Consider the following 54,355-nt stretch of genomic DNA (forward strand, 5'->3'; position numbering starts at 1 on the left):
GCCGGTCGATATGCCGCCCAGGATGCCGCCGGCGTTGTTGGACAGGAAGACCGGATTGCCGTCATTGCCCATGCGCATCTCGTCGGCATTCTGTTCACCGGTGATGCGGGCGGCCTCGAAACCATTGCCGATCTCGACGCCCTTCACGGCGTTGATCGACATCAGGCCGGACGCGATGTCCTGGTCGAGCTTGGCGTAGATCGGCGCGCCGAGGCCAGGAGGCACACCATCGGCGACGACCTCGATCACCGCGCCGACCGAGGAGCCGGCCTTGCGGATGCCGTCGAGATACTGCGTGAAGACGGGCACGGAAGCCGGATCCGGGGTAAAGAACGGGTTCTCGGCATCGCCGATGAAATTCCAGTTCCAGTTGGCGCGATCGATCGACTTTTCGCCCATCGACACCAATGCACCGCGCACCACCATGCCCGGCACCACCTTGCGGGCGAGCGCGCCGGCGGCGACCCTGGCCGCCGTCTCGCGCGCCGAGGAGCGGCCGCCGCCGCGATAGTCGCGTATGCCGTATTTGACGTCGTAGGTGTAGTCGGCATGGCCCGGCCGGAACTGGCGGGCGATCTCGCCATAGTCTTTCGAGCGCTGATCGACGTTCTCGATCAGCATCGACACCGGCGTGCCGGTGGTGATCATCGTGGCGCCGTCCTCGTCGAGGACGAAGCCCGAGAGGATCTTCACCTCGTCCGGTTCGCGGCGCTGGGTGACGAAGCGCGACTGGCCCGGACGGCGCTTGTCGAGTTCGGCCTGGATTTCGTCGCGCGTGAAGCGGATGCCCGGCGGACAACCATCGACCACGCAACCGAGCGCTGCGCCGTGGCTCTCGCCCCAGGTGGTGACGCGGAAAAGATGGCCGAACGTGTTGTGAGACATGGAAAAGCGCCCTGCCCGGCATCGCAGCCGGCTGAAGCCAGCCTTCTATTGGCGTTTTCCACAGTGGTCAAACTGTCATCCCCGCCGTTTAAGTTTTGACACATTCGGCTGGTTTCTGCTTTCTTCCATTCGCCGTTGAGGACCCGCCGCCACCCAGGCCGGCGCAATGACCAAAGAGGACGATCATGCGTATCCTGATTGGCGCTGTTGCCGCCACGCTGCTGCTTTCCACCGCCGCCTTTGCCGGCCAGACCGAAGGCCTGATCAAGAAGGTCGACAAGGATGCGCTGACCCTGACGCTGGACGACGGCAAATCCTACAAGCTCAATGCCGAAACCGATCTCGATTCGCTGAAGCCAGGCATGGATATCGTCATCGCTTATGACGTCACCAATGGCGAAAACGTCGTGACCGACATGCAGTTGCCGGGTGACAGCGACACGAACTAAGGCTTCTTCCCAGCCAATTCGGGCTAATATCGAGAGTGCTCAGGGTTTCGCCGAGCCCGGACGGTTGCATTGGCCGGCGGCGCCGACCGCGTCCCAGAGAGCCTTGATGTTCCTTTCGGCATTGGCGAGCAGTTTGTCTGGGACGTCTACTTTGCCTACTGACAAGGTTGGCTGTGCGGCTCCTCCGGCACTTTCCGGGAGAAACCCGAATCGGGTACGCAGCCCGCGCTGGTTCTAGCGATCAGATGGGAGCCCTTGGTTGGGTCGGATCAAGATGACCACCTGTCTCGACGTCGCCCTGTGTGTCGACGGTGGAAATGTCGACCAAGCGGCGGTAACGATTGCTTCGGTGCTGGCACACCTCTCGCCCGGGCCCCCGCTGACGTTTCATGTATTTTACGGTGAGCCACCCAGCCGCCGGTCCCGGCGCCTGGAAGCGCTACGGGTAAGCCCACATCGCCTGCGCACTCATTACGTCGAGAACCGGTTTCGAGATATAGCGCTGTTCGATCACGTTACGCCCGCGGCTTTGCTGCGGCTGCAACTCGGCGAGTTCCTCCCGAACTTGGATCGCGTGCTCTATCTCGACGCGGACATCCTTGCGGTAGCCGATATCCGACCGCTGCTCGCCACCGATCTTGGCGGTGCCGTGGCCGGTGCGGTACAGGATTTGGGCCTGCACGCGGCCCTGGCTGAGGAGGCGATTACCGGTCGGCTCGACCATGTGCTCCATGTCCGCGACGCGCTCGGCTGGGACCCTGACAACTTCACTTATGTCAACTCCGGGATACTGCTGCTTGACCTTGCCACACTTCGCCACGAATGGTTCGGCGAGCGGGCGGGGCAACTTTTGCTTGATCACCCGCATAGGTTCCGCTGGCGTGATCAGGACGCAATAAATCTGCTGCTCCGAGGCCGCATTGTTCTCCTGGATCCGCGCTGGAACACCATGGTCTGGTTCCTTGAGCGGGAACCACGCCGCCACTACGCCGACATGGCTGCCGCGACACTGCAGCGGCGCGATCCTTGGCTGTTACATTTCTCCGGCGTCAGCAAACCATGGAACAGCCTTGTCGATATACCGGATTATCGGCGCTGGTGGCGCGCCGCTGTCCGCACCTCGCCGATCTGGGGCCTTAGGTGGCTGACGCTACTGCTCGCGACAGCGGCCGCACCAATGTCGAGGGTGATGCGGCGAACATATAGGCGCCGCGGCGCAAAGCCACTCTCGTCGAGCACGATTCAATAAAAGCGAGCGATCGGGCGGCTCTGGGAATTTCCCCACGAACCTTGCGAACCGATCTCCATGAAGGCGATCATAGCCAGGACCGCTACAGCCACTCCAGGCATTTGCCCTGCAGCCTGAGCACGCGATCCTGCGGTATCTCCAGGTTCGCCGCCTCGTCCTCGGCCATATCAAGTACGAAACGAAACAGGGTGCGCATGACGCCGCCATGCGTGACACAGATCGTCCTGCGCTTCATTTCATCGAAGCAGGGCTTCACCCGTTCGAGCAGCATCTGGTAGCTTTCCGCACCGTCGCCGGGTGGCTGAAAATTCCATTTGTCCAGGGCGCGCGACCGGCTCGCCCCGGGTGATTGCGTCTCGAGTTCGGCGAAGGTAAAACTCTGCCAATCACCGAAATTGACTTCGATGAGCCTGGCATCGGTTCGATAGGCGAGCGGATCGAGCCGCATCGCGGCGCGAACGCGCTCCATGGTTTCGCGCGTCCGTCTCATCGGACTGGCGACGAAGTCGAACTCGTTGGGATCGCCGATGAGTTCGGCCAGCCGACGCCCGTTTTCGGTCGCTTGTTCGCGGCCGAGAGCATTGAGATCGGTGTCGGCCTGGCCCTGAAGCCGGAACTCGGCGTTCCACGCGGTCTGGCCGTGGCGCACGATATAAACCAGCGGGTACATCAGCTCTCCGGAGATCGGGCCAGGGCCGGGACGGGCGGAGAGAACTAATCCTTGACCGTCGAAATATCGGGCGCGTCGACCGCCTTCATGCCGACGACGTGATAACCGGAATCGACATGGTGCACCTCGCCGGTGACGCCACGCGACAGGTCGGACAGGAAATAGACGCCGGAATCACCGACTTCCTCCTGCGTGACGGTCTGCTTCAGCGGCGAATTGTATTCGTTCCACTTCAGGATGTAGCGGAAGTCGCCGATGCCGGAGGCGGCAAGCGTCTTGATCGGGCCGGCGGAAATCGCATTGACGCGGATCTTCTTGGCGCCGAGATCAACCGCGAGGTAGCGCACGCTGGCCTCGAGTGCCGCCTTGGCGACGCCCATGACGTTGTAGTGGGGCATCACCTTTTCCGCGCCGTAATAGGTCAGTGTCAGCAGCGAACCGCCCTCGGTCATCAGCGCTTCGGCGCGCTTGGCGATGGTGGTGAAGGAATAGACCGAAATGTCCATGGTGCGCAGGAAATTGTCACGCGTCGTCTCGACATAACGGCCGGTCAGCTCGTCCTTGTCGGAGAAGGCGATGGCGTGCACGAGGAAGTCGAGTTTGCCCCAATGATTGGCGACATTGGCGAAGACCTCGTCCAGGCTCGCCGGATCGGTGACGTCGCAATGGCCGGCGACGAAAGCGCCCAGTTCAGCCGCCAGCGGCTCGACGCGCTTCTTGAAGGCTTCGCCCTGATAGGTCAACGCGATTTCGGCACCGTGATCGACGCAGGCCTTGGCGATGCCATAGGCGATCGATCTGTTGTTGGCGACGCCAAGAATAAGGCCGCGCTTGCCGGCCATTAGGCCCTGTCCACCCGCCATGTCAGCGCTCTCCGCAAGGTTTCTGCTTTGTGAAGTGCCTATCGCACAGGCACACAGCCCCTTCAAGCGTTCAAACCGGACAGTTCGGGGGACAAAGCTCTCGATCAGCCTTTTTGGCCACGCAACAGCGATTCCAGCGTGCTGTCGCCGCCTTCCGGCAGCATGATGCGCACATGGGCGTAGAGATCGCCATGGCCGCCGGCTTTCTCGGGCAGGCCCCTGCCCTTGAGCCGCAGGACCTTGTCGGAACTCGACCAGGGGGGCACGTTGACAGCGAGCCTGCCGGTCGGCGTCTCGACCGGCACCTTGGCGCCCAGCACCGCATCGGCCAGCGAAACCGGTAGATCGGCGTGCAGGTCGCGACCCTCGATGCGATAGCGCGGATGCCGGCGGATGTGGATCTTGACCAACGCGTCGCCAGGCTGACCCGGTCCCTGCTCACCCTGGCCCTTCAACCGGATGGTCTGGCCGTCCTCGACATAGGCCGGCAGCTTGACGGCCACCTTGCGGCCGTCGGGGAACATCGCCGTCACTTTCTCGGCATTGGCCGCTTCCTCGATGGTGATGTCGAGCGTCACATTGAGGTCGGCCGCCGTCGCCGGCTGGCGACGGTCACCCTGGCCTGGACCGCGCGCGCCGGAGAAAGCATCGCCGAATATCTGGCTGAAGATGTCGCTGTTGCCGTCGAACGGATCGCCGCCCGGCCGGCCCGAGCGGAACTCGAAGTGTGAGCCTCCGGCCCCCTGCTGCTGACGGCGAAATCCGGCAAAGGGGTCGCCGCCACCGGCCGCACCCTCAAAGCCCTGGAAGCGCGGCTTGCCGTCGGCATCGATCTCGCCGCGATCGAAAGCGGCGCGGCTCTTCTCGTCGCCGATGATTTCATAGGCCTGATTGGCCGCGGCAAAGCGGTCCTTCGCCTTGGGATCATTCGGATTCTGGTCCGGATGATGTTTCTTAGCGAGTTTGCGGTACGCCGATTTTATATCCTTGGCCGATGCGTTCTTTGCAACGCCCAGCACCTCATAGGGGTCGCGCATGTGTCCTGCCCTGGAAATGAGTTGAGTCCATACTTGCCTCCTATATGCGCTCGCATAGGAAGAAATTCCAGTGGCGGAGCTTCAGATCGAAGGTGGAAAATCAGAGCCTGAGCCGTGAAGACGGCGGTTGAGGATTGGCTTGGAAAAAATCCGCCAAGCCGACCCAATCGGCTTTCGGAGCAGGCTCAGAGCGCCTTGAAGCCCTGCATGCGCCAACCGCCAGCGCCGGCAAGGCACAGTTCACCCTCGAACATGGCAACACCGTCAAAGCTTTCGCGGGAAGCCTTGAAGCGGCGACAGGTCTGACCCCTGTCCTTCAACTCCGCCAGTTCGGTAATGGAGCCGCGCGAGCCGGTGCCGGTGTTCGCCCAGGGCACCGCCTGGCCACCGAGTTGCTCGATGTCGGCGGACGACACCGCATTGCCGATCGTCGTCTGGTCGGAGTCGCGATCGGAATCGGCCGGCGCTGGCGATGCCAATGTGCTCGAAGTCAGGATCGAGCGGTCGACTTCGGCTTTTTCCAGGCTGAAGCCCCCCGCTCCGCAAGCCGCGAGCGGCAAGGCGGCCGCCACGATCGCCGCTTTCGCGCTGGCTGAAGCGATAACGCCCCATTGCCTGCTGTCAAAAGCTTGCGCGATACGCGACAATCGGCAACCTCCCTGATTTCGTGACAATTTGAGAAAAACTATGAGTGATGCAGAGTTAACAAGCGGTGACTTTACCGAGGCCGCCGAGCCGTTTCGCCTTTTTGCCGCATGGCTGGACGACGCCACCAAGAGCGAAATCAACGACGCCAACGGCGTGGCGCTGGCGACCGTCGATGCCGAGGGCATGCCGGACGTGCGGATGGTGCTGCTCAAGGGGTTCGATGAAAGCGGCTTTGTGTTCTACACGAATTTCGAGAGCGCCAAGGGCCAGGAAATTCTTGGCAGCATGAAGGCGGCGATGTGTTTCCACTGGAAGTCGCTGCGCAGGCAGGTGCGCGTGCGCGGCCCGGTGGAGATCGTCAGCGACGCCGAAGCCGACACCTATTACGCGACGCGCCCGCGTGGCAGCCGCATCGGCGCCTGGGCTTCGAAACAGTCGCGGCCGCTGGAAAGCCGCTTCGCGCTGGAAAAGGCGGTCGCCGAATACACGGCCCGTTATGCCATCGGCGAAATCCCAAGGCCAAAGCACTGGTCCGGCTTCCGCATCGTGCCGAAGACGATCGAATTCTGGCACGACAGACCGTTCCGGCTGCATGACCGGGTGGTTTTTTCCCGTGACACCAAGGGTGGTTGGGACAAGGCGCGGCTTTACCCCTGAAAGGGGCTCAGCTCTTTTTCCTGGTCATGAATGCGGTGAGCGCGGCGCGCGCCTCGTCGGACTTCAGCCGCTCGCGAAAATGCTCGCTTTCCACCTCAATGCGGGCGACGAGGTCGTCGCGTGAGCCACGCATCAGGTCGCGCGCGATCCTGAGCGCTTGCGGCGGCTTGGCGGCGATCTGGCCAGCCGCGGCAAGCACCGAAGCCTCCAGCGCCCCTTCCTCCACCACCTCGTAGATCAGGCCGACGGCCATAGCGCGCTCGGCCGAAAAACCCTCGCCGAGACCGAGCAGCGCGAACGCGCCTTGCTGGCCGAGGATGCGTGGGGCGAGCAGGCTCGATCCTGCCTCGGGCACGAGGCCAAGATCGACGAAAGGCGTGCGGAACACGGTGCGTGGCGTGGCGAAGGTCAGGTCGCAATGCAGATTGAGCGTGGTGCCGATGCCAACCGCGATGCCATCGACGCCGGAGACGATGGGTTTTTCGACCCGGGCCAGCGCCATCAGGAAATCCCAGACCTCGGTGCCGCCGTCGCCGCCGGTGGCGACGACCATGAAATCTGCCAGGTCGTTGCCGGACGAGAAGGCACCTGGCACGCCGAGAAAGACATGGACGCGGACCGCCGGGTCGGCGTCACCTTCGGCAAGGGCAGCCGACATCTTCGCGTACATGGCGCGCGTCAGCGCGTTCTTCTTGTCGGGGCGGTTCATGCGGATGATCTGGATGGCGCCCTGGCGCTCTACGAGAATGTGGTCTGTCACGATTGTTTCCTCAGTGAATGTCAGGCGGACATCAGCGCCTTGCCGGCAGCGGCAAGGCTGTCGCCACCGTCGATGACGCGCTCTTTCAAGGCACTGACTTCGCCAAGCAGGTTTTCGGCGAAGAAGCGGCAAAGCGCGATGCGGCCCTGATCAGCAAGAGCGGCCCGCGTCAGATAGGCGCCGCCGGCGACGAGCGAGATCAGCCGGAGATAAGGCGTGGCGCCAGCCAGCGCCTTGTCCGTCTCTCCGTCGACCGCCAGTTTTTGCAGGACGCGGGTCGCCTGCGTCAGATCGCCAAGGGCAGCATCCAGAAGATCGGCGGTTCGGCCGAAACCTTGCAGGTTGGAGGTGCGCACCGCATTGGCGATACCGGCCAGTTCGTCGATATAGCCATGCACGTGCTCGCCGCCGCCGAGCGGCAGTTTTCGGGTCACCAGATCGATCGCCTGGATGCCGTTGGTGCCCTCATAGATGGGCGCGATGCGGGCGTCGCGATAAAGCGCGGCCGCGCCCGTTTCCTCGATGAAACCCATGCCGCCATGCACCTGCACGCCGAGCGAGGCGACCTCGACGCCGATATCGGTCGAAAACGCCTTGGCGAGCGGCGTCAGGAGATTGGCACGGTCGCGCCAATGCACCGCCTCGTCGCCAGACGACACGCGCGCGAGATCGATGGCATGGGCGCAGGAATAGCTGATGGCGCGGGCGATCTGTGTCAGCGCCTTCATCGTCAGGAGATTGCGCTGCACGTCCGGGTGATGGACGATCGGCGCCATGCCGGCGCCAACATAGTCGCTCGCCTTGCCTTGGCGGCGCTCATTGGCATAGGCGATCGCTTTCTGGGTCGCGGCTTCCGCGACCGCGACGCCCTGCATGCCGACGGCCAGACGGGCATTGTTCATCATGGTGAACATGCAGGCGAGGCCCTTGTTCTCCTCGCCGATCAGCCAGCCGATGGCGCCTGGCTTGGCGCCCTGAAAGCCGTCGCCATAGATCATGGTGCAGGTCGGCGAGGCGTGGATGCCGAGCTTGTGCTCGAGGCCGGAACAGAAGACGTCGTTGCGCGCGCCGATCGAGCCGTCGTCGCCGACCAGGAATTTCGGCACCAGGAACAGCGAAATGCCGCGCGTGCCGGCCGGCGCGTCCGGCAGCCGCGCCAACACCAGATGGACGATGTTGTCGGTGAAGTCGTGCTCGCCATAGGTGATGAATATCTTCTGGCCGAAGATCCGGTAGGTACCGTCGCCCGCGGGCTCGGCGCGGGCGCGCAGCGCGGCGAGGTCGGAGCCCGCCTGCGGCTCGGTCAGGTTCATCGTGCCCATCCATTCGCCGGAGACGAGCTTTGCGAGATATTTCGCCTTGAGTTCCTCCGAGGCGTGCTTGTCGAGCGCTTCGACCGCGCCCATGGTCAGCGTCGGGCCGATCCCGAAGGCCATGGCGGCCGAATTCCACATTTCGAGCGCGGCGACGCCAAGCATGGTCGGCAACGCCTGGCCGCCATATTCCTCAGGCCCGGACAGCGCGTTCCAGCCGCCATCGATCCAGCGGCGATAGAGTTCTTTCCAGCCCGTCGGCATGGTGACGGCGGCATCCCTGAGCACGGCGCCTTGTTCGTCGCCGATCTTGTAAAGGGGCGCCACTTCCTCGGTGGCGAAACGGCCGGCTTCGCCAAGAACGGCATCGACCAAATCCTCGCCGAGATCGCCGAACGCACCGGCATCGAGCGCTGATTTCATGCCGGCGACGTGCTTCAGCGTGAACGCGATATCCTCGACCGGTGCGCGATACATATCTGCTCCTCCCTAGCGACAAATCCTATGCGGAAGCGCCGACGCAAACCACCGCGTTCGGGTCGTCAGCGACCTTCTTTTTACGTAAACGTCAAACTTTGTCACGTGGATTTTCCAATCGCCATGGGGTCGACGTCCACGGGCGAAGCGGCGCGGCGCAGACCATAAGATGACGAAATCGCGGAGGTTCTGGTCAATTTCAAAATTGCTGCTCTCAAAATTTCTTCAACCAGGAATTACATCCTCGTATATGATCTGGGCAGATCATATACAGAGCCGACCGGACCATTGCCATGCTTGCCAGACCTGACGCCTATCGCTGCATCGAATGCGGTTTGCCCTACCGGGCAACCGGATTTTCCTACTATCACGGCGACCTGGCGAACGGCGCCGCCTACTGGTCGGATCGCGGCATATTGTGCTCACCACGATGCTCGCTTGCCCACCACCGCAAACGCACCGCAGAAGGCACGTTGCGGCAGGAGCCGGCGCCAGATCCGTTTGAATTTCCTCCGGTCAGCCGACGGTGACCGCAGCGCTTGATATGTACGGTTAAAACCCGTACATATTGCGTCAGAGGTGATCGCGATGCCAAAGCAACAGACCCGCACTGCCCGTATCGAGGCTCGTATTTCGCCAGATATGCTTAGCGTGGTGAAGCGTGCTGCCGAAATTCAGGGCCGCAGCGTCAGTGACTTCGTGATTGCCGCCGCGCAGGAAGCCGCACAACGCACCATTGAGGAGACGGCTATCATTCGCCTGTCCATCGAGGATCAGCACGCTCTGGTCGAGGCCATTCTCAATCCACCCGATCCCAATGAAGCACTGCGCAAAGCCGCCGATGCCTACAAGCGACTTGTCGTCGAAGCCCGGTGAGTCTGGACTTGATCATCGAGCCACTGGGTGGCTCGTATACTCGGAATGGATTCAGCTGCGGTGTACTGGCACTGGACCACTATCTTCGCGAGCAGGCAAGCCAGGACGTCAAACGCCGAGTCAGCAATTGTTTCGTCGCCGCAGACCGTGATGTCGGTCTCATTGCCGGATATTACACTCTTGCAGCGGCAAGTGTGCCCATCGCTTCTCTGCCAGAAGAACTGACGAAACGCCTACCGCGCTATCCAGTCCTGCCCGCCATATTGATTGGAAGGTTGGCTGTCGACACCCGATATCAGGGACAATGTGTTGGATCGACATTGATCGTGGATGCGCTCCGGCGCTGCGCCCAAGCCGCTCCCGCCTCTTTCGCGCTGATCGTCGACGCCAAGGACGACAAAGCCGCCGCTTTTTATCTCAAGTATGGTTTCACGCCGTTTCAAGGTCGCCCGTTGTCGATGTTCCTGTCGGTAGCGACGGCGTTGAAGCTGTTCGGCTGACGCACCGCATCGTCTCGATAAAGCATTTCCTTAACCATAGCGGTTCAGCATTCGCCTTTGATCAACGGGGATTCCCTGTTTTGAAAAGGACGGCGCGCTTTCTTGCCCGCACGGCGCTTCTCGCTTTCGCGGCAGTCATGGCACTGTCGATGGCGGCAAAGGCCTCGGATTTCTCCGAGCCGTGGAAGAATGCCGACCGCGCCCTGGTCATCGATGCCTACGAGTATAATTCCATCGACTGGGCCCAGCTTGCCACCGACAAGCGCATCGCCGCCTTCATCAACAAGGCGTCCGACGGCATGCCGCCGCCCTATTTCTGTTTCGGCGGCGATACCGAGGTGAAGCTGTGCAAGGCGCTTTGGAAACGCCATGCGGTGACGCGCGAGCTGTTCCAGACACGCCGGGTCGTGGCCAAGGCGCTCGGCATGAAATGGGGCGCCTATCACCTCGCCCGCCCCGGCAATCCAGTCGAGCAGGCCAATAATTTCCTCGATTTCGCCGACCCGGCGCCGGACGACCTCATGGCCCTCGACATCGAGGGTATCGATCCCACGCAATGGATGTCGCTCGATGACGCCGAGGAGTTCGTGCGCCAGGTGCATCGGCGCGTGGGCCGCTTCCCGGTGCTCTACACCAACGGGAAGACGGCGCAATATATCGCCGACAACCGCTACAGATACCGGCTCCTGTCGCGGCTGCCGCTTTGGTACGCGCGGTACAAGCCTGACATCGACGTGCATTTTCCGATGGGCAACTGGCAGGGCTACGCGCTCTGGCAGTTCTCGGCGCAGGCCAATTGCGGCCGCTTCCGCTGTCCCTACCGGGTCGCCGGTACACCCGACAACATCGACGTCAACGTCGCGCCAACCGATGCCGCCACGCTGCGCCAGCAATGGCCGTTCGGCGGGCTGATCGACGTGCCGTCCGATTATCTGGCCAGCGTGCCGGTGCCGCTCTCGCGGGAGGCAGGCCTCGCCGGCAGAGCCACCCTCATTTATGCCGATGTGGCGACGCCGCCGACCGTCGAGGAAATGGTCGCGGTGCTCGGTTCGCGCTGGTCGAAATTCCGCGATGGATTTCGCATGCCGGTCGTGAAGACGGTGCCGCGACGGCCGGGCTTCGGCATTGTCCAGTATGTTGCCTGGAAGCGGGCCGGCCAGCGCTCGCCCTCACAACTCGACGCCGCCTTCGCGGCGGCCGATCCGCTCAGCACCGCTTCGACCGAACTTGATCGCGGCCAGCGGTAGCCGCCGCCCATCGGTCGGCGCTTCAGCCAGCCTGTTCGCGCGCCACGGCCTGCCAGCCGATATCGCGGCGGCAGAAGCCGTCCGGCCAGTCGATGCGGTCGAGCGCGGCATAGGCCCGCGCCTGCGCCTCGCCAACGGTGGCGCCGGTCGCCGTGACGTTGAGGACGCGACCGCCATTGGCCACCAACGCACCGCCATTGATGGCGGTGCCGGCATGGAAAATCTGGACGCCTTCGCCCGCGGCGTTCTCGACGCCGCGAATGACGGAGCCTTTTTCCGGCGTGCCGGGGTAGCCCCTCGCCGCCATCACCACGGTGAGCGCCGCCTCGTCGCGCCAGCGCACGGAGCTATGCGCGAGCTGGCCGTCGACGGCGGCATTGAGCAGCACCAGAAGGTCATCCCTGAGGCGCATCATCAGCACCTGGCATTCCGGGTCGCCGAAGCGGGTGTTGTATTCGATCAGCTTGGGTCCCTGGTCCGTGATCATTAGCCCGGCGAACAGAATGCCGGCAAAGGGCGCGCCAAGCTCAGCCATGCCGCGCATGGTCGGCTCGATGATCTCGCGCATCGTGCGCTCGATCATGTCAGGCGTCATCACCGGGGCCGGCGAATAGGCGCCCATGCCGCCGGTGTTGGGCCCGACATCGCCGTCGCCGACGCGCTTGTGGTCCTGTGCGGTGCCGAAGGGCAGTGCCGTGGTGCCGTCGCAAAGGCAGAAGAAGCTCGCTTCCTCGCCGGTCATGAATTCCTCGATCACCACCTCCGCGCCGGCGGCGCCGAAGGAGCCGTCGAAGCAGGAAGCGAGTGCCGCCTGCGCCTCATCCATCGTCATGGCGACGGTGACGCCCTTGCCGGCCGCCAACCCGTCGGCCTTGATGACGATCGGCGTGCCTGTCTTTTCGACATAGGCCCTGGCGGAGGCCAGGTCACCGAAACGGCCATAGGCGGCGGTCGGGATGTTGTACCTGGCGCAGAGATCCTTGGTAAAACCCTTCGAGCCTTCCAGCCGCGCGGCGGCCTTCGAAGGCCCGAAGACGCGGATGTTTTCGGCGCGCAGATCATCGGCGATGCCGGCGACGAGCGGCCCCTCCGGACCGACCACGACAAGATCGATTTTTTTCTCGCGGCAGAAGGCGGCGACTGCGGCGTGGTCGGCAATATCCAACTTTGCTAGCTCGGCCTCTGCGCCGATGCCCGGATTGCCTGGAGCCGCGTAGAGCTTGGTCAGCAGCGGCGACGCGGCGATCTTCCAGGCCAGCGCATGTTCGCGGCCGCCCGAGCCGAGAAGAAGAACGTTCATGGCCACCTCTTGATGCCGACTTAGGAGAACACCCGCTATTGCTCTCCGGACGACGGGTCAAGGCATCAGGGTGGATTGATCGAAATTGCGCACGGGAACGTTACCCCTGCAGAATAGAGGCGCCGCTATCGGCGTCTCTATTCTGGCTTCTCGCTCAGCTCTGAAAGATAACCGGAAACCAGTCCTCGCGCAGCTTCTGTCCCGGCTGCATACCATGACCGTGATAGGGCGGTGAGGTACGGCCGGGCCGCTCCACATAATGGGCATCGTCGCCGACCCAGCGCAGCGACAGCGCCCGGCGACGTGCCGCGGTCATGTTGCCGCGTGCGCCATGCGCGGTGCGGAAGTCGAACAGGATGGCGTCGCCCGGCTCCATCTCCCATTCGATAACCTTCATCGAGGGATCGTTGTCAGGGTCCGGTACCGGCCGGTAGTCGCCTTCGCCTGCATAGAAATTGTCTTCGTTCAGCCAGCGCACCGGCAGGACCATCTTGTCCCATTTGTGCGAACCGGCGATCAGCCTCAGCGTCGCCTCCTTCACCGGATCGATGGGGATCCAGAAACTCACCGTCTGCTGACCGTCGACAAAATAATAGGGAATGTCCTGGTGCCACGGCGTCGGCTTCTGCGTACCGGGCTCCTTGACCAGGACGTGGTCGTGGAAGAACTGCGCGGTGCGCGACCGCATCACCGCGGCCGCCAGTCGCGCCGCAGGCGATTCGCGCACCACCTGGACGAATTCGGGAATGCGCTCCCAGTTGCAGTAATCGTCAAAAAAGCTGCCTTTGCCATTGGCGATGTCGGACGCCGTGGCGCTGCGGTTCTGGATGTTGCGCTCGATGCCGGCGGCAATCGTGTCGACCCAGCCCTTGAAGGCGCCGCGTACGCAGACTGCGCCGTCACGCTGGTAGTCGGCAATTGTCTGGGCATCGATGATTTCGGTGTCGATGGCGCGAGCAAAGGTCTGGGAAGCCATGTTGTCCTCCTTTCAGGATCGAGGCGACTATCGCAGCGGCAACTCATTCAGTAAAATAATAACTTCTCATCTGACACATAGGCTTCAACTATGAGCCTCAGCCTCACCCAGCTACGCTATCTCATCGCCGTTGCCCGCCATGGCAGCGTTACCGGCGCGGCCCGGGCGCTCAACATTTCGCAGCCGTCGATTTCGGTGGCCATCGACGCGATCGAAAGGGATTTCGGCCAGAAGCTTTTCGTGCGCCAGCGGGGAAGCGGCGTGTCGCTGACCTCCTTCGGCCGTGTCGTGGTGGCGAAGGCAAAGCAGGTCCTTGCCGAGACGGACGAACTCCTGGGCCTGGGCAAGGTCAGTTCGACGGTCGGCGGCGAACTGGTGCTTGGATGTTTCGAGGATCTGGCGCCCTATTTCGCGCCGGGCCTCATCCGCGCCTTTTCCGAACGCCATCCAGAGGTCGATGTCGTCGTTCGGGACGAGACATTCGAGACGCTCGGGCGACGCCTGTCGGACTCCGCCGTCGATCTCGGGCTCAGCTACGATCTTGGCCTGCCGTCGCACTTCGCCCGCATCCTGCTGCACGAATTGCGGCCGCACGCGCTGTTGTCGGCGGGCCATGCGCTGGCGGACCGCCCCGAGGTCAGCCTGGCCGATCTGGCCGCCTATCCGCTGATCACCACCGACCAGCCGCATAGCTGGCAGCATATGCTCGACCTGTTCCGCGGGCGCGGCCTATCGCCCGTTGCCCACAGGCGCACGAGCTCGTTCGAACTCCAGCGCAGCATGGTGGCGAACGGCTTCGGCGTTGCGGTCAGCTATACCCGCCCGCATGGCGACCGCAGCTATGACGGTCTGCCCCTCGTTTGCAGGCCACTGTCGGATCCGCTGCCCATGCAGCGCATCATCCTCACCCACGATACACAGCAGCGCGTATCGAAGGCGGCGCTGGCTTTCATCGAGGTGGCGAAGGACTGGTTTTCCAAGCGCGACATCTTCACCTCATGACGGATCGAGGAGCGCCGCGCGCCTGCTTGCCGCTTGACGGTTTCAACCGCTGCTGCCACTCCATGCCGATGGAACAAATCCAGTCGAAAACGGCCCAGGGCCGTGTCGCCGATGCGCCGAACGGCCATTGGGTCTATCGCGTGCTGCCGCGCGCGATCTGGCCCTACGCGCAGCTTGCGCGATGGGACCGGCCGATAGGCTGGCAGCTGCTTCTGTGGCCGTGCTGGTGGTCGGCGGCACTTGCCGCGAGCGCCTATCCCCGCCCCGGCGACCCGCTGCTCTCGCTGCTGCCGGCGCCCCTGTACCTCGTGCTGTTCCTGGTCGGTGCCGTCGCCATGCGCGGCGCCGGCTGCACCTATAACGACATTGTCGACGAGGACATCGACAACCAGGTCGAGCGCACCCGCTCGCGCCCGCTGCCGTCCGGCCAGGCCACGCGCCGGCGAGCCTGGCTGTTTCTCCTGCTGCAGGCCTTGGTCGGCCTGGCGGTTCTCCTGCAGTTCAACAGCTTCGCCATTCTGCTCGGCGTCTGCTCGCTGGTGATCGTCGCCGTCTATCCATTCATGAAGCGGATCACCAACTGGCCGCAACTGTTTCTGGGGCTCGCCTTTTCCTGGGGCGCGCTGATGGGATGGGCGGTCGAGTTCGGCGATCTCGATGGCCCCGCCATCATGCTTTATATCGGTTCGATCCTGTGGGTGATCGGCTATGACACGATCTACGCGCATCAGGACAAGGAAGACGATGCCATTGTCGGCGTGCGCTCGACGGCACGGCTGTTCGGCGACAACACCAAGGCGTGGCTGGCAGGGCTCTATGGCGGCATGCTGATCTGCTTTGCCATCGCCTTCGCCTCGGCGCAGGCCCCGGTGGTGGCGCTAGCGGGATTGATCGCCGCCGGTGCCCATCTGGCCCGGCAGATCGCGGTTCTCGACATTAGCGATCCGGACCAGTGCCTGCGACTGTTCCGGTCGAACAACCAGGTCGGCTGGCTGATCTTCCTCGGCCTGATCGGCGGTGCATTGTGGGTGGCGCTGAAGCCGCTGGTGTAATCTCGTTTACGGGAGAAGGTGGCGGCAGCCGGATGAGGGGCAGCGCCGACCTTGAAGGCGAGGCGAGAGGTTCAACGGCGACAGGTGGGTCAAACACTCAGGCCAGCGCTGCCCCTCATCGCCCTGCCGGGCACTTCTCCCCGTATAGTGACGGGGAGAAGAAGGCTACTCCCGTGAAATGATTTCCTGGCCGTCAATGACGAGCCTCAAACCGAGGTCCCCGGTTCTGCGGCGGGCAAGGAAGCGCGGGCGGCGCGTGTTGGAAACGCGGCCCTTGCGGCGGTCCTGCGCCGGCAGCGTCTTGATGGCGGCACCAAGCGATTCCTCCAGCGTGCGCGCTACGCCGTCGGATTCGATCAGCAGCATCGGCAGACGGTAGGCATCGGCCCAGGCGCGCCAGTCGGCGGCAACGTCCTCGAGATCGTCGGCCACCAGCAGCGGCACCGACAGCATCGGATCGTTGTGCAGGAGTTCCAGGGTCACCGTGACATTGCCTTCCGGATCCTCCATCGCACGGGCGGCGACGCCGCGAAATGCATTGGCGGGCAGGACGATGATCGCCGGCAGGCCACTCATCTCGAGCATGCGGCGGATCACGGCGCCACGCTGGTCGATGGTGAAGGTCACGTCGCCATAATCGTCGCGCGTCGCGTAGCTCACCACCTGCGGCAGGCGGAATGGGTCGAGGCGCATGTTGCGTCCCGCCCAGACTGGCTTAAGTCCAGTGTTCACGTTCATAGAGCGCCTTCCTGTCTGTCTCCTGAGAGCCGGTGTCCGGTTCTCTCCGGGCCAGTTTTCCCGGCCTCGTTATGGGGAAACAGTAGCGCCGGCTCCTTACCGCCGCGCTTAAGAAAGTCGGTTAAATTTTGCTGATCTCAGGGATGGTTATCGGAATGCCACCGACCACAAGATGTTGAAAGGATCAGATAACCTTACCGGGATTCATGATGCCGGCCGGATCGAAGGCGGCCTTCACCCGGCGCATCAGATCGATGGCCATCGGCGGCGCGGTGGCGATCAGTTCGTCGCGCTTCAACTGGCCGATGCCGTGCTCGGCCGAGATCGAACCGTGCAGGCTGCGCACTACGTCATGCACGGCCTTGTTCATGGCATGATAGAGCGCCAGAAACGCCTCGTCGCCGCCGTCGACGGGCCGCGAGATGTTATAGTGGAGATTGCCGTCGCCCATATGGCCGAAGCAGACCACGCGGGCGCCGGCACTGACCGAGGCCACCGCGCCGGCGGCCTCCTCGATGAAGCGCGGGATCGATGCGATCGGCACCGATATGTCGTGCTTGATCGAAGCGCCTTCCGGCTTCTGCGCCTCGGGCAGCAGCTCGCGGAAGTTCCAGAAGGCATCGCCCTGCCCGAGGCTGGCGGCGATGACGGCATCGCCGACGAATTCCTCCTCAAGGCCCGCCGAGAGCACGTCCTCGATCAGCGCCCGCGAATCCTCCGACGAACGGCCGGATGAAATCTGCATCAGCACATACCAGGGCCAATCCTCCATCAACGGTCGGGTCACCCCCGGGGCGTGCGCCAAGGTGAAATCATATGGCCGCTTGCCGATCAGCTCGAAGGCGGTGAGTGCCGCCCCGGCGCGATCCATGGCCAGGCTGAACAGGGAAAGGGCGGCGGCGGGCGACGACAGGCCGACGAAGGCGACCTCGCGCCCCTTGGGCTTGGGAAACAGTTTGAGCACGGCGGCGGTGATGATGCCCAGCGTGCCTTCGGCGCCGACAAACAGGTTCTTCAGGTCGTAGCCGGTGTTGTCCTTCTTCAGCTTGCGCAAATCGTCGAACACCTCGCCCGTCGGCAGCACCACTTCGACGCCAAGACAGAGTTCACGTGCATTGCCATAGGCAAGCACACCGGTGCCACCGGCATTGGACGAAAGATTGCCGCCGATCTGGCAGGACCCTTGCGCGGCGAGCGATAGCGGGAACAACCGGTCGGCGGCATCGGCCGCTTCCTGCAGCGTCTGCAGGATGACGCCGGCCTCGACCGTGACCGTGTTGGACAGGACATCGATCTCGCGGATGCGGTTCAGCCGCGACAGCGACAGGACGATTTCATGGCCGGATTTGTCCGGCACCTGCGCGCCGACCAGCCCGGTGTTGCCGCTTTGCGGCACGACCGGTGTTCCGGTCTCTGTCGCCAGCCGCATGATCCGACTGACCTCCTCGACGCTGCCCGGTCGCAGCACCAGGGACGTCACGCCATGCCAGAGTCCGCGTCGCTCGATGAGATAAGGCGCGATGTCCTGCTGATCGCGCAGAGCATATTTCTCGCCGACGATCGCCGCGAAACGATCGATGAGAGCGGGATCGAGTGTCTTCACAGTTTCGGTCATGCGGGAAAACTACGTTGTGGGCTGTGCGTTGTCACGAGGAGCGGCGGCACGCGAAAGCCGATCGTTGATCGCCTCACCGAGTCCGTCAAAGGGAATGGTCTCAACCGCGATGGTGCGCGCGCCGCTACGGTCGAGATCCTGCATGTAGGCGAACAGATTGCTCGCCGCTTCACGCAGGTCGCCCGACACCGACAGGTTGAGAAAAGCGGTTGCGCCGCGCCAGCCATCAGCTCTTTGGCTCCCGAAAGCGAGCAGCGCTTCACCCTCGCCGACCGACTGGGCATTGAGCCGAACAGCGGCAGCCGGCGCGTAGTGCGAGGCGAGCATGCCCGGCGCCTCGATGCCGGCGGCACCGCCGCGCAGCAGTTCCATGCCGATGACCGCTTCGATCTCTTCCGCGGCAACGCCGCCTGGCCGAAGCAGCCGCAATCTTTCGCCTTCGACCTTGACGATGGTCGATTCCAGCCCGACCGGCGTGGCGCCGCCATCAACCACCAGCTTGATGCGGGCGCCGAGGTCCACGGCAACGGCTTGCGCCGTCGTGGCGCTGATCCTGCCGGAGGAATTGGCGCTGGGCGCGGCAAGCGGTCGGCCAAGCCTGGCTATGAGGTCGCCGCCAAACCCCCTCGGCATACGCAAGGCGATCGTGTCGAGCCCGGCTGTGACCAGCGGATGAATGCCGTTGCCGGGGCGCTGCGGCAGGACCAGCGTCAGCGGCCCCGGCCAGAAGGCAAGCGCGAGTTTCTCCGACAGTGGATCGAGCAGCGCGATGCGCTCGGCCATCGCCATGTCGGCGACATGGGCGATCAGCGGATTGAACCGCGGCCGTCCCTTGGCCTCGAAGATGCGCGCCACGCCAATGCCGTTGGTGGCGTCGCCGGCCAGTCCATAGACGGTTTCAGTCGGGATGGCGACGACATCGCCGCCCTCAAGCAGCGCCAACGCCGGTTCCATCGCTTTGCCGACGGCAAGTATTTCAGCCACTCTCGTCACCTCGCGGATGCCGGCTGCGTAGTACGACGCCGCCGCCGGAGCAAGCGGGCATTGGCAAATCATCAATTCCTAAAATGCTACGTTTCCATGAAAGCCGGCATCAATCGCCGAGCCCTATCGTGCGGCTTCTGGGCAATTGGGGAGCTATGTCAGTGTCTGTGCGTATCTGGGGAACGCTTGCTATCACTCTGGCGTCAATGGCTGGCGGGGCTCAGGCCTCGTCGCTGGTCTTTCCCGGCGCGCCGGTCTCGACGCCCTCCGTTGTTACACTGAAAGCAAACGCCACGAGCGACGTGGTGTCTGTCGTTGCGCTCGGCGAGCCCGGTGTCACCTACGAAAAAGTGGCGGCAATCCCGGACAAGGCCGAGGCAGACCACCCTTCCCCGCAGAACCCGATGATCATTCGTGGCGGCATCGTCGGCGGCGCCTTCTCGACGCCGGCGCAAGCCAAGGCGCCCACCGCCACAACCGCCCCCGCCACGGCGACCGCCTCGGCAGCCCCCGCGCCGGCAGCGCAAGGCAAAGCACCGGCGGCGGCCGCGCCGCGACCGGCGGCCCAACAGCCTGCTTCGGGAGCCGGCAAGGTCAAATAGCGAGCTACTGGACTGGCCGGCCAGAGGGCTCGATGGCTTGACGGCGGTCTGGCGCCCTGCGAACCATTGTCCGGCGAATCCTGGCATATCTCGCCGGCCGACGCTGCCGCCTGAATTTCACCAGGCGGCCCCGGCAGATGGAATTTGTATTGTTCAAGGCAAGGGGGTGCTCATGAAAAACTCGAAGACCGTTACCGTGGCAGGGCTGCTGCTGGCGTCGTTGCTTGGCGGCGCGGCCCATGCGGACGACATGCTGGGGTCCTATGTGGCGCGCATTTCGGATCGCGATCACCAGGCGAGCGACGGCTATGCGCTGGACGGCGCCGCGCAGATGGTGCGGCAGGACCGCGCCAACTGGCACAAATTCCATCGCCGCGACAGCGACGACGAGGGTGATGCCTGGTTCAGGACCAACGACCAGCGCGCCGATCTGCAGCGCATGCTGGAACGCCCCGGCGCGATGAGTTCCTCGACCAAGCGCGCCATCGTCAAGGGCGAGCCGCTGATCCAGGTCGACGTCTACGAAAACAGCGTGCGCGTCAGCATTCTGGAAAATTGAAAAGTCGGCATTCGGAAAACTGACACAAGACCAGCGAAAAGGGCGGCACGAAAGCGCCGCCCCTTCATTTGAGAAAAACCTTCGCCTGAAAAATCAGGCAGCTTCTTCCTTGTCGTCGTCTTCTTCGTCGGACTCGCCGTCTTCGGATTGTTCCTCGGCGTCATCGCCTTCGGCCTTCACGGCGTCATCGGCGTCTTCTTCTTCGGACTCTTCGCCGTCTTCGTCGTCGCCTTCCTCCTCATCGCCATCCTCGTCATCGTCCGACAGGTCGGCGGCCGTGGCGGCGGCATGATCGAGGGCGGTTTCGGAAGCGGTTTCAAGCGTCTCGGCGGCGGCCGGGTTTTCTTCAGTCACTTCGATTTCGTGATCGGAATTCATGGAAGCCTCCGTTGGGTTGGGGAACATGTCCCTTTTGCCACGAGGAGATCATCGTCATATGACTGTAAGCCGGCTCGAACGGCCGGCCGGGCGATATTTTTCCTCGCCTCTCAACCAGCGATTCTCGAGAAATCCGCGACCTGACCGGTAGCCGTGCGAATGCGCGTGAGCAGCGCAAGGCGGTTGGCGCGCACGGACAGATCCTCATCATTCACGAGAACATGCTCAAAAAATGAATCAACAGGCTCACGCAACACGCTAAGCGCCAGCATGGCAGCGGAAAAGTCTTGATTTTGAATCGCTTCGCCGGCTTGCTTCTCCGCTTGATTCACCGCCGCAAACAGCGATTTCTCGGCATCTTGCCGGAACAACGCCGGCTCAACGCTCTGGGCGACCGCCGTTTTCTTCTTCTCCTCGGCGGCCAGGATGTTGGCCGCGCGCTTGGTACCGGCAAGCAGGTTCCTGCCGTCCTCGGTATCGAGGAAGGAGCCAAGCGCTTCGACGCGGCGAACGATCTGAAGCAAGTCGTCGGACTGCGGCGTGATGACGGCGTCGATGAGGTCGTGCCGTGCGCCTTGGTCGCGGAGGTAAACTTTCAGGCGGTCGTGGAAGAAGGCGAGGAGGTCGATCACCTCGGCCCCAACCTGCCTTCCCTTGAATTCCCGCATCCCTCGCCCAATAGCTCCGCCTCCAGCACGCTGCATCGACTGATGGACAGAGAGCACATGAGATTCTGCTAGTTCAGCGATACTCAATTGAATTCTATTCTCAATAAGGATTCTCACTACCCCAAGTGCAGCCCTTCGCAGGGCATAAGGATCCTTAGAGCCAGTCGGCTTCTCGTCGATTTCCCAAAATCCGACCAGCGTATCGAGCTTGTCTGCAACCGCCACGGCCACAGATACCGGATCAGTCGGCACCCGGTCTGACGGGCCTTGCGGCTTGTAATGTTCCTCGATGGCGGCGGCTACTGAAGGTTGTTCGCCCTGGAGCAACGCATATTTTCGTCCCATGGCACCCTGAAGTTCCGGAAACTCGCCGACCACTTCAGTCTGGAGATCAGCTTTGGCCAGCACTGCGGCACGGCGCGCAAGGTTGGGGGCAGAGCCCACGATCGGCGCCAGTTTCTCGGCCAGTTCCTCGATCCGTTTCACACGATCGCCTTGGGTGCCGAGCTTGGCATGGAAAGTCACATTGAGATGGTCGAGCCGGGCCATGCGCTGGTCGAGCGGCTTCTTCAGGTCGAGCCCGAATTTCTTCGCCGATGCGTCGAGTTGAGCGAGATCGGGCAGATCGCCCTGGTCGGTCGTCCAGAAATAAAGCGCATCCGAGAGGCGGGCGCGCACCACCTTGCCGTTGCCGTGGGCGATCTCCTTGCCGCCGTCCCTGGCCTCGATATTGGCGGTCAGCAAGAAGCGGTTGGAGAGCGCCTCGCCTTCCCCTTGCGGCCGCGTCACGAAGCACTTCTGGTTGGCGCGGATGGTCAGCCGGATCACCTCGGCGGGAATGGCCAGGAATGCCTCTTCGAACTCGCCCATCAGCACGACAGGCCATTCGACCAGCCCCGACACTTCCTCAAGCAAGCCCTCATCCTCGACCAGGTCGAGCCCGTTGGCGAAGGCGAGGTTGCGGGCGTCGGCGAGGATGATCTCCTTGCGCCGGTCGGCGTCGAGCACGACCTTCCCCGCCTCGAGCTTGCTTACATAATCATCGAAGCGGCGCACGGTGATTTCGCCGGGTGCGAGAAACCGGTGGCCGTAGGTGACGTTGCCCGAACGGATGCCGTCGATCTCGAAATCCACAACGACCGGCTCCTCGGTCTCGGGGCCGAAGGTGCACAGGATCGATTGCAGCGGCCGCACCCAGCGCAGCGACCCCGGCTTGGCCGAGGCCGGCCCCCAGCGCATCGATTTCGGCCAGGGGAAATCGCGGATGATAGCGGGCACCAGTCCGGCGATGATCTCCTCCGCCGCCCTGCCCGGCTTCGACATATGCGCAACGTAGAAGTCGCCCTTCTTCGGATCGGAATGGACATGCGCTTCGGCGATCGATGACAGGCCGGCCTTGCGCAGGAAGCCCTGGACGGCCTGTTCGGGCGCCGATGTCGACGGCCCCTTGATGTCCTCGTGAATGTCCTTCGAGCGTGCGGTAAGCCCGCGGATATCGAGCGTCAGGCGCCGTGGCGTCCAATAGTCACGCGCCGCCTCATAAGTCAGTCCCGCCTCGACCAGACCGTCGGTCAGCATTTTCTTCAAATCGCCCGCCGCCTTGCGCTGCATGCGCGCGGGGATTTCCTCGGAGCGAAGTTCGAGCAACAAATCGGGCATCAGAGTGTCTCCGCCCGCATGCCATTTCTCTGTTTGCGCGTCCTCGCGCCTCCGGCGCTGCGGTCGCGCGGCTGGGCGGGGATTTCCTCGGAGCGAAGTTCTAGAAGCAGGTCAGGCATAGGGTCAGCTCATGCGGGAGAGTGGTCCGCGCGGGGCATAGCAACTCGGCTGGCCGCTGTCACCCTTTCCATAAATTTCAGTCGGCTTGTCGGGACGCGCCGAACCCGCCCGTCCTCGGATCAAAGATTTCCATGAACCCAACGCAGCGCTGAAGCGACCCACGCTCAGGCAGGGAACTATTGGCTGAACGACGATGAAAACCGCATCCAGACTTCTTCAGATCCTCGCGCTCAGCGCCTGCTTCACCGCGCAGGCCCATGGCGCCTTCTCGATGCCGGGCGTGCGGCAAGCGCTGCGGACGATGTCTGGTCCGAGCGGCCAGATCCTGCCGCCGATCAGCGCTTGCCTCGAAATGATCAACGGCGCTTGAGGCTCAAGCCGCCAATCCACCCGCCTGCGTCTTCAGGAACGCCTCGCCGCAGGCTTTCGCCAGATTGCGCACGCGCAGGATGTAGCTCTGGCGTTCGGTGACCGAGATCACGCCGCGCGCGTCGAGCAGGTTGAAGACATGGCTCGCCTTGATGCACTGGTCGTAGGCCGGAAAGACCATCTTGTGCATCGGCAGATTGTCGTTCGATGCCGGCGCGCCGGCCTCGAGCAGCGCCTTGCACTCGGATTCGGCATCCTCGAAGTGGCGCAGCAGCATGGCGGTGTTGGCGTATTCGAAATTGTGGCGTGAATATTCCTGCTCGGCCTGCAGGAACACGTCGCCATAGGTGACCTTGTCGGCGCCTTCGCGGCCGTTGAAGTTGAGGTCGTAGACGTTGTCGACGCCCTGCACATACATGGCCAGGCGCTCCAGGCCGTAAGTGAGTTCGCCCGCCACCGGCGCGCATTCGATGCCGCAGACCTGCTGGAAATAGGTGAACTGCGAGACCTCCATGCCGTCGCACCAGCATTCCCAGCCAAGGCCCCAGGCGCCCAGGGTCGGGCTTTCCCAGTCGTCCTCGACGAAGCGTATGTCGTGCAGCAGGGGGTCGACGCCGATCGCCGCCAGCGAGCCGAGATAAAGCTCCTGCAGGTTCGGCGGATTGGGCTTCAGGATCACCTGGTACTGGTAATAATGCTGCAGCCGGTTGGGGTTCTCGCCATAGCGGCCGTCCTTGGGACGGCGCGAAGGCTGGACGTAGGCTGCGTTCCAGCGCTTCGGTCCGAGCGCCCGCAGCGTCGTTGCCGGATGAAACGTGCCGGCGCCAACCTCCATGTCATAGGGCTGCAGGATGACGCAGCCATAGGCGGCCCAATAATTGTGCAGGGTCAGGATCAGCCCCTGGAACGAGCGGCTGGGATGCATATGGGCTGGGATTTCAATCGTCACGATGGCCTCGGCGACACAGGCTAGCTTGCGGCCACGTCCTAGAGACAGTGCGGCGAAGCGTCAAGCAAGGCGCGTCCGATGCGCGCAGCCTTGAGCATACCGGGCGATGTTGAAAACTTTGCCAGGGACTGGCCCATCGCCCGCCGCGAGGGTCCGCGATCCAATTCGACCAAGCATCCGCGTCAAGCACAGCAGGTCGAGCCATGTCCAACCCGATCACCATCCGCCCCATCACGCGCCAGGATTTCGAGCAGTGGCTGCCGCTGTGGGATGGCTACAACGCGTTCTATGGCCGCTCGGGCGAGACGGCGCTGGCGAGTGAAATCACCGCGATGACATGGTCGCGCTTCTTCGACGCCTACGAGCCGGTGCACGCGCTGGTCGCCGAAAGCGGAGGCGAGTTGCTTGGCCTCGTCCACTACCTGTTCCACCGCAGCACGACGGCGATCGCGCCGAACTGCTATCTGCAGGACCTCTTCACCAACGAGGCCTCGCGCGGCAAGGGCATTGGCCGGGCGCTGATCGAAGGCGTCTATGAGCGCGCCCGGGCGGCCGGCTCCGGCCGGGTGTACTGGCTGACGCACGAAACCAACCAAACCGCGATGAAGCTCTACGACAAGGTCGGCGAGCGCTCTGGCTTCGTCGTCTACCGAAAGATGTTCTGAGGACGCTCCGGCGCGTCGCCGCGTTTTCTCAGGACGCCATGCGCCTTTCCAACGAAAAACGGGGCTCCGAAGAGCCCCGTTCGCATTTCAAAAAGCGATTTCACCCTTTCGGGGCGGGAACCGGCTCCGGCTTGACCTTCGGGGTTTCCTGCGCGGTGTTGGACTCGATCGGCGGCAGGCCCTTCATCAGCTTCTGCTGCAAGGTGGCGAGCACATCGGGGTCGGGCTTCAGGTCGCGGGCCTGGTTCCACTGGAAGGTGGCTTCCAGCTTGCGGCCGACGCGCCAATAGGCGTCGCCGAGATGGTCGTTCAGAACCGGATCTTCCGGCTTCAGCGACACGGCGCGTTCCATCTCGCGCACGGCGTCATCGAAGCGGCCGAGGCGGAAATAGGCCCAGCCCAGGGAATCGACGATGTAGCCATCGCTCGGCCTGAGGTCGACGGCCTTCTGGATCATCTCAAGGCCTTCCTTGAGGTTGGTGTTCATGTCGACCCAGGAATAGCCGAGATAGTTCAGCACCTGCGGCTGATCCGGCTGCAACTCCAGCGCCTTGCGGAAATTCGGCTCGGCCTTCGGCCATTCCTTCAGCCGCTCATAGGCGATGCCGCGCTGGTAGAAGATGTTCCAGTTGGCGGCGGTCGGCGTCTTCAGCACCTCGACGGCCTTGTCGTAGAGATTGGCGGCGGAGCGGAAATCATCCTTCGAGGAGTAGACGCCGCCGAGCGCCAGATAGGCGCGCATGTCATTGGGATGGGCGTCGACGAAGGCTTTCAGATGCGTGATCGCCTCGTCATGGCGGTCGAGATCGGCCAGGTTGAGGCCGAGCTGCAGGTCCGAAATCTCCTTCAGCGGCGAAGAGTCGGGGATGCGCCGATAGAGCGCGATGGCGCCCTCGCCGTCCTTCAGCTGTTCGGCAACGGCAGCAAGCTGCACGAGGGCCGCGTCGCTGTCCGGCTTCAGGGCCAAGGCATATTGCAAATAGAGGCGCACGAATGGCTCGCCGCCGCCACGGTTGAGCGCGGTGGCGAGATCGAGCAAAATCTCGGAAGCCCCGTCGGACGGACCGGACACGAAGGGCGCGATCTTGTCGCCCTTGCCGATCCTGTCGCGCAAGGCGACGATTTCCAGCTTGCCAGGCGAGAACGCCTCGGCCTGATCGAGCACCGACATCGCCTTGGCCTTGTCGCCCTTGCGGGCCAGGAACGAGGCATAGGCCTGCGCGTTGCGCATCCAGGTTTCAGGGGCCGCGCCGCCGGCGGCGGTATCCTGCATCGTCGCGGCGTAGATCGCCTCGGCCTTCTCGGGCATGTTGGAGGCATCGGCGATCAGGGCGCGGTGGAAGGACTTGAACAGGCCGAACCAGTCCGGCCCCTGCAGCTTGTCGATCGAAGCCATCGCTTCGCTGGCCTGGCCGGCACCTTGTTCGGCCCAGCCGGACATAACACCGGAGATCAGCCGGTCGAGATCGGATTCGAGCGACAGCTTGAGCCAGTACTGCGCCTTGGTGAAATCCTTCTTGTGGAAGGAATCGACAGCCAGCGCCAGGCGCGAGAAGCGCTCGACATCGGGCACCTCCTTGAGCTTGTCTGCATAGACCAGCGATTCATCGAAGCGGCCTTGAGCGATCAGCGACAGCATCAGGCTCTGCTGCAGGGCCGTGTCACCGGGGTTGAACGCCAGGGCTTGCTTGTAATAGGCGATGGCGCTGTCGAGGTCGTTGTCGCCCTCGGCGATCCTGGCAGCCAGATAGGCGCCCGAGAACGACGAAATCTTGACCGGTTCGGTGGATTGCTTGGCATAGGCCGGCAAAGCCGAAATCGCCATGCCCGTCACAATTGCCAGCCTTGTCAGCCAGCGCGCACGTCCTTGCTGCATCGTATCCCTTTCAGCCAGGCGCCATCTCCGCGTCAGCGGATCGACCCAGACTCGATCATTCCGGGCAAAGCATGGCCTTTTTGGGGTCGCGCTTCAATCCGCCCGAAATTCACAATCGGGTCACCCGATTAACAAACCATGGCTAAATGGGACGGCTTTGCCCGTCAACAGGCCGTTGCAGTCGCGTATCGCGATAGCCGCCGCTTGCCACCGCGCCGCACAGCCGGCTCCATTCGCAGCCCGCGCACGCCTCGCGCACATGGCCGGTTGAAAACGCTTGCCGCAACCGCATGAGGATCGCGGCGTCGAGGTCGAGGCGGGCGCCGTCCCGGATCGGCCGAGCCAGCAGCGCTTCCACGTCATCCCTGGCCTGCCGGTCCCGCCCGGCCGCGCTGTCGCGCAGGCAGTGCGGATCCGGCTCGCCAAGCAACGGAGCGCAGATGTCGTCCGGTCCGGACACGAGGAGAATGTCCTCGCCCCGGCTCAGGCGCTCCGCGATCACGTCATAATTGGCGGTGAAAGCGGGGCTGTATCCCTTGCCCACATAGGTGAGCAGGCAAAGGAGATGATGGGCGCGCAGCCTGACTGTCAAGGCTTCAGCAAGTTCATCTTGCCGCGCGGCAGCGCCGTCAGTGTCGCCGCGCCCAGCGCCGACTTGAGCAATCCGCCGACGATGAACGGCACGAAGCCGAAGGTGATGGCCTGTTCGGCGCCAATCATGACGGCGAGCCATGCCGTTCCGAGCACCAGGCAAGCGAGATTGCCAAGCAGCATGGCGATGAAGGCGAGCACGACCCGGTTGCCATTCCAGCCGCGTTCGGCCAGCCAGCCGACAAGCACGCCGACAACCGGGAAAGCGAAGAGATAGCCGCCGGTCGGGCCGACGAAATACGACGCGCCCGCGGCCCCGCCGGCCAGAACCGGAAAGCCGACAGCGCCTTCGACCAGCCAGGCGGCGATCGTCACCGCGCCAAGCCGCCAGCCATAGAGCGCACCGATCAGCGTCACGGCGAAGGTCTGCATGGTCACCGGAACCGGCACCATCGGCACCTCGATGTAGGATGACAGCGCCAGGAACAGCGTGCCGAGCACGACGGCGCCGGCCTGCCAGCCAAGCGATCGCTGCTGGAGGCGCAGTGGGCTGAAGGACGGTCTGGCGGACGAGAATGCGAGGCTGGTCATAGGCTTCCCTTCGTTCGATCGAAATTATAGATAATTTCTGACTTCGATCTATTATCGAATCCACATTTTTGGATTGATGGCAAGCCCGTGCGCGGGAAAAGGCCGCTCAACCCACGATCGCGAAGGCTTCGCGCGTGGCGCCGGAGGCTGTCCTGACCGGCTTTCGGCCAATCCATTGAACATGCCGTCCCAATGTTGCCGCGGCCGATTCGGTGTTTCCCTGCCGCAAGGCGGTGAGGATCGCCCGATGGTCCTGATCGGTGCGCGTCTCCCACTCCGAACGCCATGCCGCGAACAGAAAGCGGGCGCTTGCCGCGTGCAGGTCATCGATGGTGGCGAGAAGACGCGGCATGCCGCAAGGCGTCAGGATCAGCCGGTGAAAGGCGCGATTGGCTTCTTCCCACGACCTGACGTCGCGCGATTTGTCGCCGGCCTTCGTCGCCTCCTCGGCCTGGTCGAGAATGGCCGAAGTCAGGTGCGGCGCGGCGTGGCGCAGCGCCAGCACTTCGAGGGCCGCCCGCATTTCGGCGACCTCCTTGACCTCGCCCAGATCGAAGGCCGCGACGCGCACGCCGCGACGCGGTTCGCTGACGGCGAGCCCCTGCGCCTCGAGGCGGCGGAACGCCTCGCGCACGGGGACATGGCTGGTGTTGAATTCCTCGGCGATATGGTCCTGCCGCAGCCGCGCCCCAGGCTCGATCGCGCCGGAGATGATACGGTCCGCCAGCGCCTTGCCGATGCGCACCGCGATGGTGTCGTCCATGCCCTTTGCCATGATTTATAGATAATTTGCGGCAAGGCCGCTTGTCGAGACGGCAAGGCAAGAATCGTCGCCATTCTCCCCAGCGCTGGCCGGAGACCAATCCTGTATGACCGCGCTCAGTTCACCCGGCTGATGCAGAAGTCGATGACGTCGATCAGCGCCGATTTCTGCGGCGTTTCTTCCAGCGGCGCCAGCGCGTCGCGGGCGATCTCGCCGAAATGGCGGGCGCGCCCGATCGTATCGGCAATGGCGCCGTGGCGGGTCATCAGGCCGATCGCCTTTTCCAGCCCAGCATCGTCGGTGACATTGTCCTCGATGGCGCGCTTCCAGAAGGTGCGTTCGGCCTTGCTGCCGCGCCGATAGGCGAGGATGACCGGCAAGGTCACCTTGCCCTCGCGAAAATCGTCGCCGACATTCTTGCCGAGATCCTTGCTGGTGCCGCCATAGTCCAGCGCATCGTCGATGAGCTGGAAGGCAAGGCCGAGATTCATGCCATAGGAGCGCAGCGCGGCGCGGTCGTTGCGGGTCGCCTGTGCGATCACCGGGCCAACCTCGGCGGCGGCCGAAAACAGCGCGGCGGTTTTGGCCTTGATGACGGCAAAATGCTCGTCCTCGGTGGTTTCGAGGTTCTTGGCGGCGGCGAGCTGCATGACCTCGCCCTCGGCGATGATCGAGGCCGCGCTCGACAGGATGTCGAGCGCTTCAAGCGAGCCGACATCGACCATCATGCGGAAGGCCTGGCCGAGCAGGAAGTCGCCGACCAGGACGCTCGCCTGGTTGCCCCAGATCATGCGGGCGGTCTTCTTGCCGCGCCGCATCCCGCTTTCGTCGACGACGTCGTCGTGCAGAAGGGTGGCCGTATGCATGAATTCGACCGAAGTGGCGAGCTTGACGTGGCCCTCGCCGGCATAGCCGAACATCTGCGCCGCGGCGAGCGTCAGCATTGGTCTCAGCCGCTTGCCGCCGGACGAGATCAGGTGGTTGGCAACCTCGGGAATCATCTCGACGTCGGAGCCGGCCTTGGACAGGATCAATTCGTTGACGCGCCCCATATCGGCCGCGGTCAGATCGATCAGATCCTTGATGGAGGCGGGTTCCCGCTTCCCGTTTTCGATGTTGAGAACGACACCCACGACAATCACTCCCGTCTTGGTATAACGCGTGCGACGGCACCCTTAGTCCCGGCATGGACTCTAGGGCGGCTGACACGGGCACGGCAAGTGGCGAATTGGCGCGGCGGCGGTGACAGCGTGTCAACCTCGGGAAATGCCGGAATGCGGCCGCACGTTTACATGCACGCCGCAACCTGCGAGTTTCCCGCCATGATAGAGCTTATCCGTACCAACGACGCCGTCATCATCTCCTTTGTCGAATCGCTGATGCGCGATGCCGGCATCGGCTGCTTCGTCGCCGACCAGAATATGAGCGTGCTCGACGGCTCGCTGGGCATCCTGCCACGGCGCGTCATGGTCGATGCCGATCAGGCAGACGCCGCGCGCCGCATCCTGACCGATGCCGGCATCGCCAACGAGATCCGCCAGAAGTAATGTCCGCAGCGCCGGCCACCCTCGCCACGGATACGCCGGCCCATACGGTCGATGCCTTCCATCGCGGCCGGTTCTGGCTCGTGCAGCCCAAGCATGGCGGCCATCGCGCCGGCATGGACGCCATGATGCTGGCCGCATCGGTGCCATCATCGTTTAGCGGGCGGCTCGCCGATTTCGGGGCCGGCGCCGGGGCCGCCGGCCTGGCGGTGCTGTCGCGCTGTCCGGGTGCCCAGGCCGTGCTGGTCGAGCGCGCGCCCGAAATGGCCGCTTTCGCGTCGGCCACGCTTGCCCATCCCGGCAATGCGCATCTCAGCGATCGCGCGGCCGTGCTTGTCGCCGATGTCACCATGTCGGGCCGGGCACGGGCCGCCGCCGGCCTTGCCGACAATGATTTCGACTTCGTCATCATGAACCCGCCTTTCAACGCCGCGCGCGACCGCACCACCCCGGAGCGCCTGCGAAAAGAAGCCCATGTCATGGAGGACGGCCTGTTCGAAAACTGGATCCGCAGCGCGGCGGCGGTTGTCAGGCCGCGCGGCGGACTTGCGGTCATCGCGCGGCCCGAACAGCTCGGCGCCATTCTCGACGCCATTTCGGGCCGCTTCGGCGAAGCCGAGATGCTTGCCGTGCACCCTCGCCCGGACGCGGCGGCAATCCGCATTGTCGTGCGGGCAGCCCTTGGCGCACGGGGAAAGCTCGCCATTCGTCCGCCCCTGATGCTTCACGCGCAATCGGGCAACGGCCCCGACGAGCGCAGCGAAATGATCACCAATGGGCTCGCCTCGCTGTTCGGAGACTGAGCCGTTCGCGGCCCGCGCATTGCCGTTGGCCGGGAAATCCCTACATGCCTGCAACCATTGCCGGAGACCACGCCACCGTGAAACGTCTTTTCAACCGCCTGCTGCCGAAATCCTGGCGCTCCACCGTCGTCACCATTCCGGTCATCCGGCTGCACGGCACCATCATGGCCGGCGGCGGCCAGTTCCGGCCGAGCCTGTCGATTGCCTCCACCGCCGGACTGATCGAAAAGGCGTTCTCCTTCGACGCGCCGGCGGTCGCGATCTCGATCAATTCCCCTGGCGGCTCCCCTGTGCAGTCGCGGCTGATTTTCAAGCGCATCCGCGATCTCGCCGTCGAGAAAAACAAGAAGGTGCTTGTCTTCGTCGAGGACGTCGCGGCTTCCGGCGGCTACATGATCGCGGTCGCCGGCGACGAGATCTTCGCCGACCCCTCCTCCATCGTCGGTTCGATCGGCGTCGTATCGGCCTCGTTCGGCTTCCCCGAATTGATGAAGAAGATTGGCGTCGAGCGCCGTGTCCATACCGCCGGCCAGAACAAGGCGGTGCTCGACCCGTTCAAGCCCGAGAAAAAGGAAGACGTCGAGCGGCTGAAGGCGCTGCAGCTCGAAGTGCACGAGACCTTCATCGACCTGGTTAAAGAGCGGCGCGGCACGAAGCTGGCGGACGACCCGGACCTGTTCACCGGCCTGTTCTGGACCGGCAAGCGAGGGTTGGAACTTGGCCTTGTCGATGCGCTCGGCGACATGCGCACGGTGTTGAAGACCCGCTTCGGGCCGAAGACCCAGCTCAGGCTGGTCTCGGCGCCGCGCGGTTTGTTCAGCCGCTTCGGCCTGTTCGGCTCGAACAAGGGCTTTTCAGCGCCCGACATCGCCGCGGCCGCGGCCAGCGGAATCATCGATGCGGCGGAAGAGCGCGCATTGTGGACGCGCTTCGGCCTTTGAAAAAGCCATGAAAGCGTCTAGCATGGTTGCCCGAAAGACCCGACCGGCCGCCCTTACCGGCCCTGCGTGGTAGGAGTTTTGACATGCCGCAGCTCATTTTCATCGCCGTCGTCGGCGTCGCCGCGTATTTCGGTTACCGCACCTTCCTGCGCGAGGCCGAGCGCGTGACGGCCAAGGTGCGGCGGACCGAAAAACAGGCGGCGAACGGCACGATGGGAACGCTGGTCAAGGATCCGAAGACCGGCGAATACCGGCTGGCCAAGGACTGACGCTCATTTCACTCGCAATCGAGACCGTGGACTCCGGACCGGTTGTCCGGACGTGGGCAGCACCCGCCAAGATAAACCTTGCCCTGCACGTCACCGGCAGGCGCCCCGATGGCTACCACCTCATCGAAAGCCTGGCTGTGTTCACGCGCTTTGGCGACAGGATCGAGATCGCGCCGGCCGACGCCGACGATTTTGCAGTGTCCGGCCGTTACGCGCCGGACGTCCCGCTCGACGGCGGCAATCTGGTGCTGAAGGCGCGCGACGCGTTGCGGCAGGCCGCCGGCATTCGCAGCACGCCGCCCGTGACCATCAGGCTCGAAAAGAACCTTCCGGTCGCGTCCGGCGTGGGCGGAGGGTCGAGCGACGCGGCGGCCGTGCTGCGCGGGCTGGCGGAGAGCTGGGGGCTGGACATCGATAGCGCCGAGCTGGCGCGGATCGGTCTGTCGCTCGGCGCCGACGTGCCGATGTGCCTGGCGGCAAAGCCGCTGGTGGCGCGCGGCATTGGTGAGGAGCTCTCGGTGGTGCCGGATTTTTCGGCGCTGGGACTGGTGCTGGTCAATCCGGGAACGCCGGTGTCGACGGCGGAAATCTTCGCGGCCCTTTCCCATCGCGACAATGAGCCCCTGCCGCCGCTGCCGCGCGGCGTCGATTTTCACAGCCTGCGCAACTGGCTGGAGGTGACCCGCAACGACCTCGAACCGGCGGCTGTTGCGATGCAGCCAGCCATAGGCAGGGCGCTTTCCTGGCTCGATAAGGCCGGATCGGGATTTTCGCGGATGTCGGGATCGGGCGCGACATGCTTCGGACTGTTCGAGACCGGCAATGTCGCCAAGCGCGCGGCCGCCGAAATCCGCGCCCGCCAGCCCGACTGGTTCGTCGCCGCAACGCGCAGCATGGCCTCGGAGGCCGAGTGAGATGGCCAGGATTGACGAGAACCGTGCCTTCGTTCCGGTGCGCATCGCGGTGCTGACGGTTTCCGATACACGCAGCCTCGCCGACGACAAATCCGGCCAGACGCTGGCCGATCGCATCACCGAGGCGGGTCACATCCTGGCTGCCCGCGACATCGTCACCGACGATCGCGAAAAGATCCGCGACACCGTGCTGGCGTGGTCGCGGGACAAGGCCGTCGACGTCGTGATCACCACCGGCGGCACCGGTTTCACCGGCCGCGATGTGACGCCCGAGGCGCTGGAGCCGATCTTCGAAAAGCGCATGGATGGCTTCTCGGAAGTGTTCCACCGCATCTCCTACGACAAGATAGGCACCTCGACGATCCAGAGCCGCGCGACCGGCGGCGTCGTCAACGCCACCTTCGTCTTCGTGCTGCCGGGCTCGCCCGGCGCCTGCAAGGACGCCTGGGACGGCATCTTGAAGGCACAGCTCGACTACCGGCACATGCCCTGCAACTTCGTCGAGATCATGCCGCGCCTGGACGAGCATCTGCGGCGGGGGAAATCTGCCCCTTAAAAAGCCTAGGCAAAGTGCCGGCTTCACGCCGTGTTCGCCAGGCAGAACAGCGCCGGCGCTTTCGAACGGCCATTCCAAACCGGATGCCGGAGACAGTATTTTCGTGGGCAATCCCTAGCGTTCACGAGAAGGCAGATATGGCCGTGCAAACTGGGACCATGCACACCGCGGGTGCCATTGCGGCAATATACGCCTGCGATTTTCGACCGAACCGGATCCATCGCAAATCGAAGTCCGCGCCTGCCAAAGAGCAGTCGCAAAAATCACCTTTGCCTCGGCGGCGCCGCCCAGATCTCGGCGTCGAGCTTCTTTGTCGCCAGACCGCGTGCCAACGCCTCGGCGCTGCCGGCATTCTTGGACAGGGATGCCGCCTGCCGTCTGCTGATCACCAGTCCGTCGGCGAGCGCACGGTTTGCCGAAAAGACCCGGGCCAGGAACGGCGGACGGCTGCCCCGCGCTCGCGAGAACCGGGCGGCCATTGTCTGCCTGGCCGTATGGGCGACAACCGCGTCGATCCAACCCTCCACCAGCCTCGCACCCGGTTCGAGAAACAGCAGCCAGTCACCCTTGGCCTGGCGAATGCCGGCGGCGATGCCGCCGCTCCCCACATAGTGGCAGCCGGCATGCTCGGCCACACGATGCGTGTGGTCGGTGGAGCCGGTGTCGCAGATCACGACCTCGCGCACCACGCCCTCGACCGCGCCGCCGATCAGCGTCGCCAGCGTGCGGGCGAGGCCCTCCTCGTCATTGTGCGTTTCGATGAGAACACTGAGCATGACTAGCCGAATAGCGGAAAGGGTTGGCCGGCGCCAGTTTTTGCGGCGCACCATAGAAAGTTCTTGCTTTGTTCTCATCGGTAAAATAGGAATAATTTCATGAGCAGAGCGATTCGACAGAACACGGACAGTCCCTGGGAGCGGGCGAAGATGGAACCGATCATGCGCGCCGACATTGCAGCCTTCGGAGCAGGACGAGCCGAGATGGCCAATGCGATGATCGAGCAGAGCGGGATGCGGGTCCGTCCGGACCGCAACCGCGGCCGGTCGGCGGGCATCAATCCGTCCGGCCGGTTCGAACCTGTCAGCCGGCATGTCTTCGACGATGGCTGGAGTTCGCTGGAGGAACTGCCCCCGTTCAAGACCGAGGTGCAAGTCGAGAAGCCGCGCACCATCATCACCCGCAACGAATCGCCCGACATCTCCTTCGACCGGTCGATCAACCCCTATCGCGGCTGCGAGCACGGTTGCGTCTATTGCTTCGCGCGGCCGACGCATTCGTTCATGGGCCTGTCGCCGGGCCTGGATTTCGAATCCAAGCTGTTCGCCAAGCCGGACGCGGCCCGCCTGCTCGACAAGGAATTGTCGAAGGACGGTTACCAGCCGCGTACCATCGCCATCGGCACCAACACCGATCCCTACCAGCCGATCGAGAAGCAGTACCGGATCATGCGCGAGATCCTCGAAGTGCTCGAGGCACGCGGCCATCCGGTCGGCATCGTCACCAAATCGGCCTTGGTGGTGCGCGACATCGACATTCTGTCGCGCATGGCCGAGCGCGGGTTGGCCAAGGTGGCGCTGTCGGTGACGACGCTCGACCGCATGCTGGCGAGGACGATGGAGCCTCGCGCATCGACGCCGACCAAGCGGCTGGAGGCGATCAGGCAGCTTTCGGATGCCGGCATCCCGGCTTCGGTGATGGTGGCGCCGATCATTCCGGGCCTGACCGACCAGGAGATGGAACGCATCCTCGACTCGGCATACCATGCCGGAGCGCGCGAGGCTGGCTATGTCGTGCTGCGCCTGCCGCTGGAGGTCAGCCCGATCTTCAAGGACTGGCTGCTGCGCCACTATCCCGATCGCTATCGCCACGTCATGTCGCTGATCCGTTCGATGCGCGACGGCAAGGACTACGATTCGGAGTGGGGCAAGCGCATGAAGGGCGCCGGACCCTATGCCTGGCAGATCGGCCGGCGCTTCGAGATCACCGCCAAGCGGCTCGGCCTCAATGCCGAACGGCGCACGCTGCGGACCGACCAGTTCGTCGCGGCCGGCAAGGACCAGGAGCAGTTGATGCTGCTTTGAACGATCAGACCGCCGCGGCCGTTTGATTGCCGCCGTGGCGAAAAAATCCCGTCCGGCCTGCCCCGGCCTGCAGACGGTGCCCTCCCGGTCCGGCGCCCCACCCGACCCGGAGGGACTTGCGGAGAATCGGAGCCGATGCGAACCTCGCCGCAACATGGCTCGCGCGCGTTCCGATTCTCCGCTTCTCTTCGAAATCGTCGAGAAACCCGATTTCTCCTTCGAGACGAAGGCGATGGCCGATGGCCTGTGGCCGGTCGCGGGGATGGACGAAGCCGGCCGGGGCCCGTTGGCCGGGCCGGTGGTGGCGGCGGCAGTGGTGCTCGATCCGGCCAACATTCCCGAAGGGCTCGACGATTCCAAGCGGCTTAGCCATTTGCAGCGCGAAGCGCTGTTCCTGCGCATTCTCGGCTCGGCGCAGGCTGTTTCCATGGCCTCGATCAGCGCCGAGGGCATAGACGGCAGCAACATTCTGAAGGCCAGCCTGGAAGCGATGCGCCGGGCTGTGGTCGGACTGTCGGTTCAACCGAAGCTCGCGCTTGCCGACGGTCGCGACGTGCCGCCGGGATTGCCGTGCGACGGCCGGGCGCTGATCAAGGGCGACCAGCGCTCGCAGTCGATCGCCGCCGCCTCGATCGTCGCCAAAGTCATGCGAGACCGCATGATGTGCGGCTGCGGCAGCCACCACGACCGCTATGGTTTCGAAGTCCATATGGGCTACGCCACGGCCCGGCACCGCACGGCGATCGAGGCGCATGGCCCCGTGGCACGGCTGCACCGCGTCTCGTTCGCGCCGTTCAGGCTGGGTGGCGTCGAGGTGGCGGAAGAAGGGAGTTTTGCCGGGCTGGAGTGAGGCGACGGCCACCGTTGCGACGCTCGTAAGTCCCGGCCTGGATCCTAAGGTCTGCGCGCGTCGCTTCGCTCCTTACTTCGCCCTAGGATGACGAATTCATACGGCACAAAACAAAAAAGCCGCCAGGTTTCCCGGGCGGCTTTTGATTTGCTTCATACCCTCAGCTCAGTTGAGCTTGGCCTTCACATCCTGCAGCGCGGACTTGAACAGGTCGGCTCCGGCCTTGGCGTCAACCTTGGCAGCGAGCAGCGCGCGGGCGGCCTCGACAGCGATATCGACGGCGCTGGCGCGCACTTCGCCGATCGCTTCGCGCTCGGCCTGGCCGATCTTCTGTTCGGCAAGCGCGGTGCGCCTGGCGACATAGTCCTCGGTCTTCTTGTGCGCCTCGGCGGCCAGCATTTCAGCCTCGCGCTTGGCTGCCGCGACAATGTCGGCGGCCTCCTGCTCGGCTTCCTTGCGCTTCTTCTTGTACTGGCCAAGCAGTTGCTGGGCTTCGTCGCGCAGCTTGCGGGCCTCGTCGAGCTCATTGCTGATCCTGGCGGCGCGGGCGTCGAGCGCCTTGGCGATCATGCCGGGCACCTTGATGTAGATGGCGATGGCCAGGAAGATGATCAGGGCAACCGTGGCCCAGAGCGTTGCGAGAGATGTAGCGTCCATGATGCGCTCCTCACCCGGCCACGGATTTGACCGCGGCCGCGATCTCGGCCTTGCTGGCCTTGCCGCCGACCAGTGCCTCGACGATCGCCGAAGCGGTGTCCTCGGCGATGCTGCCGACTTCCTTCATGGCGTTGGCCTTGATGGAAGCAATGCGTGCCTCGGCCTCGCCCAGCTTCTCGTCGAGTGCGGCCTCGATCTTCTTGCGCACGGTCTCGGCTTCCGCCTTGGCCGCGTCGTTGGCCTGCTGGCCGATCGCATTGGCGTTTTTCTTGGCTTCCGCCAGTTCCTGCTCGTAAGCGGCAACGGCGGCGTCGGCCTCGCCCTTCAACTTGGCTGCCTGGTCGAGATCCTGGCTGATGCGATCGTTGCGGACATCGATGATGCCGCCCACGCGCGGCATCACCACCCGCTTCAGGAAGAGGTAGAACAGCCCGAACGTGATCGCCAGCCACAGAAGCTGCGACGGGAACGTCTCCGGATTGAATGGCGGAAACGTGCCGTGCGCTTCCGCAGGCACGCCGGTGCCGGAATGCGTGTCGCCTCCGGTCGCAGCGTGGCTGGTGTCGGCTGATGGCGCGGACTCTTGCGCGAAGGCAGATGTCACGAACATGGACTATCCCCAGATATCAGGCCCGCCGCTCGCGCGGCCGGCCTGTCCAATCTTCTCAATGCTCAGCCGAACAGGGCCAGCAGCGCGATGAGAAGCGAGAAGATGCCCAGAGCTTCGGTCACGGCGAAGCCGAAGATCAGGCGGCCGAACTGGCCGTCAGCAGCCGACGGGTTGCGCAGCGCGCCCGAGAGGTAGCTGCCGAAGATGTTGCCCAGGCCAATGCCCGCGCCACCCATGCCCAGGCAAGCAATGCCGGCGCCGATGTACTTTGCTGCTTCTGCGTCCATTTGTTCAACTCCTTTGGATCTGAAATTCCGTTGTTATTCCATCCGGCGCCAATTGGCCGAAACTCTTGGGGCCGAAACTCTTGCCTCAATGCCCGGGATGCAGGGCGTCGTTGAGATACATGCAGGTCAGCACGGCAAAGACATAGGCCTGCAGGAAGGCGACCAGCAATTCAAGCGCCGTCAGCGCCACCGCCATGGCCAGCGGCAGGATCGAACCCGCCACGCCGACCGCGCCCAGCGCGGAGAGGCTGACGACGAAGCCGGAGAACACCTTGAGCGTGATGTGGCCAGCGAGCATGTTGGCGAACAGACGAACCGAGAGGCTGACCGGGCGCGACACGAAGGAAATGACTTCGATCAGCACCACCAGCGGCAGCAGGAACACCGGCACGCCATGCGGCACGAACAGCTTCAGGAAGCCGAAACCATGCTTCATGAAGCCGTAGACCACTACGGTTCCGATCACCAGGGCGGCAAGGCCGAAGGTGACGATGATGTGGCTGGTGACGGTGAAGAAATAGGGGAACAGGCCGAGCAGATTGGCGACCAGCACGAACATGAACAGCGAGAAGACGAAGGGGAAGAATTTCATGCCCTGCGTGCCGGCGGCGTCGCGCAGCATGTTGCCGACGAATTCATAGGCCATTTCAGAGACCGACTGCAGCCGGCCGGGGACCAGGCTGCGGCTCGAGGTCGTCAGGAACAGGAACGCGGCTGCGACAACCACGGTGGCGACCATGAATAGGGCGGAATTGGTGAAAGACAGGTCATAGCCGCCGATCTCGATCGGTATTAGCTTGTTGATATGGAACTGGTGGATCGGATCGACCTTGTCAGCTGCCACGTTCAAACCCCGTCTATGCCGCGCACGGCCAAATTGTCATTGCCGCATGGAAGGCGGCTATTTTCACAGGCCGCCAGAAGGGCGGTCATTTGCTGTCGTCCCGGTCACGGCGCGGCTTCGCGCCTTGTCCGAATTCCGCCACAACGCCTGCCGAACGCATGACATTGAGCACGCCGGCGCCAAAACCAAGCAGCAGGAAAACGATCAGACCCCATGGCGATGTTCCCGCCAGACGGTCGATGATCCAGCCGATGGCGGCACCGACCACCACCCCGGCGATGAACTCGCTGGACAGTTTGAGTGCCTGACCGTATCCGGTCACTGGTTTCGCGTCGTCTTTCCCCTCGAGCCGGTTCGGCAGCCTTGTCGCAAGCGATGCTCCAAGTTCACGCCGACGTCGCTCAAGATCGTCGTCGCGGATTTCGGCGTCATGCTGCTTGCCGCGGCCGGTTTCTCCGGTTCCGTCTGGCCTGTTTTTCTCGGCCATCGCAACCCCCCTGCCCGGGCAGACCGTCACCGTCCGTCCGCTTCTAAAGTCGCCGGCAACATAGTTAGAGGGTTTGCGCCCGTCAAGCCACGGGCGGAAGTTCCGCCTTGTGTATTTTAGGCAATGAAATCAATACATTAGAAAGGTGCGACATCGTGCCCGCCGCGATCAGGGGAATACGTCGCGCGAATCCCCCCGGCAATGGCTCTCCGATCGACTGTGCGACCGGTCGAAAACAGCGGCGGTAGACGGGCCGCTCAGCTCCAGCCGCCGCCGTAGGTCCGGTAGAAGATATGCAAGCCGATCTTGGTCATCTTCTGCATCGTGCGCGCCCAGCCGGGATGGACATATTGGGCATAGTAATGGGTCGACGAGCCGACCTCCGGAATGAAGATCTTGCCGGCGGTGACGGCCATACCGATGTCCTGCGCGGTCTTGTAGGCGACAGGATTGTCGATGCGCTTTTTCCTGCCGTCACAGGCGAACGAGAACTGGCAGCGGTTGAACCAGCTGTCGTTCTGGTAGACGACGCCGCAGATCGAATTGGGATAGGCGGGATTGCGGACCCGGTTGAGGATCACCTGGGCGACGGCGGCCTGGCCGCGCACGGTTTCGCCGCGCGCCTCGAAATAGATGCCGTTGGCTAGGCATTTCTGCTCCGGCTGGGAGAAGACGGTTGCCGGCAGCGGGTTTTGTATCCACGAATGGTCGCCCTTGGCCATCGGCGGAATGAAGCGGCCGTTGTTGGGCTCTTCGTCCTGGAGCAGGACTTCGAAGGGTGAGGCCTTGGCATAGTCCGGCTCGGATTGCGCATAGGCGGTCGCCAGCACATCGGGATGGTCGTTGTTGACGAGGGCGGCAAGCATGGCCGGCACGCCGGGATCCGGCTTCTTGTCCTCACGCGCGTGGAATGCCGCGGCGATCTGGATTTCCTTGCCTTTGATCTGGGGCTTGGCGAAGGCCATTTTAAGGTCGCCGTCCATGCTCGGCCGCATCAGCGAGGAGGTCCGCTGGAAGATCGAGCCGGCATTGAAGTTCTTCGGCGGCGCCACCGGCGAGACCTGGACGATGCGGCCCTTCTTGTCGGCGCGCATGACGCGATCCTCGTCGGGCGACCCGCTGACCTTGCCGCCCTTGCCGCGGAACGAGACGGAGCCGATGCCGGGAAGACGCACGCCGGACCCCGAGATCGAACCGGTGACGTCGGAATCGACAAACGGCATCTCGGCCGCGTGGACCGAACCGGCTATGGATTTCTCGACATAGGAGTTCCAGCGCGCGGTAGGCGATTCGAGGCCGGAGACGAGGCTGGTCATGTCTTGGTAGGCGGCGACGGTCGGAAAGCCGATCCAGATGCCGAGGCCAATGATGAGCGGAGACACAAGGCTGCGTTTCTCACCGGCGGCGGCGACCAGCCGCTTCAACACACGTCGATGCACGGAACTCTCTCCAGGAACGCTACTGACCCCACTGGAGAGCAAAATGATGCATTAACCTTGATGGGACGTTAACGGGATCGGTCGGGTTTTCCCGGTCGGCTGGAGGTCGTGGCTTCGAAGTCGGGCGGTTTTGCGGCGGGAACGCTCAGGCCGGCCGCAGGAAGATGGGCCACGCGACAAGCGCGCAGGCGGCTGCCGACAGCCAGACGCCAGGCCATGACGAGAGGTGCAGCAGCCCTGGAATGGCCACCGGCACGAGGAAGAAGCCGACGAACACGAAGGTGTTGGCAAGGCTGAGTGCCGTTCCGACATGGCCAACACCGGCCAGCGTGGCAAGCTCGGTATAGGCAACGCCGTGCCAGGCGGAGACAGAGATGCCGGCAACGACAAGCACCAGGGGAAGGACGGCGATCAGGTAGGATTGGCTGGCAGGCAGCGCCGGAATGGCCAGGACCAGCACCCAGAGCACCACGAAGGCCAGCGCGCTGAGCGCACTGCACAAGCGCAGAAACCGACGGCGATTGCCATGGCGGTCGGTGAAGCGGCCGCTCCATACGCGCATGACCATGGCGCCGACCTGTACAGCGGCGAGGCTGGCGCTGATCGCCGCCGTGCCAAGCCCGGCGAAGTCGTGCAGGAACACCGACGCGAAAGTGAGGACCGCGACCTGCGGAAAGCAAAGCAAGCCGATGGCAGTCGAAATGCGCCAGACCTCGATGTTGCGCAACGGCGCCGGTCCGGTCACCCCAGATGATGCGACGTGCCCCTCACCCGCCGTTGGCGGTTCGTGCAGCCAACGCCAGGCAAACAGGGCGGAAATGGCGGATGCCGCCGCCAGCAACCCGAACACCGCGGCGAACCCGAAAGCCAGGGCAAGCGACGGCAGGACGAGCGCACCGAGGCCGCCGCCAAGCGGCACCGCCGTCTGCCTGATGCTCATGGCAAAGCCGCGCTCGTTCTCGCGGAACCAGGCCATGATGGCGCGGCCGCTCGAGCCGTTGACACTGCCGCCGAGCAGTCCCGTGACAAGCAGGCTTGCCGCCAGCACTGTGACATCGGGAATGCCCGATGGTGTCGGCACGACCAGCATCGCCATTGCCAGAAGCCAGGCCGCCGTCGCACCGAGCCCGATCAGAAGCACGCGGCGATCCCCCCAGCGGTCGGTGAGCAAACCCCACGGCAATTCGCTGAGCGCGACCCCCAGCCCAAGCAGGCCGAGCGCCAGGCCGAGTTCGGCATTGCTTAAATGATAACCCTGGCGAAGCACGACCGCCGTGGCCGGTATGCCCGAGAACGTGGCCGAAAAACCGGCATTCGCGGCGACGCCGATGCCCAGGACCTTCCAGCGATGGCCAGGGCTGAAGGTCCGGCCGGTCGCGTCGGCTATGCCTGGCCCGAACGGCTGGCAATCGTTTCGCGTGACGGCGGTGGACATGATTTCATTCCCGTGACTGTGTGGTCGATCGGCCTTGACGGGGATCGGTGTAGCGCCATAGCTTCATCCATAAAATCAGGAAGTTTTTGATCAATAATCCTGAAAACAAGGACGATCATGCGACGCGTTACATTCGATCTCGACGTTCTCAGGACTTTCGTCACCGGCATGGAACTGGGAAGTTTCGCCAAGGCCGCCGAACGGCTTGGCCGTTCAACCTCCGCAGTCAGCGCACAGCTGAAGAAACTGGAGGAGCAGGCCGATACGCCGATCTTCCGCAAGGCGGGGCGCGGCCTGGCGCTGACGGAGGCCGGCGAGACCATGCTCGGCTATGCGCGCCGGCTGCTCGACCTGAATGACGAGGCGGCGGCGGCCATCCATGACGTCGAACTGGAAGGCTGGGTGCGGCTCGGCCTGCAGGAGGATTTCGGCGAGGCCGTGTTGCCCGAAGTGCTCGGGCGCTTCGCCCGCGCCCATCCCAAGGTCAAGATCGAGGCACGGATCGGACGCAGCCACGAACTGGCCGAGCGTGTCCTCTCCGGCAACCTCGACATCGCGCTCGCCTGGCATGACGGCACGACGTTGCCATACAGCCGGCATGTCGCCGACGTGCAGGCGCGCTGGATCGGCCCGGCCAAACCAATGGAGGCAGGCCCCCATAACGGCGAGGCGCTGCCGCTGGTGGTGTTCGAGGCGCCGTGCCTTTTGCGCACCGTGGCGACCGAGACTCTGGATCGCGCCGGGCGGCCATGGCGCATGGCATTCTCCAGCCCCAGTCTTGGCGGCATATGGGCGGCGGTTACCGCTGGCCTTGGACTGACGATCCGCACCGATATCGGCCTGCCTGCCACTGTCAGGGCGCTGGCGCCCGGAGTACTCGGGCTGCCGCCACTGCCAAGGATGGCCCTGCACCTGCACCAGAAGGATGCCGAGCTCGACCCGGTCGCGGCGCGGCTGGCCGACATCCTGTTGCAATCGGCGTTCGAGGCGTTGCCGGAGGGCGCCGAGACAAAAGAGAACCTACTGAAAGTCGCTTAGTCTCTTAGCCGACGCCCTTCGATTTCGTCAGCCGGCGTTGCGACAAGCAACAGGTCAGCGCTTCTTGGCGCGGCCCGCGAACGGATTATCGGAAGTCCTCAGTGCAATGCGGATCGGCACGCCCGGCATGTCGAAGGCCTCGCGCAGGCTGTTGGAGAGATAGCGGACATAGGATTGCGGCATCGCATCCGGTCGCGAGCACTGGACCACGAAGCCCGGCGGCCGGGTCTTGGCCTGGGTGACGTATTTGACCTTCAGCCGGCGCCCGGCGACAGCGGGCGGCGGGTGATGTGTCAGGATGGCCTCGAGCCAGCGGTTGAGCTTGCCGGTCGAGACGCGGCTGTTCCACACCTTGTGCGTCTTCAGCACGGCATCCATCAGCTTGTCGAGCCCGCGTCCGGTCTCCGCCGAGACAGGCACGGCCTGGATGCCGCGCACCTGCGGCAGCAGCCGCTCGGTCTTCTCGCGCAATTCCGCAAGCAGTTCCTGCGGATTGTCGATCAGGTCCCATTTGTTGAAGGCGATCACCGGCGCCCGGCCCTCGCGGATGATCAGATCGGCAATCTGCAGATCCTGCTTCTCGAAGGGAATGGTGGCGTCGAGCACGATAATGACGATCTCGGCGAAGCGGATGGCGCGCAAACCATCCTGCACCGACATCACTTCCAGCTTTTCGTGGATCCTGGCCTTGCGGCGCATGCCGGCCGTATCGAACAGTTTTATGCGGCGGCCGCGCCAGTCCCAGTCGACGGAGATGGAATCGCGGGTGATGCCGGCTTCCGGTCCGGTCAGCAGCCGCTCCTCGCCGATCAGCGCATTGATCAGCGTCGACTTGCCGGCGTTCGGCCGGCCAACGACGGCGATGCGCATCGGCTTGGTGTCGTCATAGGTGGGCTCGGCGTCCGGATCGGCGATGTCCTCGCCGATCAGCACCTCGCCCGCGGTCTCTTCGCCTTCGCCGTCTTCGTCTTCACCGAAGGCGCGCTCCTCGCCAAGTGCCGCGATCACCGCGTCGCGCAAATCGGGCATGCCCTGGCCGTGCTCGGCCGAAACCGGGATCGGCTCGCCAAGGCCAAGTTCCCAGGCTTCCAGCATGCCGCCCTGCGCGCCCTTCGCCTCGGCCTTGTTGGCGACCAGAACGACCGGCTTGCCGGATTTGCGGACGATTTCGGCAAAGGTCCTGTCGTCCGGCAGCAGGCCGGATTTGGCGTCGATGGTGAAGAAGATCAGGTCCGCCTCGCGGATGGCGATTTCGGTCTGCGCGCGCATGCGGCCCGGAAGGGTCGAAGCGCCGGCATCCTCGAAGCCGGCGGTATCGATGACATCGAAATGCAGATCGTAAAGCTTGGCGGCATGGACGCGACGATCGCGGGTGACGCCCGGCGTGTCGTCGACAAGCGCCAGCTTCCTTCCCACCAGCCGATTGAAAAGGGTCGATTTGCCGACGTTAGGTCTGCCGATGATGGCGACTTTGAAGGTCATCCCACCCTACATCTTCCGTGCATGTCGTGGTCCCAAACCGCTGCGCGCTTTGGGTAAGGGGTCACGACGCACTGCCCGACCCGCGGATCAGTTCGGACATCAAGGTCGCCCGCTCGCGCGTGTTGCGCGGCGCGCCATCATCGGAAGCGATCTGGTCGAACAGCTTCAGCGCGTCCTGGGTCTTGCCTTCCTTCCAGGCGGCAAGGCCGAGCGCCTCGCGCGCGGTGTGGCGCAGCGTGTTGGTGTCCGAGGTCAGCGCCTCGACGCGGCTCGACACGTCGGCGAAGGAGCCGTGATCGACGAGCAGCAGCCCCGCCCTCAGCCGCGCCATGTCGCGCAGGCCCTGGGGAATGGCGGTGTCGGCGGCGACATCGTCGAAATCCTTGACGGCGGCATCGACGTCCCCCTTGTTGGCCTTCACCGTCGCGGCGCGCATGCGGGCGAGCAGCGGATAGGCGCCGTAGCCATCCTTTTCCAGCTGATCGAGCGCGGCCAGCGCTTCATCGTTCTTGCCGTCATTGGCAAGCTTCAGCGCCTGGGAGAAGGCATCGCCGGAGCGGTTGGCGCGCGTCTCGTCCCAATAGCGATAGCCGACGAAGGCGGCGGTGCCGAGCACCACCAGGGCTGCGATGACAATCAAGGCCGGGCCGAAACGGTCCCACAGCTTCTGCGCCTGCTCGCGGCGGATCTCGTCATTGACTTCGCGGATAAAACTGTCGTCGGACATCAATCAAAACCATTCCTGCCCCGGGCCGGGGCGGTTCATGAGCCCGCGTTTTAGCGAAATTTTGTCGGCATGGAAGGGGTTCAACCGGAAAATCGGCTATTCCTGGGGCAAACGGATGTTTGTCCCCGGGGCAAACGGAAGTTTGTTCCTGGGGCAAACGGATGCTTGTCCCCCTGGACAAACCCACGAAAACCCCAATCGCACCCGTGCCACATTTGCGCGATAGCCGGCTTGCTCACCACCCGGAGCCTGTAAATTTGCCGATGCCTTGTTTGTCCCGCGTTGTCGCGTTCTCGCTTGCCTCGCTCGCCACCGCCGGCGCGGCCCTGGCCGATCCGCCCGCGCCACCAGCACCGGCAAGGCCGAAACAGGTCGTCATCATCTCCTTCGACAGCGCGCGCGACATCCCGCAGTGGAAGCGCAGCCGAGCGCTGGCCCAGCGCACCGGGGCGCATTTCACCTATTTTCTGTCCTGTGTCTTCCTGCTGTCGCCCGAGACACGCGGCCAATACACCGCACCTGGCAAGACAGCGGGCAAATCCAACATCGGCTTTGCCGCATCCAGACAGGAGGTGGCGGACCGGCTCGAGCAGATCGGGCTTGCCGCATCCGAAGGCCACGACATCGCCAGCCATGCCTGCGGTCATTTCGACGGCAAGGGCTGGAGCAAGGCCGACTGGCTGAAAGAGTTCGGCTCCTTCGAGCACATTCTCGAAAACGCCTACGCCATCAACGGCATTGCGCCCGAACCCGAAGGCTGGCGCGATTTCGCGCGGCATGCGGTGGTCGGTTTCCGGGCGCCGTATCTGTCGACAGGCAAGGCGCTTTACGAGGCGCTGCCGGCGGCCGGCTACCAGTTCGACGCCAGCGGCGTCTCAAAGGGTCCTGCCCTGCCGCAGACCGTCGACGGCATCACCAGATTCTCCCTGCCGCAGATTCCGGAAGGGCCGAAATCGCGGCCGGTGATCGCCATGGATTACAATCTCTATGTCCGCCATTCCGGCGGCTTCGAGCGGCCGAGCAAGGCCGGCGAGTTCGCCGACCGGACCTACCAGGCGTTCCGCGCCGCCTTCGACGCGCAATATCAGGGCAAGCGCGTTCCGCTGGAACTCGGCTTCCACTTCACGCTGATGAATGACGGCGCCTACTGGAACGCGCTGGAACGCTTTGCCGGCGAGGTCTGCGTCAAGGCCGATGTCGAATGCATCAGTTTTCGCGATTATGTTTCGCGGCGGGACAGCAGCCAGAAGCAAGCGACGGTTGGCGGCTGAGCCGCCAACCTGGACCCCATGAAAACGTGGACTTCCTAAGCCGGATCTTCCGCGCCCTGCCTTGCCAGATAGCGCTGGTCGATTTCCGGCAGAGGCTCGCCCAGCAGCGTCGCCTCGAAGGCGCGCAGGCGTTTGTGCACCGACTGCAATTCGACGATGGTCGACCATGAGGTGAGCAGGAACTGCAGCGAACCCGTCACCTTGCCGAAGGCGTTCGAGATCTGGTTCAACGCGCCAAACGTAATCTTGTGCGCAACCAGCGACGGTCCGAGAATCAACAGCGAGAAAATGTTGTCGGCCTGCAGGTAGGTGTACCGGACGACATTGAAATAGATGTAGTGGAAATAGAGCCGGAAATAATTGTGCCGGACGTTGGCGAACAGCTCGGCGGTGGTGGCGGGTTGCGCCCTGTCCGCATGGTCCTCGCCATAGACCAGTTCCTTGCGGTAGGCGGCTTCGACGCGCTGGTTGCGGAACTGCAGCCCCGGGAGTTTCAGGCCCGCGATCATGACAGAGATCGTGCCGAACAGACACCAGGCGAGCGCGGCAACCACCAATGGCTGCGGGATCGCGCCGATGATCGGCAACTCGCTGATATGCGCCTGCAACTGGATCATGACCGGCAGGAAGGCGATCAGCGTCATGATCGACTGGACGAAGCTGGAGCCGAGATCCTCCATGATCTGCGAGAACCGCATCGTGTCCTCCTGGATACGCTGCGAGGCGCCCTCGATGTGGCGCAGCCTGCCCCAGTTCTCGATGAAGTAATTGTTCATCGCCGTGCGCCAGCGGAAGATCCAATGGCTGACGATGAAGGCATTGACCACCTGCACGTTCATGCCGACCAGAGCCAGCCAGGAGAAGTCGGCCAATCCGGTGTAGAACTCCGCGTTCGTCGACTTTCCGGTCCCCGACATCAAGCCCTGCACATAGTCAAAGAACGGGCCATACCAGGCATTGACGGCGACGCTGACCTGCACGTTGAAATAGATGAAAAACAGGATGACCGCCGTCATCAGGATCGACCAGCGCTGCCATGGATGCGGCGAATACCAGCTCCAGAACGCGTAGAAGATCGCCACGCAGAGCGCGAAATAGATGTAGAACCAGAGGAACGGTTTCGACACGAGAACGGCGATGCCGATGATGGGCGGCGCCCCCGCGGCTGCCGGCGGCAGGCCTATGAGGCTCCCCAATTGCTCGCCACCGAAAAACCAGAACAGGATCGCCGCAAGGCTCCAGATGGCGGCCGAAGAGAAGAAGAGCTTCGGCTGCGGGAAGAAGGATACGAACACTGTGGCGAATTCCTCGATCTATGTGCAAATCAGGTGGTTCGGCGGGCATAAGGTCACACATTAGGAGGAAAGAAAATGCCCTGCCCGACGCCGGGTGCAGAGCAAGACCACAAATCATGGCGATTTTGGCGCGGCCGACCATGTGACGACGCCGGAGACGACCAGCACGGCCGCGGCGACGATGGAGGCGAGGAAGAAATCGCCCGACGCCTGGGCCAGCAACCCGGCCGCGATCGGGCCGATGATCTGGCCAAGACCGAAGGAGGCGGTCATCAGGGCAAAGATGCGCCGGGGTGACGCTGGCGCCTGCTGTCGGGCCGCCTGCAGGCCAAGCGCCGTGATGGCAATGAAGGTGCCGCCGAGAAGTACGCCGCCAAGCAGTGGTCCCGTGCGCCCGCCGGCGGCCACGCTCGCGGTCACGCCGACAACTTCGACGAAACATCCCAAGGCATAGGTGGCATAGAGCCCGATCCGCTCCGCTATCTTCTGCCACAACCAGACCGAAGGGAAACCGGCAAGGCCGGCAACCATCCACACCACCGCCTCGAAGACACGGCTGCCGCCGCCCTGGCGGACGATGGCGACGAGGAAGGTCGCCGTCACCACATAGCCGAAACCGAAAAGCCCATAGGCGACGATCACCTTGATCAGCGACCGGTCTTTCGGCAGCGCCGGTTCACGGAGGGCTTCGCCATCGGTAAGCGGACCCTCATTTGCCAGCAGTGCGACGGCGACGAAGCCGCAAGCCGAAATCGCACCCGACCACAGCCAGCCCTGCGCCCAGCCGGCATGCTCGGTGACCAGCACCGCCATCATCGCCGCCGATATCGCGATGCCGAGACCGACGCCGCCGAAATGCCAGGCCTGCAGGTCGCCGCGCCCGGCGGCCGCGATGTGGCTGAAAACGATGCTGGCCATGAACACCATGACGAAGGCGCTCGCCAGGCCGGCGAGAAAACGGATGGCGAGAAAGGCGGCCATGGCGTCGGTCAGCCCCATCAGGACGGCCAGCACGGCGTTGGCGCCGAGGGCGGCCAGCATCAGCGAACGCTCGCGTCCATGCGCCCAGTTGCCCGCCGCGACCAACGCGCCGACGAGGTAGCCGAGATAGTTGGCTGAGGCGATCCAGCCGGCATCGGCCGGCGACAGATGCAGTTCCTCCATCATGCCGGGCAGGATCGGCGTGTAGACGAAGCGGCCGATGCCCATGGCGACGGCCATGGCGATCATGCCGGCGAAGGCGTAGCGAAGCGCTGTCGATGGGGCCGATGTCATTGCAGTGCACAATAAATGTGCTGGCAGATGAAACAATCCGCCTTATGTTGGGCCAGTACCGGATCGCGGTTCAGCAGCGCCCGCCGAAACCGGCGTTCAGCGAAACGGTCTCATGCATTGTCCGGCGCGCCGTCAGCCGGAACGGGACATCGCCGAGCTCCCGCTCCGACATCGCGTCAAGCGCGGGATGCGCGAGCGGGTCGGTCAGCCAACTCAGCGTATCGGTGTCGCAGCGCGTTTCATGTGACGAAGCGGCGGCGAACAGGACCTTCAGCGACGACAGCATCCTCAGCATTTCTGGCTCCGCGGGTCTGGCTCCCGTCGATAAAGTCCGCCGTTTCGGCGTGTCTTTCAATTGAGATTTCGGTCGGATGGGTTTAGAAAATCTCAAATGGCCATGCTCAACCGCGTTCATCTCAACGGCCTGCGCGCCGTGGAAACCGTCGCCCGCCTCGGCTCGCTCGCGACCGCCGCCAGCGAACTCAACGTTTCCGTCAGCGCCGTCAGCCAGCAGATCAGCCGCACCGAAAAGCAGCTCGGCCAGGCCCTGTTCGAGCGTACGACGAGCGGTCTCATCCTGACCGAATTCGGCGCCGTGTTCGCGGCCCGCCTTGGCGCTGGCTTTCGCGAGCTTGCGCAGGCCGTGGCATTGGCCGACGAGGCGACGCAATGCACATTGGTGGTTTCGGCAGCCCCGGCCTTTGCCTCGAAATGGTTGTTGCCCAGACTTTCGCGGCATTTCGACCGCCATCCCAACGTGCTGTTGCGCATCGACGCCTCGGTGCGGCTGGCCAATCTCGATCATTCCGACATCGACATCGCCATCCGGCTTGGCGACGGCAAATGGCCGGGCGGGAAGGCGGAGCTGCTTCTGGCGCAGGAAGTCTTCCCGGTCTGCGCGCCTGGCATCGCACGAAAACTGAAGTCGATCGGAGACCTCGCGCAGACCTGCGCCATCACCGACGAACGGGCGATGATCAACTGGGAGAGCTGGTTCGTGGCCGCCGGCGTTCAACCCGTCACCTTCCTGAAAGGCGCGCGCTTCACCGACCCGATGCTGTGCCTGGAATCGGCGATCGCCGGCCATGGCGTGATGCTGGGATGGCAATTGCTGGCAGCCGACGCGCTGGCCGACGGGCGGCTGGTGGCGCCGTTCGGCATCCGCGCCCAGAGCGGGCTCGGCTACTGGCTGGTGACGTCCGCCACCAAGGCCGAAAGCAGCAAGGTGCGGGACTTCAAGATCTGGATCCGTGAAGAGATCGCGGCGACGATGGCGCAGTTCGGATCGGCGGCCGCCGATCCCGGCGGCGCGATCACGGTGGAAAGCACCGCGGCACCGGTCTATGTTCAATCAGACATCCCACGACGACAGGCAGGATCATGACCACACATTCGCGCGGCGTTTCCGCAACGATCGACCCGGTGAAGCTCGACAGGCTGGCGGAAGTCGCCATCAAGGTCGGGCTGCAATTGCAGCCCGGGCAGGATCTGGTGCTGACCTCGTCGATCGCGGCGCTGCCGCTGACCAGGCGGATCGTCGAACACGCCTACAAGGCCGGCGCCGGGCTGGTGACGCCGATCTTCAACGATGACGAGATGACGCTGGCGCGCTACCGCTTCGGCGCCGACGCCGGTTTCGACCACGCCGCCGGCTGGCTCTACGAAGGCATGGCGAAAGCCTTCTCCAACAATGCGGCGCGGCTTGCCGTGCGCGGCGAGGATCCCTCGCTGTTGTCGGCGCAGGACCCGGCGAAGGTGGCGCGCGCCAACAAGGCCAATTCGATGGCCTACCAGCCGGCGCTGGAAAAAATCACCGGCTTCGACATCAACTGGAACATAGTCGCCTATCCGGATCTGGCCTGGGCCAGGCAGGTTTTCCCAGGCGATGCCGACGACGTTGCGGTGGCGAAACTCGCCGACGCCATTTTCGCCGCCTCGCGTGTGGATGTGGAGGACCCGATCGGCAACTGGACGGCGCACAATGCGGCATTGCGCGGCCGCACCGAATGGCTGAATGGCCACAATTTCCATGCGCTGCACTTTACCGGACCCGGCACCGATCTGACGGTCGGACTGGCGGATGGCCATGAATGGATGGGCGGCGCCTCGACCGCCAAGAACGGCATCACCTGCAATCCCAACATCCCGACCGAGGAGGTCTTCACCACGCCGCATGCGAGGCGCGTCGAGGGCCATGTCTCCTCGACCAAGCCGCTGTCCTACCAGGGCACGCTGATCGACGACATCTCGGTGCGCTTCGAAGGCGGGCGCATCGTCGAGGCCAAGGCCTCGAAGGGCGAGGACGTGCTGACGAAAGTGCTCGACACCGACGAAGGCGCGCGTCGCCTCGGCGAGGTAGCGCTGGTGCCGCATTCCTCGCCGATCTCGGCCAGCGGCCTGTTGTTCTTCAACACGCTGTTCGACGAGAACGCCGCCTGCCACATCGCGCTCGGCCAGTGCTATTCGAAGTGCTTCGTCGACGGCGCTTCGCTCAGCCAGGACGAGATCGCCCAGCGCGGCGGCAACAAGAGCTTCATCCACATCGACTGGATGATCGGGTCGGACAAGATCGACATTGACGGCGTCAACAAGGATGGCAGCCGCGTGCCGGTGATGCGCAAGGGCGAGTGGGCCCAGGGGCACTAGACGGCGGAGGTGTGATGGCCTTCGATATCGCGGTCAAGCGCGTCTACGAAGCACCTGACAAGGCCGATGGACAGCGGGTGCTGGTGGATCGGATATGGCCGCGTGGCGTCGCCAAGAAGGATGCCGGGTTGACGCTGTGGCTGAAGGAGATCGCGCCGAGCGACGAACTGCGCAAATGGTTCGGGCACGAGCCGGAACGCTGGGCGGAGTTTCAGGAGCGGTATCGGGCCGAGCTGGATGGGAATGAAGCGGCGGTGGCGCGACTGCGCGCTCTGCACGGCGAAGGCAAGGTAACGCTGCTCTACGGCGCGCACGACGAGGCGCATAACAATGCCGTGGCGCTGGCGGGGTATTTGCGCGGAAAAGGCTGAAGAACGGTGAACTGCTTCAAGGGCCGCAGGCGAAAGCATTCTCAATTAGCGATCGACCACTACGCGTTCGTCATCCCTCGGGCTGACCCGAGGATCCGTGCCGCGGCCTCCGTGGAGGGTGCAGCGGAGCAATAACCCGCACCGTTGCAACGTTCGTAAGTCACGGCATGGATCCTATGGTCTGCGCCGCGTCGCTTCGCTCCTTGCTTCGCCATAGGATGACGAAGTAAAGGGGTTCCCTACTTCCCCACTGCTCCCTCATAAACATCCGGCTTGAACCCAACGAGTATCTGGTCCCCAACCTCCAGCACCGGACGCTTGATCATCGTTGGCTTGGCCAGCATCAGGGCCTTGGCCTTGTTCTCGTCGAGGCCTTGCCTGTCCGCCTCCGGCAGTTCACGAAACGTCGTGCTGCCTTTGTTGAGCAGCTTTTCCCAGCCGACCTCGCCGACCCAGCCATTCAGCTTGCCCGCCTCGATCCCTTCGGTCCGATAGTCATGGAAACGATAGGGCACGTCACGGCTCTCCAGCCAGACGCGCGCCTTCTTGATCGTGTCGCAATTGGTGATGCCGTACATGGTGATCGTCAAGACGTGCTTCCCTTGGCTGACAGTCGAATCCGTCTCGCAACCTAGAACCGCCCTTGCCGCTTTGCCAGCAGCTCGCGAAATTTGCGCTTGCCAATACTAAGGAATTTACCTAAGTATCGTTAATCACTTTTGCCGACGACCCAGGACCGATCGATGACGAGCCTCCAGAGCGCAAGTCCAAGCCCCCCGCCGATCGACGGCATTTTTCGCGCGCTCGCCGACCCGACCCGGCGGCGCGTGGTCGAGCGACTGAACAGGGGCCCCGCCTCGGTCAGCGAACTGGCGCAGCCTTTCGAGATGGCCCTGCCCTCCTTCATCGACCACCTCAAGATACTCGAAGGCTGCGGGCTGGTTCGGTCGCAAAAGACCGGCAGGGTCAGGACTTACGAGCTTGCGCCTGAACCGTTGAAACTTGCCGAAAGCTGGCTGGCCGAACAGCGCACGCTGTGGGAGCGCCGCCTCGACCAGTTCGACGCCTATGTGATGACCCTCAAGGAGCAGGAAAAATGAGCTATCCGTTCAAGCCGGATCCCAGACTGGACCTGATGCTGGAGCGCATCATCGATGCGCCGCGCGAATTGCTGTGGAAAGCCTGGACGACACCGGAGCATGTCAAGCAATGGTTCACGCCGAAGCCCTGGTTGATCACCGACTGCGAGATCGATCTGAGGCCGGGCGGGCTGTTCCGGACACGCATGCAGTCGCCCGACGGCAAGGAGGTCAACGACCGCCATTGCTGCTATCTGGAGATCGTGCCGAACGAGCGGCTGGTGTGGACCGATGCGCTATTGCCCGGCTATCGGCCCTCGGGCGAGCCTTTCATCACCGCGGTCATTTCGCTGCATCCGGACGGCA

The 54,355-nt window shown here is 63.8% G+C and carries 62 protein-coding genes (2 of these 62 cut by a window edge); 28 read left to right on the plus strand and 34 right to left on the minus strand.

Annotated elements, in window-relative coordinates; all coding sequences use genetic code 11:
- Positions 1–885: the 5' portion of a chorismate synthase gene (gene aroC / locus LB569_RS16155; protein ID WP_224693169.1), read on the minus strand. The gene continues 243 nt to the left of window position 1, outside the view; the window shows 885 of its 1,128 coding nt (coding positions 1–885); the start codon lies at positions 883–885; the stop codon falls past the left edge of the window.
- A 185-nt stretch (positions 886–1,070) separates the two neighbouring features.
- Between aroC and LB569_RS16160 the strand changes: the two genes are divergently transcribed.
- Positions 1,071–1,334, plus strand: coding sequence for a DUF1344 domain-containing protein (locus LB569_RS16160; protein ID WP_140705786.1), 264 nt, complete (start codon positions 1,071–1,073; stop codon positions 1,332–1,334).
- A gap of 259 nt (positions 1,335–1,593) precedes the next feature.
- Positions 1,594–2,583, plus strand: a complete 990-nt coding sequence (locus LB569_RS16165) for a glycosyltransferase family 8 protein (RefSeq protein ID WP_224693170.1) — start codon at positions 1,594–1,596, stop codon at positions 2,581–2,583.
- 82 nt (positions 2,584–2,665) lie between these two features.
- On the opposite strand, the gene LB569_RS16170 is transcribed toward LB569_RS16165, so the two are convergent.
- The 4 genes from LB569_RS16170 to LB569_RS16185 form a co-directional block, all read right to left on the minus strand.
- On the minus strand, positions 2,666–3,253 hold the full coding sequence (locus LB569_RS16170; RefSeq protein WP_224693171.1) for a histidine phosphatase family protein: 588 nt from the start codon (positions 3,251–3,253) through the stop codon (positions 2,666–2,668).
- Between the two features lie 44 nt (positions 3,254–3,297).
- Positions 3,298–4,116 (minus strand): enoyl-ACP reductase FabI, encoded by an 819-nt coding sequence (fabI, locus tag LB569_RS16175; protein ID WP_140705782.1) that lies wholly within the window; start codon positions 4,114–4,116, stop codon positions 3,298–3,300.
- Positions 4,117–4,220: 104 nt separating this feature from the next.
- Positions 4,221–5,153 (minus strand): DnaJ C-terminal domain-containing protein, encoded by a 933-nt coding sequence (locus tag LB569_RS16180; protein WP_224693172.1) that lies wholly within the window; start codon positions 5,151–5,153, stop codon positions 4,221–4,223.
- Between the two features lie 185 nt (positions 5,154–5,338).
- Positions 5,339–5,800 (minus strand): RT0821/Lpp0805 family surface protein, encoded by a 462-nt coding sequence (locus LB569_RS16185; protein ID WP_224693173.1) that lies wholly within the window; start codon positions 5,798–5,800, stop codon positions 5,339–5,341.
- A 40-nt stretch (positions 5,801–5,840) separates the two neighbouring features.
- Between LB569_RS16185 and pdxH the strand changes: the two genes are divergently transcribed.
- Positions 5,841–6,458, plus strand: coding sequence for a pyridoxamine 5'-phosphate oxidase (gene pdxH, locus LB569_RS16190; RefSeq protein WP_224693174.1), 618 nt, complete (start codon positions 5,841–5,843; stop codon positions 6,456–6,458).
- A 7-nt stretch (positions 6,459–6,465) separates the two neighbouring features.
- On the opposite strand, the gene LB569_RS16195 is transcribed toward pdxH, so the two are convergent.
- Both LB569_RS16195 and LB569_RS16200 read right to left on the minus strand, forming a co-directional pair.
- Positions 6,466–7,218, minus strand: coding sequence for a crotonase/enoyl-CoA hydratase family protein (locus LB569_RS16195; protein WP_224693175.1), 753 nt, complete (start codon positions 7,216–7,218; stop codon positions 6,466–6,468).
- Positions 7,219–7,238: 20 nt separating this feature from the next.
- A complete protein-coding gene (locus LB569_RS16200) occupies positions 7,239–9,008 on the minus strand; it encodes an acyl-CoA dehydrogenase (protein WP_224693176.1) in 1,770 nt (589 codons plus the stop codon).
- Between the two features lie 293 nt (positions 9,009–9,301).
- On the opposite strand from LB569_RS16200, the gene LB569_RS16205 reads away from it, so the two are divergent.
- The 4 genes from LB569_RS16205 (at position 9,302) to LB569_RS16220 (ending at position 11,631) form a co-directional block, all read left to right on the plus strand.
- Positions 9,302–9,538: a hypothetical protein gene (locus tag LB569_RS16205; protein WP_224693177.1), complete on the plus strand. Its 237-nt coding sequence runs from the start codon at positions 9,302–9,304 to the stop codon at positions 9,536–9,538.
- Between the two features lie 58 nt (positions 9,539–9,596).
- Positions 9,597–9,884: a DUF1778 domain-containing protein gene (locus tag LB569_RS16210; protein ID WP_224693178.1), complete on the plus strand. Its 288-nt coding sequence runs from the start codon at positions 9,597–9,599 to the stop codon at positions 9,882–9,884.
- An 8-nt stretch (positions 9,885–9,892) separates the two neighbouring features.
- Positions 9,893–10,384 (plus strand): GNAT family N-acetyltransferase, encoded by a 492-nt coding sequence (locus LB569_RS16215; protein ID WP_224693179.1) that lies wholly within the window; start codon positions 9,893–9,895, stop codon positions 10,382–10,384.
- Between the two features lie 137 nt (positions 10,385–10,521).
- Positions 10,522–11,631, plus strand: a complete 1,110-nt coding sequence (locus tag LB569_RS16220; protein ID WP_224693291.1) for a glycoside hydrolase family 25 protein — start codon at positions 10,522–10,524, stop codon at positions 11,629–11,631.
- A 22-nt stretch (positions 11,632–11,653) separates the two neighbouring features.
- Here LB569_RS16220 and purD read toward each other — a convergent pair whose 3' ends face one another.
- Positions 11,654–12,931 (minus strand): phosphoribosylamine--glycine ligase, encoded by a 1,278-nt coding sequence (purD, locus tag LB569_RS16225; protein WP_224693180.1) that lies wholly within the window; start codon positions 12,929–12,931, stop codon positions 11,654–11,656.
- Between the two features lie 154 nt (positions 12,932–13,085).
- Positions 13,086–13,907: a phytanoyl-CoA dioxygenase family protein gene (locus LB569_RS16230; RefSeq protein ID WP_224693181.1), complete on the minus strand. Its 822-nt coding sequence runs from the start codon at positions 13,905–13,907 to the stop codon at positions 13,086–13,088.
- 90 nt (positions 13,908–13,997) lie between these two features.
- Between LB569_RS16230 and LB569_RS16235 the strand changes: the two genes are divergently transcribed.
- Together LB569_RS16235 and ubiA are read left to right on the plus strand one after the other, a co-directional pair.
- Entirely contained in the window at positions 13,998–14,909 is a 912-nt protein-coding gene (locus tag LB569_RS16235; protein WP_224693182.1) for a LysR family transcriptional regulator, read from the plus strand.
- A 68-nt stretch (positions 14,910–14,977) separates the two neighbouring features.
- Complete coding sequence (ubiA, locus tag LB569_RS16240) at positions 14,978–15,961, plus strand: 4-hydroxybenzoate octaprenyltransferase (protein ID WP_224693292.1); 984 nt, start codon at positions 14,978–14,980, stop codon at positions 15,959–15,961.
- A gap of 165 nt (positions 15,962–16,126) precedes the next feature.
- Here the strand turns inward: ubiA and LB569_RS16245 are convergent, their stop codons facing one another.
- From LB569_RS16245 to LB569_RS16255, 3 genes are all read right to left on the minus strand, one after another.
- Positions 16,127–16,693, minus strand: coding sequence for a DUF6101 family protein (locus LB569_RS16245; protein WP_224693293.1), 567 nt, complete (start codon positions 16,691–16,693; stop codon positions 16,127–16,129).
- Positions 16,694–16,883: 190 nt separating this feature from the next.
- Positions 16,884–18,314: an FAD-binding oxidoreductase gene (locus LB569_RS16250; protein ID WP_224693183.1), complete on the minus strand. Its 1,431-nt coding sequence runs from the start codon at positions 18,312–18,314 to the stop codon at positions 16,884–16,886.
- Between the two features lie 9 nt (positions 18,315–18,323).
- Positions 18,324–19,298, minus strand: a complete 975-nt coding sequence (locus tag LB569_RS16255) for an L-threonylcarbamoyladenylate synthase (protein ID WP_224693184.1) — start codon at positions 19,296–19,298, stop codon at positions 18,324–18,326.
- Positions 19,299–19,504: 206 nt separating this feature from the next.
- Here LB569_RS16255 and LB569_RS16260 point away from each other — a divergent pair, with 206 nt between their 5' ends.
- A complete protein-coding gene (locus tag LB569_RS16260) occupies positions 19,505–19,900 on the plus strand; it encodes a hypothetical protein (protein WP_224693185.1) in 396 nt (131 codons plus the stop codon).
- 172 nt (positions 19,901–20,072) lie between these two features.
- Entirely contained in the window at positions 20,073–20,459 is a 387-nt protein-coding gene (locus LB569_RS16265) for a hypothetical protein (RefSeq protein ID WP_224693186.1), read from the plus strand.
- A gap of 93 nt (positions 20,460–20,552) precedes the next feature.
- On the opposite strand, the gene LB569_RS16270 is transcribed toward LB569_RS16265, so the two are convergent.
- Positions 20,553–20,837 carry an ATPase gene (locus LB569_RS16270; protein ID WP_224693187.1) on the minus strand — a complete coding sequence of 95 codons (285 nt, stop codon included), beginning with the start codon at positions 20,835–20,837 and terminating at the stop codon, positions 20,553–20,555.
- Positions 20,838–20,947: 110 nt separating this feature from the next.
- Positions 20,948–23,164 carry a glycine--tRNA ligase subunit beta gene (glyS, locus tag LB569_RS16275; RefSeq protein WP_224693188.1) on the minus strand — a complete coding sequence of 739 codons (2,217 nt, stop codon included), beginning with the start codon at positions 23,162–23,164 and terminating at the stop codon, positions 20,948–20,950.
- A 313-nt stretch (positions 23,165–23,477) separates the two neighbouring features.
- On the opposite strand from glyS, the gene LB569_RS16280 reads away from it, so the two are divergent.
- Positions 23,478–23,654, plus strand: coding sequence for a hypothetical protein (locus LB569_RS16280; protein WP_181173672.1), 177 nt, complete (start codon positions 23,478–23,480; stop codon positions 23,652–23,654).
- A gap of 3 nt (positions 23,655–23,657) precedes the next feature.
- On the opposite strand, the gene LB569_RS16285 is transcribed toward LB569_RS16280, so the two are convergent.
- A complete protein-coding gene (locus LB569_RS16285) occupies positions 23,658–24,602 on the minus strand; it encodes a glycine--tRNA ligase subunit alpha (RefSeq protein ID WP_140705754.1) in 945 nt (314 codons plus the stop codon).
- A 203-nt stretch (positions 24,603–24,805) separates the two neighbouring features.
- Between LB569_RS16285 and LB569_RS16290 the strand changes: the two genes are divergently transcribed.
- Positions 24,806–25,267 (plus strand): GNAT family N-acetyltransferase, encoded by a 462-nt coding sequence (locus LB569_RS16290; RefSeq protein ID WP_224693189.1) that lies wholly within the window; start codon positions 24,806–24,808, stop codon positions 25,265–25,267.
- A 100-nt stretch (positions 25,268–25,367) separates the two neighbouring features.
- On the opposite strand, the gene LB569_RS16295 is transcribed toward LB569_RS16290, so the two are convergent.
- The 5 genes from LB569_RS16295 to LB569_RS16315 form a co-directional block, all read right to left on the minus strand.
- A complete protein-coding gene (locus tag LB569_RS16295; RefSeq protein ID WP_224693190.1) occupies positions 25,368–27,143 on the minus strand; it encodes a tetratricopeptide repeat protein in 1,776 nt (591 codons plus the stop codon).
- 142 nt (positions 27,144–27,285) lie between these two features.
- Positions 27,286–27,735: a DUF1284 domain-containing protein gene (locus tag LB569_RS16300; RefSeq protein ID WP_224693191.1), complete on the minus strand. Its 450-nt coding sequence runs from the start codon at positions 27,733–27,735 to the stop codon at positions 27,286–27,288.
- Positions 27,732–28,325, minus strand: a complete 594-nt coding sequence (locus LB569_RS16305) for a biotin transporter BioY (protein WP_224693192.1) — start codon at positions 28,323–28,325, stop codon at positions 27,732–27,734. The genes LB569_RS16300 and LB569_RS16305 overlap by 4 nt, the downstream gene beginning before the upstream one ends.
- A gap of 106 nt (positions 28,326–28,431) precedes the next feature.
- Positions 28,432–29,100, minus strand: coding sequence for a GntR family transcriptional regulator (locus LB569_RS16310; protein WP_224537988.1), 669 nt, complete (start codon positions 29,098–29,100; stop codon positions 28,432–28,434).
- 104 nt (positions 29,101–29,204) lie between these two features.
- Positions 29,205–30,221 carry a polyprenyl synthetase family protein gene (locus LB569_RS16315; RefSeq protein WP_015318844.1) on the minus strand — a complete coding sequence of 339 codons (1,017 nt, stop codon included), beginning with the start codon at positions 30,219–30,221 and terminating at the stop codon, positions 29,205–29,207.
- Positions 30,222–30,410: 189 nt separating this feature from the next.
- Here LB569_RS16315 and LB569_RS16320 point away from each other — a divergent pair, with 189 nt between their 5' ends.
- From LB569_RS16320 to moaB, 6 genes are all read left to right on the plus strand, one after another.
- Positions 30,411–30,635 carry a DUF2007 domain-containing protein gene (locus tag LB569_RS16320; protein ID WP_027142312.1) on the plus strand — a complete coding sequence of 75 codons (225 nt, stop codon included), beginning with the start codon at positions 30,411–30,413 and terminating at the stop codon, positions 30,633–30,635.
- Positions 30,635–31,435, plus strand: coding sequence for a tRNA1(Val) (adenine(37)-N6)-methyltransferase (locus LB569_RS16325; protein WP_224693193.1), 801 nt, complete (start codon positions 30,635–30,637; stop codon positions 31,433–31,435). The genes LB569_RS16320 and LB569_RS16325 overlap by 1 nt, the downstream gene beginning before the upstream one ends.
- 77 nt (positions 31,436–31,512) lie before the next feature.
- Entirely contained in the window at positions 31,513–32,376 is an 864-nt protein-coding gene (locus LB569_RS16330) for a S49 family peptidase (RefSeq protein WP_224538696.1), read from the plus strand.
- Between the two features lie 83 nt (positions 32,377–32,459).
- On the plus strand, positions 32,460–32,645 hold the full coding sequence (locus LB569_RS16335; protein ID WP_224693194.1) for a hypothetical protein: 186 nt from the start codon (positions 32,460–32,462) through the stop codon (positions 32,643–32,645).
- A gap of 26 nt (positions 32,646–32,671) precedes the next feature.
- Positions 32,672–33,559 carry a 4-(cytidine 5'-diphospho)-2-C-methyl-D-erythritol kinase gene (locus LB569_RS16340; RefSeq protein ID WP_224693195.1) on the plus strand — a complete coding sequence of 296 codons (888 nt, stop codon included), beginning with the start codon at positions 32,672–32,674 and terminating at the stop codon, positions 33,557–33,559.
- Between the two features lies 1 nt (position 33,560).
- Positions 33,561–34,115, plus strand: coding sequence for a molybdenum cofactor biosynthesis protein B (gene moaB, locus LB569_RS16345; RefSeq protein ID WP_224693196.1), 555 nt, complete (start codon positions 33,561–33,563; stop codon positions 34,113–34,115).
- Positions 34,116–34,378: 263 nt separating this feature from the next.
- Here the strand turns inward: moaB and LB569_RS16350 are convergent, their stop codons facing one another.
- Positions 34,379–34,891 carry a glycosyltransferase gene (locus LB569_RS16350; protein ID WP_224693197.1) on the minus strand — a complete coding sequence of 171 codons (513 nt, stop codon included), beginning with the start codon at positions 34,889–34,891 and terminating at the stop codon, positions 34,379–34,381.
- Positions 34,892–35,041: 150 nt separating this feature from the next.
- Here LB569_RS16350 and LB569_RS16355 point away from each other — a divergent pair, with 150 nt between their 5' ends.
- Positions 35,042–36,196 carry a PA0069 family radical SAM protein gene (locus LB569_RS16355; protein WP_140705924.1) on the plus strand — a complete coding sequence of 385 codons (1,155 nt, stop codon included), beginning with the start codon at positions 35,042–35,044 and terminating at the stop codon, positions 36,194–36,196.
- A gap of 154 nt (positions 36,197–36,350) precedes the next feature.
- On the plus strand, positions 36,351–37,046 hold the full coding sequence (locus LB569_RS16360) for a ribonuclease HII (RefSeq protein WP_224693198.1): 696 nt from the start codon (positions 36,351–36,353) through the stop codon (positions 37,044–37,046).
- Between the two features lie 165 nt (positions 37,047–37,211).
- Here LB569_RS16360 and LB569_RS16365 read toward each other — a convergent pair whose 3' ends face one another.
- The 7 genes from LB569_RS16365 to LB569_RS16395 all read right to left on the minus strand — a co-directional run bounded on the left by LB569_RS16365 (position 37,212) and on the right by LB569_RS16395 (position 42,805).
- Positions 37,212–37,703, minus strand: a complete 492-nt coding sequence (locus LB569_RS16365; RefSeq protein ID WP_224693199.1) for a F0F1 ATP synthase subunit B — start codon at positions 37,701–37,703, stop codon at positions 37,212–37,214.
- 10 nt (positions 37,704–37,713) lie between these two features.
- Positions 37,714–38,313: a F0F1 ATP synthase subunit B gene (locus LB569_RS16370; RefSeq protein WP_224693200.1), complete on the minus strand. Its 600-nt coding sequence runs from the start codon at positions 38,311–38,313 to the stop codon at positions 37,714–37,716.
- Positions 38,314–38,375: 62 nt separating this feature from the next.
- Positions 38,376–38,600, minus strand: a complete 225-nt coding sequence (locus LB569_RS16375) for a F0F1 ATP synthase subunit C (RefSeq protein WP_013896722.1) — start codon at positions 38,598–38,600, stop codon at positions 38,376–38,378.
- Between the two features lie 85 nt (positions 38,601–38,685).
- Complete coding sequence (locus LB569_RS16380; RefSeq protein ID WP_140705738.1) at positions 38,686–39,444, minus strand: F0F1 ATP synthase subunit A; 759 nt, start codon at positions 39,442–39,444, stop codon at positions 38,686–38,688.
- A gap of 85 nt (positions 39,445–39,529) precedes the next feature.
- On the minus strand, positions 39,530–39,931 hold the full coding sequence (locus LB569_RS16385) for an AtpZ/AtpI family protein (RefSeq protein ID WP_140705736.1): 402 nt from the start codon (positions 39,929–39,931) through the stop codon (positions 39,530–39,532).
- Between the two features lie 257 nt (positions 39,932–40,188).
- A complete protein-coding gene (locus LB569_RS16390; protein ID WP_224538017.1) occupies positions 40,189–41,370 on the minus strand; it encodes a cell wall hydrolase in 1,182 nt (393 codons plus the stop codon).
- A 145-nt stretch (positions 41,371–41,515) separates the two neighbouring features.
- Positions 41,516–42,805: an MFS transporter gene (locus LB569_RS16395; protein WP_224693201.1), complete on the minus strand. Its 1,290-nt coding sequence runs from the start codon at positions 42,803–42,805 to the stop codon at positions 41,516–41,518.
- A gap of 117 nt (positions 42,806–42,922) precedes the next feature.
- Between LB569_RS16395 and LB569_RS16400 the strand changes: the two genes are divergently transcribed.
- Positions 42,923–43,843 (plus strand): LysR substrate-binding domain-containing protein, encoded by a 921-nt coding sequence (locus LB569_RS16400; RefSeq protein ID WP_224693202.1) that lies wholly within the window; start codon positions 42,923–42,925, stop codon positions 43,841–43,843.
- A 54-nt stretch (positions 43,844–43,897) separates the two neighbouring features.
- Here the strand turns inward: LB569_RS16400 and der are convergent, their stop codons facing one another.
- Both der and LB569_RS16410 read right to left on the minus strand, forming a co-directional pair.
- A complete protein-coding gene (gene der, locus LB569_RS16405) occupies positions 43,898–45,325 on the minus strand; it encodes a ribosome biogenesis GTPase Der (protein WP_140705732.1) in 1,428 nt (475 codons plus the stop codon).
- A 61-nt stretch (positions 45,326–45,386) separates the two neighbouring features.
- The gene (locus LB569_RS16410; RefSeq protein ID WP_140705731.1) at positions 45,387–46,052 is read right to left on the minus strand and encodes a tetratricopeptide repeat protein; all 666 of its coding nucleotides are present in this window, start codon (positions 46,050–46,052) and stop codon (positions 45,387–45,389) included.
- A 263-nt stretch (positions 46,053–46,315) separates the two neighbouring features.
- Here LB569_RS16410 and LB569_RS16415 point away from each other — a divergent pair, with 263 nt between their 5' ends.
- Positions 46,316–47,323: a polysaccharide deacetylase family protein gene (locus LB569_RS16415; RefSeq protein ID WP_224693203.1), complete on the plus strand. Its 1,008-nt coding sequence runs from the start codon at positions 46,316–46,318 to the stop codon at positions 47,321–47,323.
- 35 nt (positions 47,324–47,358) lie between these two features.
- Here the strand turns inward: LB569_RS16415 and sbmA are convergent, their stop codons facing one another.
- The 3 genes from sbmA to LB569_RS16430 all read right to left on the minus strand — a co-directional run bounded on the left by sbmA (position 47,359) and on the right by LB569_RS16430 (position 50,188).
- On the minus strand, positions 47,359–48,618 hold the full coding sequence (sbmA, locus tag LB569_RS16420; protein ID WP_224538024.1) for a peptide antibiotic transporter SbmA: 1,260 nt from the start codon (positions 48,616–48,618) through the stop codon (positions 47,359–47,361).
- 114 nt (positions 48,619–48,732) lie between these two features.
- Positions 48,733–49,893 (minus strand): YbfB/YjiJ family MFS transporter, encoded by a 1,161-nt coding sequence (locus LB569_RS16425; protein ID WP_224693204.1) that lies wholly within the window; start codon positions 49,891–49,893, stop codon positions 48,733–48,735.
- A 70-nt stretch (positions 49,894–49,963) separates the two neighbouring features.
- A complete protein-coding gene (locus tag LB569_RS16430; RefSeq protein WP_224693205.1) occupies positions 49,964–50,188 on the minus strand; it encodes a hypothetical protein in 225 nt (74 codons plus the stop codon).
- A 96-nt stretch (positions 50,189–50,284) separates the two neighbouring features.
- Between LB569_RS16430 and LB569_RS16435 the strand changes: the two genes are divergently transcribed.
- The 3 genes from LB569_RS16435 to LB569_RS16445 are packed head-to-tail and all read left to right on the plus strand — an operon-like array spanning position 50,285 to position 52,910.
- On the plus strand, positions 50,285–51,277 hold the full coding sequence (locus tag LB569_RS16435; protein WP_224693206.1) for a LysR substrate-binding domain-containing protein: 993 nt from the start codon (positions 50,285–50,287) through the stop codon (positions 51,275–51,277).
- Positions 51,274–52,539, plus strand: a complete 1,266-nt coding sequence (locus LB569_RS16440; protein WP_224693207.1) for an aminopeptidase — start codon at positions 51,274–51,276, stop codon at positions 52,537–52,539. The genes LB569_RS16435 and LB569_RS16440 overlap by 4 nt, the downstream gene beginning before the upstream one ends.
- A gap of 14 nt (positions 52,540–52,553) precedes the next feature.
- Positions 52,554–52,910 carry a DUF488 domain-containing protein gene (locus LB569_RS16445; protein WP_224693208.1) on the plus strand — a complete coding sequence of 119 codons (357 nt, stop codon included), beginning with the start codon at positions 52,554–52,556 and terminating at the stop codon, positions 52,908–52,910.
- A gap of 239 nt (positions 52,911–53,149) precedes the next feature.
- On the opposite strand, the gene LB569_RS16450 is transcribed toward LB569_RS16445, so the two are convergent.
- On the minus strand, positions 53,150–53,500 hold the full coding sequence (locus LB569_RS16450) for an ArsC family reductase (protein ID WP_224693209.1): 351 nt from the start codon (positions 53,498–53,500) through the stop codon (positions 53,150–53,152).
- 153 nt (positions 53,501–53,653) lie between these two features.
- Between LB569_RS16450 and LB569_RS16455 the strand changes: the two genes are divergently transcribed.
- Positions 53,654–54,010 carry an ArsR/SmtB family transcription factor gene (locus LB569_RS16455; RefSeq protein WP_224693210.1) on the plus strand — a complete coding sequence of 119 codons (357 nt, stop codon included), beginning with the start codon at positions 53,654–53,656 and terminating at the stop codon, positions 54,008–54,010.
- Positions 54,007–54,355, plus strand: partial view of an SRPBCC family protein gene (locus LB569_RS16460; protein ID WP_224693211.1) — the 5' portion only. 131 nt of this gene lie beyond the right edge of the window; the window shows 349 of its 480 coding nt (coding positions 1–349); its start codon is at positions 54,007–54,009; the stop codon falls past the right edge of the window. Before LB569_RS16455 ends, LB569_RS16460 begins: the two co-directional genes overlap by 4 nt.

Source organism: Mesorhizobium sp. BH1-1-4 (genome assembly GCF_020165665.1).
Lineage (GTDB): Bacteria > Pseudomonadota > Alphaproteobacteria > Rhizobiales > Rhizobiaceae > Mesorhizobium.

Bases quoted from the DNA above. Each gene is read 5' to 3' on its own strand.
- LB569_RS16160 (WP_140705786.1), top strand. From the start codon at position 1,071: ATGCGTATCCTGATTGGCGCTGTTGCCGCCACGCTGCTGCTTTCCACC.
- LB569_RS16170 (WP_224693171.1), bottom strand. From the start codon at position 3,253: ATGTACCCGCTGGTTTATATCGTGCGCCACGGCCAGACCGCGTGGAAC.
- fabI (WP_140705782.1), bottom strand. From the start codon at position 4,116: ATGGCGGGTGGACAGGGCCTAATGGCCGGCAAGCGCGGCCTTATTCTT.
- LB569_RS16180 (WP_224693172.1), bottom strand. From the start codon at position 5,153: ATGCGCGACCCCTATGAGGTGCTGGGCGTTGCAAAGAACGCATCGGCC.
- pdxH (WP_224693174.1), top strand. From the start codon at position 5,841: ATGAGTGATGCAGAGTTAACAAGCGGTGACTTTACCGAGGCCGCCGAG.
- LB569_RS16200 (WP_224693176.1), bottom strand. From the start codon at position 9,008: ATGTATCGCGCACCGGTCGAGGATATCGCGTTCACGCTGAAGCACGTC.
- LB569_RS16205 (WP_224693177.1), top strand. From the start codon at position 9,302: ATGCTTGCCAGACCTGACGCCTATCGCTGCATCGAATGCGGTTTGCCC.
- LB569_RS16210 (WP_224693178.1), top strand. From the start codon at position 9,597: ATGCCAAAGCAACAGACCCGCACTGCCCGTATCGAGGCTCGTATTTCG.
- LB569_RS16220 (WP_224693291.1), top strand. From the start codon at position 10,522: ATGGCACTGTCGATGGCGGCAAAGGCCTCGGATTTCTCCGAGCCGTGG.
- purD (WP_224693180.1), bottom strand. From the start codon at position 12,931: ATGAACGTTCTTCTTCTCGGCTCGGGCGGCCGCGAACATGCGCTGGCC.
- LB569_RS16230 (WP_224693181.1), bottom strand. From the start codon at position 13,907: ATGGCTTCCCAGACCTTTGCTCGCGCCATCGACACCGAAATCATCGAT.
- LB569_RS16235 (WP_224693182.1), top strand. From the start codon at position 13,998: ATGAGCCTCAGCCTCACCCAGCTACGCTATCTCATCGCCGTTGCCCGC.
- ubiA (WP_224693292.1), top strand. From the start codon at position 14,978: ATGGAACAAATCCAGTCGAAAACGGCCCAGGGCCGTGTCGCCGATGCG.
- LB569_RS16250 (WP_224693183.1), bottom strand. From the start codon at position 18,314: ATGACCGAAACTGTGAAGACACTCGATCCCGCTCTCATCGATCGTTTC.
- LB569_RS16260 (WP_224693185.1), top strand. From the start codon at position 19,505: ATGGCTGGCGGGGCTCAGGCCTCGTCGCTGGTCTTTCCCGGCGCGCCG.
- LB569_RS16265 (WP_224693186.1), top strand. From the start codon at position 20,073: ATGAAAAACTCGAAGACCGTTACCGTGGCAGGGCTGCTGCTGGCGTCG.
- LB569_RS16270 (WP_224693187.1), bottom strand. From the start codon at position 20,837: ATGAATTCCGATCACGAAATCGAAGTGACTGAAGAAAACCCGGCCGCC.
- glyS (WP_224693188.1), bottom strand. From the start codon at position 23,164: ATGCCCGATTTGTTGCTCGAACTTCGCTCCGAGGAAATCCCCGCGCGC.
- LB569_RS16280 (WP_181173672.1), top strand. From the start codon at position 23,478: ATGAAAACCGCATCCAGACTTCTTCAGATCCTCGCGCTCAGCGCCTGC.
- LB569_RS16290 (WP_224693189.1), top strand. From the start codon at position 24,806: ATGTCCAACCCGATCACCATCCGCCCCATCACGCGCCAGGATTTCGAG.
- LB569_RS16295 (WP_224693190.1), bottom strand. From the start codon at position 27,143: ATGCAGCAAGGACGTGCGCGCTGGCTGACAAGGCTGGCAATTGTGACG.
- LB569_RS16305 (WP_224693192.1), bottom strand. From the start codon at position 28,325: ATGACCAGCCTCGCATTCTCGTCCGCCAGACCGTCCTTCAGCCCACTG.
- LB569_RS16310 (WP_224537988.1), bottom strand. From the start codon at position 29,100: ATGGCAAAGGGCATGGACGACACCATCGCGGTGCGCATCGGCAAGGCG.
- LB569_RS16320 (WP_027142312.1), top strand. From the start codon at position 30,411: ATGATAGAGCTTATCCGTACCAACGACGCCGTCATCATCTCCTTTGTC.
- LB569_RS16325 (WP_224693193.1), top strand. From the start codon at position 30,635: ATGTCCGCAGCGCCGGCCACCCTCGCCACGGATACGCCGGCCCATACG.
- LB569_RS16335 (WP_224693194.1), top strand. From the start codon at position 32,460: ATGCCGCAGCTCATTTTCATCGCCGTCGTCGGCGTCGCCGCGTATTTC.
- moaB (WP_224693196.1), top strand. From the start codon at position 33,561: ATGGCCAGGATTGACGAGAACCGTGCCTTCGTTCCGGTGCGCATCGCG.
- LB569_RS16350 (WP_224693197.1), bottom strand. From the start codon at position 34,891: ATGCTCAGTGTTCTCATCGAAACGCACAATGACGAGGAGGGCCTCGCC.
- LB569_RS16355 (WP_140705924.1), top strand. From the start codon at position 35,042: ATGGAACCGATCATGCGCGCCGACATTGCAGCCTTCGGAGCAGGACGA.
- LB569_RS16360 (WP_224693198.1), top strand. From the start codon at position 36,351: ATGGCTCGCGCGCGTTCCGATTCTCCGCTTCTCTTCGAAATCGTCGAG.
- LB569_RS16365 (WP_224693199.1), bottom strand. From the start codon at position 37,703: ATGGACGCTACATCTCTCGCAACGCTCTGGGCCACGGTTGCCCTGATC.
- LB569_RS16370 (WP_224693200.1), bottom strand. From the start codon at position 38,313: ATGTTCGTGACATCTGCCTTCGCGCAAGAGTCCGCGCCATCAGCCGAC.
- LB569_RS16375 (WP_013896722.1), bottom strand. From the start codon at position 38,600: ATGGACGCAGAAGCAGCAAAGTACATCGGCGCCGGCATTGCTTGCCTG.
- LB569_RS16385 (WP_140705736.1), bottom strand. From the start codon at position 39,931: ATGGCCGAGAAAAACAGGCCAGACGGAACCGGAGAAACCGGCCGCGGC.
- LB569_RS16395 (WP_224693201.1), bottom strand. From the start codon at position 42,805: ATGTCCACCGCCGTCACGCGAAACGATTGCCAGCCGTTCGGGCCAGGC.
- LB569_RS16400 (WP_224693202.1), top strand. From the start codon at position 42,923: ATGCGACGCGTTACATTCGATCTCGACGTTCTCAGGACTTTCGTCACC.
- der (WP_140705732.1), bottom strand. From the start codon at position 45,325: ATGACCTTCAAAGTCGCCATCATCGGCAGACCTAACGTCGGCAAATCG.
- LB569_RS16410 (WP_140705731.1), bottom strand. From the start codon at position 46,052: ATGTCCGACGACAGTTTTATCCGCGAAGTCAATGACGAGATCCGCCGC.
- LB569_RS16415 (WP_224693203.1), top strand. From the start codon at position 46,316: ATGCCTTGTTTGTCCCGCGTTGTCGCGTTCTCGCTTGCCTCGCTCGCC.
- LB569_RS16425 (WP_224693204.1), bottom strand. From the start codon at position 49,893: ATGACATCGGCCCCATCGACAGCGCTTCGCTACGCCTTCGCCGGCATG.
- LB569_RS16430 (WP_224693205.1), bottom strand. From the start codon at position 50,188: ATGCTGAGGATGCTGTCGTCGCTGAAGGTCCTGTTCGCCGCCGCTTCG.
- LB569_RS16435 (WP_224693206.1), top strand. From the start codon at position 50,285: ATGGCCATGCTCAACCGCGTTCATCTCAACGGCCTGCGCGCCGTGGAA.
- LB569_RS16440 (WP_224693207.1), top strand. From the start codon at position 51,274: ATGACCACACATTCGCGCGGCGTTTCCGCAACGATCGACCCGGTGAAG.
- LB569_RS16445 (WP_224693208.1), top strand. From the start codon at position 52,554: ATGGCCTTCGATATCGCGGTCAAGCGCGTCTACGAAGCACCTGACAAG.
- LB569_RS16455 (WP_224693210.1), top strand. From the start codon at position 53,654: ATGACGAGCCTCCAGAGCGCAAGTCCAAGCCCCCCGCCGATCGACGGC.